Origin of the sequence: Micromonospora sp. NPDC047738, assembly GCF_040642675.1 — a bacterium.
Classification (GTDB): Bacteria; Actinomycetota; Actinomycetes; order Mycobacteriales; family Micromonosporaceae; genus Micromonospora.
This window is the reverse complement of record NZ_JBEYSO010000038.1, coordinates 1-54,386: the sequence shown is the minus strand read 5'-3', so window position 1 is coordinate 54,386 and position 54,386 is coordinate 1. Positions and strand designations below refer to the sequence as shown.

33 protein-coding genes and 3 pseudogenes are annotated in these 54,386 nt (G+C 73.4%); 16 read left to right on the top strand and 20 right to left on the bottom strand.

Annotated elements, in window-relative coordinates:
* Positions 1–541: 541 nt before the first annotated feature.
* The 3 genes from ABZ783_RS33165 to ABZ783_RS33155 all read left to right on the top strand — a co-directional run bounded on the left by ABZ783_RS33165 (position 542) and on the right by ABZ783_RS33155 (position 2,473).
* A complete protein-coding gene (locus tag ABZ783_RS33165) occupies positions 542–928 on the top strand; it encodes a hypothetical protein (RefSeq protein WP_357445621.1) in 387 nt (128 codons plus the stop codon).
* A gap of 694 nt (positions 929–1,622) precedes the next feature.
* Positions 1,623–2,237: a hypothetical protein gene (locus ABZ783_RS33160; RefSeq protein ID WP_357445618.1), complete on the top strand. Its 615-nt coding sequence runs from the start codon at positions 1,623–1,625 to the stop codon at positions 2,235–2,237.
* Positions 2,237–2,473, top strand: coding sequence for a helix-turn-helix transcriptional regulator (locus ABZ783_RS33155; protein WP_357445615.1), 237 nt, complete (start codon positions 2,237–2,239; stop codon positions 2,471–2,473). Before ABZ783_RS33160 ends, ABZ783_RS33155 begins: the two co-directional genes overlap by 1 nt.
* A 789-nt stretch (positions 2,474–3,262) precedes the next feature.
* On the opposite strand, the gene ABZ783_RS33150 is transcribed toward ABZ783_RS33155, so the two are convergent.
* A complete protein-coding gene (locus tag ABZ783_RS33150; protein WP_357445612.1) occupies positions 3,263–3,451 on the bottom strand; it encodes a hypothetical protein in 189 nt (62 codons plus the stop codon).
* Between the two features lie 574 nt (positions 3,452–4,025).
* Here ABZ783_RS33150 and ABZ783_RS33145 point away from each other — a divergent pair.
* Positions 4,026–5,057 carry an NADP-dependent oxidoreductase gene (locus ABZ783_RS33145; protein WP_357445609.1) on the top strand — a complete coding sequence of 344 codons (1,032 nt, stop codon included), beginning with the start codon at positions 4,026–4,028 and terminating at the stop codon, positions 5,055–5,057.
* Positions 5,058–5,337: 280 nt separating this feature from the next.
* On the opposite strand, the gene ABZ783_RS33140 is transcribed toward ABZ783_RS33145, so the two are convergent.
* Positions 5,338–5,550 (bottom strand): transposase, encoded by a 213-nt coding sequence (locus ABZ783_RS33140; protein WP_357445624.1) that lies wholly within the window; start codon positions 5,548–5,550, stop codon positions 5,338–5,340.
* A 475-nt stretch (positions 5,551–6,025) separates the two neighbouring features.
* Here ABZ783_RS33140 and ABZ783_RS33135 point away from each other — a divergent pair, with 475 nt between their 5' ends.
* A complete protein-coding gene (locus ABZ783_RS33135; RefSeq protein ID WP_357445606.1) occupies positions 6,026–6,304 on the top strand; it encodes a type II toxin-antitoxin system prevent-host-death family antitoxin in 279 nt (92 codons plus the stop codon).
* Complete coding sequence (locus tag ABZ783_RS33130; protein WP_357445603.1) at positions 6,301–6,711, top strand: type II toxin-antitoxin system VapC family toxin; 411 nt, start codon at positions 6,301–6,303, stop codon at positions 6,709–6,711. The genes ABZ783_RS33135 and ABZ783_RS33130 overlap by 4 nt, the downstream gene beginning before the upstream one ends.
* Before the next feature lie 254 nt (positions 6,712–6,965).
* Here ABZ783_RS33130 and ABZ783_RS33125 read toward each other — a convergent pair whose 3' ends face one another.
* On the bottom strand, positions 6,966–9,044 hold the full coding sequence (locus tag ABZ783_RS33125; RefSeq protein WP_357445600.1) for a helicase-associated domain-containing protein: 2,079 nt from the start codon (positions 9,042–9,044) through the stop codon (positions 6,966–6,968).
* 179 nt (positions 9,045–9,223) lie between these two features.
* On the opposite strand from ABZ783_RS33125, the pseudogene ABZ783_RS33120 reads away from it, so the two are divergent.
* The 3 genes and pseudogenes from ABZ783_RS33120 to ABZ783_RS33110 form a co-directional block, all read left to right on the top strand.
* Positions 9,224–9,394 (top strand): annotated as a pseudogene (locus tag ABZ783_RS33120) (GntR family transcriptional regulator); the annotation flags it as partial.
* 122 nt (positions 9,395–9,516) lie between these two features.
* Entirely contained in the window at positions 9,517–10,035 is a 519-nt protein-coding gene (locus tag ABZ783_RS33115) for an NUDIX domain-containing protein (protein ID WP_357445597.1), read from the top strand.
* Positions 10,036–10,066: 31 nt separating this feature from the next.
* Positions 10,067–11,311 (top strand): hypothetical protein, encoded by a 1,245-nt coding sequence (locus ABZ783_RS33110; RefSeq protein WP_357445594.1) that lies wholly within the window; start codon positions 10,067–10,069, stop codon positions 11,309–11,311.
* Between the two features lie 86 nt (positions 11,312–11,397).
* Here ABZ783_RS33110 and ABZ783_RS33105 read toward each other — a convergent pair whose 3' ends face one another.
* The 11 genes from ABZ783_RS33105 to ABZ783_RS33055 all read right to left on the bottom strand — a co-directional run bounded on the left by ABZ783_RS33105 (position 11,398) and on the right by ABZ783_RS33055 (position 40,465).
* On the bottom strand, positions 11,398–16,890 hold the full coding sequence (locus ABZ783_RS33105) for an amino acid adenylation domain-containing protein (protein ID WP_357445591.1): 5,493 nt from the start codon (positions 16,888–16,890) through the stop codon (positions 11,398–11,400).
* Positions 16,890–20,009, bottom strand: a complete 3,120-nt coding sequence (locus tag ABZ783_RS33100; RefSeq protein ID WP_357445588.1) for an amino acid adenylation domain-containing protein — start codon at positions 20,007–20,009, stop codon at positions 16,890–16,892. Before ABZ783_RS33100 ends, ABZ783_RS33105 begins: the two co-directional genes overlap by 1 nt.
* A 55-nt stretch (positions 20,010–20,064) precedes the next feature.
* Positions 20,065–20,253, bottom strand: a complete 189-nt coding sequence (locus ABZ783_RS33095; protein ID WP_357445585.1) for an MbtH family protein — start codon at positions 20,251–20,253, stop codon at positions 20,065–20,067.
* A 1-nt stretch (position 20,254) separates the two neighbouring features.
* Positions 20,255–21,208 (bottom strand): TauD/TfdA family dioxygenase, encoded by a 954-nt coding sequence (locus ABZ783_RS33090; protein WP_357445582.1) that lies wholly within the window; start codon positions 21,206–21,208, stop codon positions 20,255–20,257.
* Between the two features lie 106 nt (positions 21,209–21,314).
* Positions 21,315–26,804 carry an SDR family NAD(P)-dependent oxidoreductase gene (locus ABZ783_RS33085; protein WP_357445578.1) on the bottom strand — a complete coding sequence of 1,830 codons (5,490 nt, stop codon included), beginning with the start codon at positions 26,802–26,804 and terminating at the stop codon, positions 21,315–21,317.
* Between the two features lie 57 nt (positions 26,805–26,861).
* Positions 26,862–30,359, bottom strand: a complete 3,498-nt coding sequence (locus ABZ783_RS33080; RefSeq protein ID WP_357445575.1) for an amino acid adenylation domain-containing protein — start codon at positions 30,357–30,359, stop codon at positions 26,862–26,864.
* Positions 30,356–32,653 (bottom strand): lantibiotic dehydratase, encoded by a 2,298-nt coding sequence (locus ABZ783_RS33075; protein WP_357445572.1) that lies wholly within the window; start codon positions 32,651–32,653, stop codon positions 30,356–30,358. Before ABZ783_RS33075 ends, ABZ783_RS33080 begins: the two co-directional genes overlap by 4 nt.
* Positions 32,650–35,721: a thioesterase domain-containing protein gene (locus ABZ783_RS33070; RefSeq protein WP_357445569.1), complete on the bottom strand. Its 3,072-nt coding sequence runs from the start codon at positions 35,719–35,721 to the stop codon at positions 32,650–32,652. Before ABZ783_RS33070 ends, ABZ783_RS33075 begins: the two co-directional genes overlap by 4 nt.
* Positions 35,718–39,176 carry an AMP-binding protein gene (locus tag ABZ783_RS33065; RefSeq protein WP_357445566.1) on the bottom strand — a complete coding sequence of 1,153 codons (3,459 nt, stop codon included), beginning with the start codon at positions 39,174–39,176 and terminating at the stop codon, positions 35,718–35,720. The genes ABZ783_RS33070 and ABZ783_RS33065 overlap by 4 nt, the downstream gene beginning before the upstream one ends.
* 339 nt (positions 39,177–39,515) lie before the next feature.
* Positions 39,516–39,911, bottom strand: a complete 396-nt coding sequence (locus ABZ783_RS33060; protein ID WP_357445563.1) for a DUF2267 domain-containing protein — start codon at positions 39,909–39,911, stop codon at positions 39,516–39,518.
* A 155-nt stretch (positions 39,912–40,066) separates the two neighbouring features.
* Positions 40,067–40,465, bottom strand: a complete 399-nt coding sequence (locus tag ABZ783_RS33055; RefSeq protein ID WP_357445560.1) for an NUDIX domain-containing protein — start codon at positions 40,463–40,465, stop codon at positions 40,067–40,069.
* 60 nt (positions 40,466–40,525) lie between these two features.
* Here ABZ783_RS33055 and ABZ783_RS33050 point away from each other — a divergent pair, with 60 nt between their 5' ends.
* The gene (locus tag ABZ783_RS33050; protein ID WP_357445557.1) at positions 40,526–42,697 is read left to right on the top strand and encodes a molybdopterin-dependent oxidoreductase; all 2,172 of its coding nucleotides are present in this window, start codon (positions 40,526–40,528) and stop codon (positions 42,695–42,697) included.
* Between the two features lie 124 nt (positions 42,698–42,821).
* On the opposite strand, the gene ABZ783_RS33045 is transcribed toward ABZ783_RS33050, so the two are convergent.
* The 3 genes from ABZ783_RS33045 to ABZ783_RS33035 form a co-directional block, all read right to left on the bottom strand.
* Positions 42,822–44,189, bottom strand: coding sequence for a hypothetical protein (locus ABZ783_RS33045; protein ID WP_357445554.1), 1,368 nt, complete (start codon positions 44,187–44,189; stop codon positions 42,822–42,824).
* A gap of 76 nt (positions 44,190–44,265) precedes the next feature.
* On the bottom strand, positions 44,266–45,084 hold the full coding sequence (locus ABZ783_RS33040; protein ID WP_357445551.1) for a sugar phosphate isomerase/epimerase family protein: 819 nt from the start codon (positions 45,082–45,084) through the stop codon (positions 44,266–44,268).
* Positions 45,084–46,121, bottom strand: coding sequence for a zinc-binding alcohol dehydrogenase (locus ABZ783_RS33035; RefSeq protein WP_357445548.1), 1,038 nt, complete (start codon positions 46,119–46,121; stop codon positions 45,084–45,086). The genes ABZ783_RS33040 and ABZ783_RS33035 overlap by 1 nt, the downstream gene beginning before the upstream one ends.
* A gap of 121 nt (positions 46,122–46,242) precedes the next feature.
* On the opposite strand from ABZ783_RS33035, the gene ABZ783_RS33030 reads away from it, so the two are divergent.
* The 5 genes from ABZ783_RS33030 (at position 46,243) to ABZ783_RS33010 (ending at position 50,756) form a co-directional block, all read left to right on the top strand.
* A complete protein-coding gene (locus ABZ783_RS33030; RefSeq protein WP_357445545.1) occupies positions 46,243–47,634 on the top strand; it encodes an extracellular solute-binding protein in 1,392 nt (463 codons plus the stop codon).
* On the top strand, positions 47,631–48,587 hold the full coding sequence (locus ABZ783_RS33025; RefSeq protein WP_357445542.1) for a sugar ABC transporter permease: 957 nt from the start codon (positions 47,631–47,633) through the stop codon (positions 48,585–48,587). The genes ABZ783_RS33030 and ABZ783_RS33025 overlap by 4 nt, the downstream gene beginning before the upstream one ends.
* Positions 48,587–49,453, top strand: a complete 867-nt coding sequence (locus ABZ783_RS33020; RefSeq protein ID WP_357445540.1) for a carbohydrate ABC transporter permease — start codon at positions 48,587–48,589, stop codon at positions 49,451–49,453. Before ABZ783_RS33025 ends, ABZ783_RS33020 begins: the two co-directional genes overlap by 1 nt.
* 181 nt (positions 49,454–49,634) lie before the next feature.
* Positions 49,635–50,240: a class I SAM-dependent methyltransferase gene (locus ABZ783_RS33015; RefSeq protein ID WP_357445537.1), complete on the top strand. Its 606-nt coding sequence runs from the start codon at positions 49,635–49,637 to the stop codon at positions 50,238–50,240.
* A 24-nt stretch (positions 50,241–50,264) separates the two neighbouring features.
* Entirely contained in the window at positions 50,265–50,756 is a 492-nt protein-coding gene (locus ABZ783_RS33010; protein ID WP_357445534.1) for a hypothetical protein, read from the top strand.
* 3 nt (positions 50,757–50,759) lie between these two features.
* Here ABZ783_RS33010 and ABZ783_RS33005 read toward each other — a convergent pair.
* Positions 50,760–51,459: pseudogene (locus ABZ783_RS33005) on the bottom strand (type VII secretion protein EccB); the annotation flags it as partial.
* A gap of 406 nt (positions 51,460–51,865) precedes the next feature.
* On the opposite strand from ABZ783_RS33005, the pseudogene ABZ783_RS33000 reads away from it, so the two are divergent.
* A pseudogene (locus ABZ783_RS33000) lies at positions 51,866–52,581 on the top strand (replication-relaxation family protein).
* 933 nt (positions 52,582–53,514) lie between these two features.
* Here ABZ783_RS33000 and ABZ783_RS32995 read toward each other — a convergent pair.
* Both ABZ783_RS32995 and amcA read right to left on the bottom strand, forming a co-directional pair.
* Positions 53,515–53,856, bottom strand: coding sequence for a hypothetical protein (locus ABZ783_RS32995; protein WP_357445531.1), 342 nt, complete (start codon positions 53,854–53,856; stop codon positions 53,515–53,517).
* On the bottom strand, positions 53,853–54,020 hold the full coding sequence (amcA, locus tag ABZ783_RS32990; protein WP_357445528.1) for a multiple cyclophane-containing RiPP AmcA: 168 nt from the start codon (positions 54,018–54,020) through the stop codon (positions 53,853–53,855). Before amcA ends, ABZ783_RS32995 begins: the two co-directional genes overlap by 4 nt.
* Positions 54,021–54,386: the final 366 nt, after the last annotated feature.

Below are 54,386 nucleotides of genomic sequence, written 5' to 3'. Positions count from 1 at the left end.
AATGCGCTACCGACGCCTCGTTCGCCGCTATGACCGCAAGGGCGATCACTTCGAAGCCTTCGCCACCATCGCCAGCACCCTGATCTGCTACCGCCCCCTCACCAAATGAGATACGCCCTAAGGCCAGCCCCTCAAGCATCGGACGCGCCTGCCCTGCAAACGCCTGAAGAGAAGGCCGACCAGAACCAGGATCGCCTTGCCGGCTGCGTAACGGATCAACTGAACGCAATCCGTAACGCCAACGGGAGCCCCGACATCGCCGGCAGAGCTGTGTCCGGTCTCGGGACCTGCATGGCACATCGAGCCCGGGCGGCGGTCTGGCGGCCCCTGACTCCCGGACGATACGTGAGTTGCGCGGTGAAATCGGTTGTTGCATGTCGTGGGGCCGCCGAACATGGGCGATGTGAGCCGAAGCCTGCGAACAGATCCCCGGTCCCGCCAGGCGCTCCGTCGCGCTCCGGGGCCAGATCGGGTGCGGATCCACGTTCATGCACCGCGACCTGGATTCGTGCATCCGGCAAGCGGACGTGACGTTCGTGAGGTGCTGGAGGCCATCGGGGCTTCCGCATGGTACGGGCTACGCGTCATCGAGTTGCGGCAGACCGAGGACTTCGACCCCGGACTGGTGGTCTACGGCAAGACCAGAGCACCAGGCGAGGTCTTCCTCTACGAACAACCGGCACACGAGGCGGCACGGCTGCGAGACTTCATGCGATTTGACGTACTGCTGCACGAGCTTGGCCATCATCTGCTCCAACACCGTGCCCGGAAGGTGGGCAATATACAGCGACGATCGGACCATGAACGATTCGCCGAAACCTGTGTTGCCCAGTGGAAGCCCGTTGTCCAGGCTGCGCTCAACACCCCGCATCAACAGCGCGCTGACGCACCGCCCGCCCGCGCGAGCCACTTCGATCCCTCACCCTGACGCACTGATGATCGTCTGGCCGTATGTGTCACCCGCGTCCCGAGACCCAACCCATCTAGCCGCTATCAAACCCGGGGCGGTTCACTGGGAGTTGTCCACCGCCGCTGCGGTCCAGCTTGTCTTGTGCGGGTCGATGCCGATGACGACCTTGCTTGTCATCCGTCTCCTCTCCTCGTCCACGGGATGGTGACGGGGCGAGAAGGGCACACCGACTTTCAGCAGCACAGGCCTCTCTCAAGCCACTCCACGCCAGCGGCGGTGGCCGGGACACAGGCCGAAGAAAAGCCAGCCCACAGGCGGCAGGTGTGAAGCGAGCGACCCAGACCACCGCCCTGAAGATCCTGGCTGCAGACCATGACCTCCAGCCACCATGAAGCAAGTCGGTGTGAATGTCGAGCTCGCGCATCGTCACCCTTCAACCGATGCCATCTGATGTCGTCGCGTGCGCCTCGATCACCGTCGAAGGTCGCCCAACGGCGGTCGGCGTCAGAGCCCTTGGTGACTTCTTGCTGACGCAGTGTTCAACGGGTCCCAGCATCGGCCGGTCCTGGAGCCAGGATCTTCAAGGCGGTGGTCGCGACCGGGAACTCGTCGCCATGGCACTTCCCCGAGCAAGGCCACGTGTGCTGCGTGTGGGGTTGACGCAGCCAACACACCAGCATATCGTTTTTCGATATCCATATCGTTTCCCGATATGCTGGAGGATGTCATGGAGCAAACGTGGCTGGGCACATGGCTGCGGCGGCTGCGCGCCACGGCAACTTTCGTGCATATCACCGCGCCGTGCGTGGCGGCGGCCCTGCTGGTGATGGCTTTCATCCCGCGGTCGCCGGTGATGCTGGAACTGCCGACCGACTTGCTGTCCGGGCTGGACGGTGTGGGCGGCGTCGTACCGGGCGTTGTTGTTGACCCGGCGGGCCAGCTCGTTTTCACGATCACCGACCCGTCGCTCGCGCAGCGGATGATGTATCTGGCGACCACTCTACCGGGCCTGTTCCTCATGGCTGAGATCGCGCGACGGATGGCGAAGCTGCTGCGGGCCGCGGAGGACAGCGATCCGTTCACCGTACAGACCGCTCGCGAGTTGACCGTCGTCGCGAAGATCACCGCGTTCGGCGGGCTGGGCGTGTGGGCGGCGAGCGTTGCCGCAAGGTGGGCGCTCTCGGCGACCATGCTCACCACCGGCGCGGCAGTCGACGCAAGCCAATCGCTGCTCGGGTGGCTCGCATTCGCGTTCATCTTCGCCGCGTTTGGGCAGCTCATCGCTCGTGGTGTGGCCATGCGTGCCGAATTGGACACGGTTATCTGATGGCCCAGCCCATCGAACATCGGATCACGGTGCGCCTGGACGAGCTCCTCGCTGCCCGAGGCATGACCCTGGTCGAACTGTCCGCCGCGGTCGGCGTGACCGTGGCGAACCTGTCGATCCTGAAGAACGGCCACGCCCGTGCAATCCGCTTCAGCACCTTGACGGCAATCTGCGACACGCTCGGTTGCTCCCCTGGCGACCTGCTCAGCGTCCACAACAAGCAGCCACCCGACTGAAAATCGGAAGGTCGGCGATTCGACCCCGCCCCTGCCACATAGCCTTCGCCGGGCTACAGAGGTCCCCACCTGCGGAAGCGTCGGTGAGGATCTTGCTGTTGGGCCTGCGGCGCATCGATCGCCGTTGGCCGTGGTTGACCGCTCTTGGCCGGTGATCACCGCCACATGTTGCACGTTCGCTGCACGCCGTCCCCACCCCTCACAGGGGCATGTCCCATTGAGTCGCCGTGGCAGAGTGAGTCGCATGCTTGGCAGAGCGGTGCTTGGGGCAGCGATGGCCGCCGTAGGGGGCGCAGGAGCAGTCCTTTTCGCGTATGCGGTCATTCTGGTCGGGGTGAAGGGCCGGCACCCAAGCCAACGAGCGTGGGGCTTGGCTGCCAACCTGCCCCGGACGGCCTTCGCTGCCTACTTCGGCGCTGCTGGGCTTGCCGTGCTGTCGATGGCACACCTCGCTTTGTTCTACCGGGACGAGAGCTGGTTCTGGCTGATCGCGACTCACCAGGCTGCCGTCCTCGTATCTCTTGCAGCCGGGTGGTTCGTAATGCGGACTACCACGAAACCGATGCCGTAGCCGTTCCGGCCACGAGGCCACTGGCCGTCTGCACTCCTAGCGTCCTGCTGCCATCCTCACCGTGGTGGGCGATACTGGGATCGAACCAGTGACCTCTTCGGTGTGTTTCGCTCTAGAGGGGCAGCCGCGCGTCGAGATGCACTTCGCGGGCACGGATGATCAAGTGTTGGTCGACGCCTTTTCCTGACTTGGTGAGCCAGGACCGGTCGGTCGCCGCGTCAGCGACGGCCGCGCGGGTGCTGCGGCGGCGTTGGATCGTCCGGTGGTGCCGGTGGTAACTCTTCCAACACTTCGTCCGCCCGCTTCGGCTGCTTCGGGCCGAACCCGTAACGCACCAGCCAGAACGCGATGAGCGCCCCAATGACGACGATCAAAAAGACGCATGCTATCCCCCCGGTGATGCCCATATCGCGAAATTATCGTGTTGTGCACCGCAGGGACTCGGTTTCGAGGATGCTCGATCAGGTGGGCGGCGGCCTCGACCAGAGGTGACGACTCGGCCCCGCCGGGTGCGCGCGGATGATGGACTGGTTCGCCGTGTACGCGGCGGTGGTGGGGGGTGGCGGCATCTTCCTCGGAGTGCCGACGAAGAACGGCAGCTGAAGCTGGACGGCACCGACGAGTTCGAGATCAGGGCCGCTCTGTTGCTCGACGTCTGTAGCAGCTACCGCCTGGCATCGGAGGCCAGCTGATTCGACCTGCGCATTACGAGTCAGCCCCCGAACGCTGGTCCACGGCCTGGTCCAAATGCCGGACATGGCGTCCCGGTCCGCCGTCGTCCGCCCATGCTCGCTGGTTTGGCTGCTCGACGGGATCCTGCTCCTGTTCTGATTCGCCAACCCTCACGCCTTGGCTTCGGCGGTCGCCGCCAAACGTCCGCCGCGTGCTGCTGCCCGGGAGCGCCCCTGATCCAGCGCGCTTCTGCGTCGAAGGGGCAAGGGTTACGGAAGTCCGGCAGGCGCGCTGCCGAATCGCCAGATAATGCGGGAGTTAGCCTGCGGTTCATCCCTAGGGGCGGCCGGCGGGCTGATCGAAATGCGGTCGGGAGGGAGCAGCAGTCGGATGAGCACGATGCACGCCGTGAGAGCTCACACCAGAGGCGGGCCGGAGCGGCTCGTGTACGAGGAGGCGCCGCGGCCTGAGCCGGGGCCTGGTGAGGTGTTGGTGGCCGTGAAGGCTGCTTCCATGACACCCACCGAGCTCACCTGGCCGCAGACGTGGACGTACAGTTCGGACGGGTCAGGACCTGAGCGCACTCCGATCATCCCGTCGCATGAGTTCTCCGGAGTCGTCGCGGCGTCCGGGACGGGGGTGGAGAGCCCCGCCGAGGGGGAGGCCGTCTACGGCTTGATCCCTTTCACCCGCGATGGCGCGGCGGCCGAGTACGTCGCCCTGCCCGCGGCCGTCCTGGCGGCCAAACCTGTCACCGTAGACCACGACCACGCTGCAGCGCTCCCACTGGCGGCGTTGAGTGCCTGGCAGGCACTGGTGGACCACGCCGGCCTGCAGGCCGGCCAGCACGTGCTGGTGCAGGGCGGCGCCGGCGGCGTGGGGATCTTCGTGGTGCAGCTCGCGGCCGGTCTCGGTGCTCGTGTGAGCGCCACGGCGGCGGCGGCCGACCTGGAATTCGTCAAGGGTCTGGGTGCCGAGCAGGTTATCGACTATGCGCACGACCGCTTCGAGGATCATGTTCGTGACGTGGACGTGGTGGTTGATCTTGTCGGAGGAGCCACGCAGTCGCGGTCCTGGTCGGTCCTGAAACCGGGCGGTGTCCTGGTCACCCTCGTCACCCCACCCGACCAGCAGGAAGCAGCCCGGCATGGCGTCCGTGGGGTGTACTTCATCGTCGAGCCCAACCAGAACGCGTTGCGTTCCATCGCAGAGCTCGTCGATAACGGCCGGTTAAGGCCAGTGCTGGACCGCGTGCTACCCCTCACTGAGACGCGCTCAGGTTACGAGGCGCTCGAGACGGCCAAACGCCGCGGTAAGGTCGTCATCCACGTCGCTGACTAGTCACTGCCGTCGGTGCCGCTGTGGACGTGCGGCCCGTTGTTCGGTGACGGGGTCCAGTCGACCCGCAGGCCCGGACTAAGCGGGCGGCCTCGCCGTCGGCCGACGGGGGCCAGACGAGGCACGGCCACGTCCGAACCTGCTCACGCCGCCCGGGCCGGGCTCAGGGCACGGATGCGCCCGTCGCGCAGGCCGTAGTAGACGAGGGTGAGCAGTTTGCGGGCCACCCCGACGGTGGCGAGGTTGCGTCCGCGTCGGTCAGCGATGCGGGCGCGGGCGTCGGTCAGCCAGCCGGCGGTGTGCCGAACGCCGTGCGCCGCCTCGACCGGCGCACCAGCGTGGAGCCTTGTTTAGTTATTTGACCGCGGTGCACAACCAGGTCGGACTCGCGGTGCCGTGGGGTGAGCCCGGCCCAGGAGGCCAGCTGCGCCGGGCCGCCGAACCGGTCGACCTCGCCGATCTCGGCGGCGGAAGAGTGGGCCGGAGGTACCACCATGCGAACCACACCACCACGATCGCCGGTGACCCGCTACCGCTGAATCTGCCCAGCTCGCGCTCGTCGGGCGGTGCCCGATGATTCCGGCCCGACCAGCCGAACCGTCGGTCCGGTTCGCCGACGCCGAAGAGATCACCCTCTCAATCTCCTCCTCGATCTTCACGACTCGCTCGAACTACGGCACCCGCCGGTCGCCACCGCCTGGACCGCGTCGGCCCCACGCCGGCTTCCGGCCGACCTCCTTGTCCACCCGAGGAGCGAGCGGTGGTCGGTTGGGTTGCCGCATGGTGCGGGGAGCACCGGGTGGACCTCCTGATCGGCGCACCCGGACCGTCGGAACCCGTACGCGCTCACCGAACGGCCCGGAGTCGCAGTGGCCCTTTGCCTGGTGCCGCCGGTCTTGTTTCGGCGGGTCGGCAGCCCTGGTCACGCGAGCAGCTGGCAAGGTAGAACATTTAGTTCTACACTCTTGTTTATGGAACGCATCGGTGTCCGGGAGCTGAACCAGAACACGAGCCAGGTGTTGGCTCGGGTGAGCGGCGGCGAGACCGTCGAGATCACCGATCGTGGGCACCCGATCGCGCGACTTGTGCCGGTAGGCGACGACCGGTCGATGCTGGCCAAGCTGGTAGCTGCGGGACGGGCCGTTGCCCCGACCGGCGGCGGTCCCGTTCCGCTTCCACCGAAGCTCGGTGACGAGGATGTGGACGTGGCCGCCACGCTCGCCGGAATGCGAGACGAGGAGCGCTGGTGATCTACCTCGATTCCGCCGCCGTCGTCAAGCTGGTTCGGCAGGAGGCATGCACTGCTGACCTTGTCTCCTGGCTCAACACCCACGACGACGTGCCGCTGATCTCCTCCGCTCTCGTCGAGGTGGAGGTGCCCAGAGCGTTGCGCCGATCAGCTCCGCAAGCCTTGATCGGAGTGCCGGCGGCCGTCGGGCGGCTCTTCCGACTGGAGATCGACAATACGATCCGCGCGACTGCAGCAGCGTTCGCCGAGCCGACGCTACGCAGCCTCGACGCCATCCACCTCGCCACCGCCCAGGTTCTGACCAACGAGTCCGGAACAGCACTCATCGCCTTCGTCACCTACGACCGGCGGCTGCTCGAATGCGCCAAGGCCGCAGGATTACCCGTAGCAAGCCCCGGCCAGAACTGACCCGCGACTCCCGACGACGGGCCCCCGGAAGGTGATCTCCCAAAGGCAGGCAGAGTTGCTCGCGTGAGCGAGCCGGCGTGCCGCGCAACGCCCAACTCCAGCCGATCCGGTGTGCGTCCGAGCGCATCCGCCCCGGCCGGTAAGACATTCTCCTGCGTCAACTTGAGATCGACGGCTATTCGGTCGTCGAGGATGCTGCGACAGACATCATCGCGCTCCAACACGCCTCGGCCGGCCGGGGGTGTTTGCCGAGGTCAGCGGTTGGCGAGCAGGGCCCGTGCGACGTCGGCCGGGTCGCTCAGGCGTGGCAGCGGGAGCATGTCACCGCTGTCCGGCTCGGTGGGTGATGGATCGGCGCGGCGTCGTTGCGGGAGCTCGATCGCTGGGCTGCCGTCGAGGCGGAGGCCGGCCGGGGCGTGGCCGGCGGCGCGCAGTGCGGCCAGGGTTTCGGCCTGCGATTTTACGCTGGCGAGCACGGTCGGGGCGAGCCGGACCAGATGCAGGGCCTGCAGCGAGCGGGTGTTGAGGATCTCGGTGAGCAGGGTTTCGTCATCGCTGCGCAGGCAGCAGCCGGCTGGGCGTACCTGAACGCGGCCGTATCGGCGGGCCACGTCGTTGATCAGGTAGGTGAGCGTCTGTGGCACGTGGCCGCCTTCGGCCACCTCGATGATCCGGGCCAGCAGATCCGCCGGGGTGCTTCCGGCGTCGAGTGCACCGCGGATGCTGGCTGGCGAGAAACGCCAGGTCCAGGCGCCGCTGCGGGACTCTGGTGCGGCCGCGCTGTCCAGTAGAGCCAGCAGGTTGGCCGATGGAGTGCCGGTCACCACCGCGGTGAGGTCGTTCTGCAACAGGGCCGTGCCGCGGGACTGGGGCAGCATGGCCTGAGCGTGCCGATGAGTCGCGTCAGCGTCACCAGTCAGCAGGCTACGGCAGAGCCTGGTCGCTGTTCCGTGAGCGAGCAGACCGAGCCGGTGGGCTTCCCGCCAGATGCCGGTGACGTATCGTCGCAGATCCTCGTCGGCCTGGCCGGTCAGGACAGGGCTCTGCCAGGCCAGCCGGTCGGCGAGCGTGCCGGGGTCAGTGGCGTGCCCTTCGGGTAAGACGTCGGCGAGAGTGCGCAGGGTCAGGGCACGTAGACCGGTCAAAATCATCTCCTCGCCCTCGTCCCAGTAGAGGACACGGGAGGAGACCGCGGCGGAGTCGGCCGGGGCGAGCGGGCACGCCGGCATCGCCAGCCAGGTGTCGACGATGTCCAGCAGCTGGTCCGCGGGTTCGGCCGCGGCGAACTCGTCGTAGGCCATCGAGAGGGCCAGACCGGTGTCCGAGGCCTCGGTGAGGCCGCCCGCGGCGAGCAGTTCGATGGTCAGGCGGGCAGGGTCCTCGTCCTGGCCGGACGACTTGGCGATCCGGCGGAGCTCGCGTACGCCGAGACCGCCCGTCTTGAGCAGGGGCACCGGGCCGCCGCTCATGGTTCCGGCGATCGCGGGTATCGCGGCGAGGATCTGCGAGGCGGCGGCTGCGGCCTCCCGTTCGGCGTCCTCGGGCTCGACCGGGGTGGTGGGCACGGCCGGTGGCTGTGGGTCGAACGCAGCGGTGTAGCCCTCCCGCAGCGCGAGGGCGACCTCGCGGGGCATCTCCTCGACGCCCCATGCGGAGCCGACGACGAGACCACGCTCGGCGGCCCACGGCAACGCCACCCCAGCCGAGCCGACCATGATCCCTCCCACATCGAAGGGCTGTGCCGGCCGCAAGGCGAGCGCGGCGAGCCGAGCGCGAACGTCAGCGGGGGCCTGCGCCACGAGCCGGCGCACATTCTCCGGCCGCGCCAGCCAGCCGACCAGCGCAACGATCAACTCGTCCTTGCCGCGGCCCGTGACAGGGATGCCGTACACCTTCGCCAGCCTGCGCAGCTCGGTCATCTTCCGGGCGACGAGCAGCTCGGCAGCGCCGGGTCCGAGGTTCAGCGGGTGCGGCCACATCGGGCTCAGATGTGCCGCCGCGAAGCCGTCGGCGTACGGCCAGATCAGGGCGAGCTCGGTGAGCCGGCGCAGCGCCGCGGCCAGGTCCGCGTCGCCCTCCGGTACGCCCAACAGCGTCGCCAGCCGCGCGGTGGTGCATCCGTCGCCCACCGCTGCGGCGGCCTCGCCCACTTGGAGCTGCGGCAGGGTGAGCAACGCACAGGCAGCCGCCATCGACGACGGGTGAAGCAGCCGTACGGCGAGCTGGTCGGCGGTCTTCGGAGCAGGCACGATGGTCGCGTCGCGACGCTTCGCGACCAGACTGGCGAGCTGCTCCTCGGTCAGGGACCGAAGGTGAGCGGCGAGGGACTGCACCAGGCCAACCTACGACCACCCGCTCTGGCAGGACACGACAGGTACGCCGCCAGGGACTCGAACCCTGAACCTATGGACTCTCGGCGAGCAGGTCGGGTCGGGCTTGATGCGAGGTCACGGGCTGCTGAGGCGCTTCTCGGCTCGGTTCGGATGGCACGGTTGCTGTACTTCGATGCGGCGAGTGGCCACCCGGGCACAAGCTCCCTGCCGAGGTGACGCTGGCGCAGACGTACGACGTAGCGCGCGGCACCGTGCGGACCGCGCTCGACGCGCAGCGCGAGGAAGGCCGGGTAGTAACCTTCACCGGGCGCGGGACGTTCGTCACGCCCGAGGATGACCGGAACCGTTGACACTTGACGGTCGGCTCCCCGGCCGGACCGAGCACCGAGCATTTGGAGCTGCCCGAGCCCGCCGCGACCGTGCACGATGGCGGCAACGCGGCCGGCCCCAATGAACAAGGCGGTGTGCACTGATGACTCCCGAGCTGCCCCGCGACCTGCCGGTGCTCGAACGCCGGGCGGTGCGGCTGGTGGTGCTCGACGCCGCCGAGCGGGTGCTGCTGTTCCACACCCGCGACCCGGAGCACCCCCGCCTCGGCGTCTGGTGGGAGCTGCCCGGCGGCGGGCTCGACGACGGGGAGACGTACCTCGACGCGGCGGTGCGGGAGCTGCGCGAGGAGACCGGGATCGTGGTCCCGCCGGCCGACGTGGGCGCGCCGACCTGGCGGCGGCGGGCCAGCTTCATCCACCGCCAGCGGCGCCACCTGCAGGACGAGGTGATCGTCCCGGTACGGCTGCCGGGGCCGGGACCGGACGTGGACGAGGCGCACCGCCTCGACTACGAGGTGGAGGACTACTTCGGGTTCCGCTGGTGGCCGGTCGCCGAGGTGGTCGCCGACCGGCCGCGCTGCTATCCGGGGCGGCTGCCTGAGCTGCTGCCGGCGTTCCTGGCCGGCGAGGAGATCGACGAGCCGTTCGAGCTGTGGTCATGACGAATCCGCCGGCAACCGGCACAGTGGAGCGGTGAACCCTATCCACGGACCTCTCGCCCACTACGCCGAGCGGCTGCACCGCGCCGCCGGCGACGCGCACCACGTCGCCTCCCCGCTCGGCGCCTGGCTGCTCCTCGCGATCACCGGCCCCGCCGCCACCGGTGACCTGCGCGGCGCGGTGGAGGAGGCGCTCGGCACCGACGTGGACCGCGCCGCCACGGTGGCCCACGCGCTGCTGTCGGCGCCGCACCCGCTGGTCGCCTCGGCCACCGCCCTGTGGGAGCGGACGCCCGCCGAGGGGCTGGCCGGCTGGCGCGCGACGCTGCCGGAGCGGACGCAGACCGGCCCGCTGCCGGACCAGCCAACGCTGGACGCGTGGGCGCGGGAGCACACCGATGGCCTGATCGAGCGGTTCCCGCTCACCGTCACTCCGCAGACCCTGCTGATCCTGGCCAACGCCCTGGCCACCAGGGTGTCCTGGGCGGAGCCGTTCCAGGTGGCGCCCGCCGAGCAGCTCGGCGCGGGCAGCGCCTGGGCGGGCCGGCTGGATCGGGTGCTGCGCGCCCCCGCGTACCGGCACCACTGCGGGATCGCGACCACCGCCCGGGCCGGTGACGTGGCCGTGCACGCCGCGCCCGCCCGGCCGGTGCCCATCGCCGGCGGGGAGGCCGGCCTGCTGGTGGTGTCCGTCGCCGCCGACCCGGACGTGCCGGTGCCGGACGTCCTCGCCGCCGCCCAGGAGCTCGCCGCCGGTGCCGCCACCACCCCGGACGGGATCGGAGCGGGCCAGCGGTCGCTGTTCGACCTGCCGCTGGGCGACACCCCGCTGTGGACGATCCGGGAGGAGCCGGTGCGCACCTTCTCGCCCGACGGTCGGGAGGAGCGGGCGAGCGCCGTGCTGCCGTGCTGGTCGGCGGAGAGCCGGCACGACCTGACGCCGCCCGGGTTCGGCTTCGCCGTCGCCGCGCAGGCGCTCGGGAGGCTCATGGGGGTGGCGGATCCGCGGTACGAGGCGGCCCAGTCGGCGGTGGCCCGCTACGGGCGGTACGGCTTCGAGGCCGCCGCGGTGACCGCGTTCGCCACGCGGACGGCGCTGCCGCCGGAGGGCGTCGCCCGGGTGGCGGAGCTGCGGTTCGGCCACCCGTACGCGGTGGTGGCGGTGGCCACCGACAGCGCGGGCGGGCCGTGGCACGGCCTGCCGGTCTACTCGGCGTGGGTGGCGCAGCCGCAGGAACTGCCCGAGGACGAGCTGGCGGATCCGCCGGCACGGTGGTGAGCCCGGGGCCTCCGGAGGCCCCGCGCGCGACGCGCGTAAGAAGCAAGGGCCCTTCTCCACTGGAGGCGTGGAGAAGGGCCCTTGTGTCAGGCCGCGACCGGCTCCCGTTCGGCGGCCCGGGCGGCGAGTCGGCGTTCCCGCTCCTGGGCGCCGATCAGGTCGTCCGGGAGCGAGTCATCCACCTCGAGGTCGAACCGGCGCAGCAGCCGGATCGCGAACCCGCCGAGGGTGACCAGCACGAGGGCCAGCCCGAAGCAGACGTACGCGAAGCCGATGCCCCGGCCGGGACCGGTGCCGATCACCGCGCCCACCGACCCGGCGAGCGCCCCGCCCGGGGCGAGCATCGGCTCGAACAGGGCGGTGGCGCCCGGCGCGAGCAGCGCGAACCCGATGGGCAGGGTGGACCAGGCGATGGTCTGGTTGAGGCTGAACACCCGGCCGTGGAATCGCTGCGGCACCTTGACCTGGACGATGGTCGCGTAGATCGACTGCGCGGTGGTCATCGCCATGGCCAGCCAGCACATGCCGACGCAGATCATCACCAGCGAGGCGTCCAGGCCGATCAGCATGCAGCCGATCGCGGTGCCGAGGTTGGCCACGAGCACACCGATCATCCGCCGCCGGCGCGGGCCGCCCCAGAGCGACATGAGCACGCCGCCGGCGATCGCACCGACCGCCTCGGCCAACGCCACCTGGGCCACCTGGGTCGGGGTGCCGAAGGAGAGCACCAGCGGGGTGGTGAGCACCAGGGCGGGGGCCAGGAAGATGTTGCCCAGCGCGAAGTAGCCGAGCATCAGCCGGAAGCCCTTGTGCTGCCAGGAGTAGCGCAGGCCGTTGGCGATGGCCACCAGGAGCCGTTCCCGGGGCCGCCAGCCGAGCAGGTCGGGGAAGCGGACCACGGCCAGGGTGGCCACCGCGACCACGTAGCTGGCCACGTCGACGAGCAGGATGCCCTTCAGCTCGATCGCGGCGAGCAGGCCGGCCGCGAAGACCGGCATGAGCAGGGTGGCGACGCCGGTGGAGAGCTGGGTGATGCCCATCGCGTGGCCGAGGTAGCGCTTCGGCACCAGCTGCGGCACCGCCGACTGGAACGCGATCCGTTGGAACGACCCGGCCACGGAGCTGAGCGCCACCAGGAGGTAGATGTGCCAGAGGACCAGGTTGTCGGTCCACAGCAGCACGGCCAGGACCAGCTGGATCGATCCGGCGATGGAGCTGGCCAGCATCATGATCCGGCGTCGGCTGACCCGGTCGACGATCGCGCCGGCCACCGGGAGCATCAGCACGCCGCAGATCAGGGCGAGCGCCCAGAGCAGGCCGAGGTCGGTCACCGACCCGGTCCGGTTGAACAGCCAGATGGGGAGGGCGAACGCGGTCAGCGCGGAGCCGGTGCTGGAGACGAGCTGCCCGACGGTGACCGACAGGAAGCGACCCATGCTCGGCTTGACGGTGGCCTTGGCCGGCCCTTCCGCCGCGCCCACCCGCTGGTGGTCGAGGACCGCCCAGCCGGCGTCCTCGCCCCGCGCCTCGGGGGTGAGCGCCGTGACGTCCCCGGCGACCACCGCCGGGTGGACCCGGGTGACGATCTCGGCCAGCTCCTCGGCGCGGTACTTAAGGAAGAAGTGGCCGGCCTGGTCGAGGACCACCAGCCCGAGGGTGTCGCTGAGGAACTGCCACTCGGCGTACCGCTCGCGGTAGTAGTCGGTGACCGGGTCCTCGGAGCCGACGACCGAGACGATCGGGGCGCGCAGCTTCGTCGCCCGCTGGTCGAGCAGGCGGGTGAAGTACTCCTCGGAGGCGCGGGAGTCGGCGCGCATGTTGCTGATGATCCGGTCGGCCTGCTCCGGGTCCAGCTCGTCGGTGTCGACGCCCATCGACTTGAGCCAGCTCGCGTAGTGCTTGTTGCTGCGGAGCTGCTCCAGCCGGTTGCGCATGGTGGCGAAGAGGCCCTTGGGGCGGGCGAACGGGAACATCGCGCCGATGTAGACGGCCTCGAGGTCCCGCCCGGCCGCCTCGACCTTGCGGGCCACCTCGGCGACGATGGCGCTGCCGACACCGCAGTGGCCGTAGAGCGCGATCGGTCCGTCGACCCGCTCGAGGATCTCGTCGGCGACCCGGGTGGTCAGCTCGTCGAAGGGCAGCGCGTCCTCGCTGAGGCCGACGTCGTGCCCGGGGATGGCCAGCGACCACAGGGCGTGTCCGGCCGGCAGGGCGTCGGCGAGTGGCTGGTAGACGATGGCGCTGCCGCCGCCGTAGGGGACGCAGACGTAGGACAGCACCCGCTTGCCGGCGGGGATCGGCTTGGTCAGCTCGTAGAGCAGCCGGCGGGGCCCCTCCTCGCCGCCGTCGCCGGAGATGAACGCGGCGAGGTCGCGGATGGTCCGCTGCTGGAACAGGTCCATCACGCCGACCGGCCGGCCGCCGAGCTCGGCCTTGCGGATCTTCGCGACGACCTGGGTGGCGAGCATGGAGTGCCCGCCCAGGTCGAAGAAGTCGTCGTCGATGCCGAGGGTGTCGATGCCCAGCACCTCGGACCAGATGGCGGCGAGCGTCCGTTCGGTGTCGTCGCGCGGCTCGACCAGCGCCACCGACGCCTCGCGGGTGACCACGGGCGCGGGCAGCGCCTTGCGGTCGAGCTTCCCGTTGGGGGTCAGCGGCAGCGCGTCCAGGGTGACGAACGCGGCCGGCACCATGTACTCCGGCAGGGTGTCCTTGAGCGCGGTCTTCAGCGCGGTGTGCTCCGCGGGCCCGATCAGGTAGGCGGTGAGCCGCTTGTCGCCGGGGCTGTCCTCGCGGACGATCACCGCCGCCTCGGTCACCCCGGGCTGCTCGAGCAGCGCGCTTTCGATCTCGCCCAGCTCGATTCGCAGGCCGCGGAGCTTGACCTGGTGGTCGATCCGGCCGAGGAACTCGATGACGCCGGTCTCCCCCGCCGTGTCGGTCACCCAGCGGGCCAGGTCGCCGGTGCGGTAGAGCCGGGCGCCGGGCTCGCCGGAGAACGGGTCGGGGATGAACTTTTCGGCGGTCAGCGCCGGCCGGCGGTGGTAGCCGCGGGCCAGCCCGACGCCGCCGATGTGGAGTTCACCGGCGACGCCCACGGGGCATTCGTGGCCGGCCGGGTCGAGCACGTGCAGGCGCAGGTTGGCGATCGGCGCGCCGATCGGGACGCCGGTGAGCCCGGCCAGCTGCGCCGGGTCGCAGGGCCAGGCGGTGACGTCGATGGCCGCCTCGGTGGGGCCGTAGAGGTTGTGCAGCCCGCACCAGGGCAGCCGGGCGGTGAAGTCGACGGCGGAGGCCAGCGGCAGTTCCTCGCCGGAGCAGATGACCCGGCGCAGCGCGGTGGCCGCCTCGATGCCCTCCTCGGCGAGGAAGACGGTGAGCATCGACGGCACGAAGTGCGCGGTGGTGATCCGTTCGGCGACCAGCAGATCGCGCAGGTAGCCGGCGTCCTTGTGGCCGCCCGGCTTGGCCAGCACCAGGCGGGCGCCCTCGCGCAGCGGCCAGAAGAACTCCCACACCGACACGTCGAAGCTGGCCGGGGTCTTCTGCAGCACCGCGTCGTCGGCGCCGAGGCGGTACGTCTTCTGCATCCAGTCGAGCCGGTTGACGATGCCCCGGTGGGTGTTCGGCACTCCCTTGGGCCGGCCGGTGGAGCCGGAGGTGTAGATGACGTACGCCAGGTGCTCGGGGCCGGCGGACGGCTTCGGGTTCGTGGTGGGCTGGTCGGCCCAGGCGGACGGGTCGTCCAGGGCGAGGACGGTGGCGGCGGTGTCCGGCAGCACGTCGCGCAGGTGCGCCTGGATCAGCACCACGGGCGCGTCGGCGTCGGTGACCATGAAGGCCAGCCGGTCCGCCGGGTACTCCGGGTCCAGCGGCAGGTACGCGCCGCCGGCCTTGAGCACGCCGAGCAGGCCGGCGACCAGTTCGACGGAGCGTTCCGCGCAGACGCCGACCAGGGTCTCCGGGCCGACGCCGGCGGCGCGCAGCCGGTGCGCGATCCGGTTGGCGGCGGCGTTCAGCTCGGCGTACGTCAGGCTGTGCCCGTCGATGGTGACGGCGACCGCGTCCGGGGTGGCGGCGGCGCGCTCCTCGACGGGGCCGTGCAGGGTCTGTGTACGCGGGAAGTCGGCGGTGGTGTCGTTCCACGCCGCCAGCAGCGCCCGTTCCGGCGCGGGCAGCAGCTCCAGCCGGGAGACTGGGGTGTCCGGCGCGGCGACGATCGCGGCCAGCAGGGTGGTCCAGCGCCGGGCCATCCGTTCGACGGTGTCGCGGGTGAACAGGTCGGTGTTGAAGACCAGCTTGCCCCAGAGCCCGTCGACGGTCTCCACCGCGTGCAGCTCGAAGTCGAAGCGGGTGGCCCGCAGCTCCATCGGCGTCCACTCGAAGCTGACCTCGTCGGACCCGGAGACGCCGGTGAACCGGCCCATCTCGTAGTTCTGCAGGACGAACATGGCCTGGAACACCGGGGACCGGCTGACGTCCCGAGGCAGCCCCAGCTCGTGGACCACCTTGGCGAACGGCACCTCGGCGTGCTCGAAGCCGTCCAGCACGCTGCGCCGGGTGCGCTCCAGCAGCTCGCGGAAGGTGGGGTCGCCGGCCAGCTCGGCGCGCAGCGGCAGCATGTTGATGAACATGCCGACCAGGTTCTCCAGCTCCGGCGCGGAGCGGCCGGCCACCGACGCGCCGACGGCGAAGTCGTCCTGGCCGGCGTGCCGGGCCAGCAGCACCTGGTAGGCGGCGAGCAGCGTCATGAACAGGGTGCCGCCGCTGTCCCGGGTGAGGTCGTTGAGCCGTTCGGTGGCCGCCGGGTCGAGCTGGAACTCGACGAAGTCGCCCCGGTAGGTCTGGGTGGCCGGACGGGGCCGGTCCAGCGGCAGCTCCAGCGGGGTGATCGCGGCGAGCCGCTGCTTCCAGTAGTCGACGTGCGCCCGGGCCTGCGGGCCGTCCAGCTCCCGCGCCTCCCAGACCGCGAAGTCGCCGTACTGGACGGGCAGGGTGGGCGGTTCGCCGCCCCGGTACCGGGTGATCAGGTCCCGCAGCAGCACGTCCACCGACCAGCCGTCCCCGACGATGTGGTGCATGCCGAGGAAGAGCACGTGGTCGTCGTCAGCCAGCCGGACCAGCAGGGCGCGCAGCAGCGGACCGTGCGCCAGGTCGAACGGCTCGGCGGCGGCCGACTCGACCAGGGCCTGCGCGGTCGTCTCGTCCGGGGCGTCCACGATGGTCAGCGGCACCTCGACGGTCTCCTCCACCACCACGGTGGGGCGCCCGTCGGCGTCGGCCGGGAAGCGGGTCCGCAGCGACTCGTGCCGGGCGGTCAGCGCGGCCAGGGCGGCGCGCAGCGCGGCCACGTCGAGCGGGCCGCGCACCCGCAGCGGCACCGCGATGTGGTAGGCCGCCTCGCCCGGAGCGAGCTGGTCCATGAACCAGACCCGCTCCTGGGCGTACGACAGCGGCACCTCGGCGTCGGCGGGCCGGGGCGTGATCCGGGCCGCGGGGGCGGCCTGCCGGGCGCGCAGCCGTTTGGCGATCAGCGCCTGCCGGGCCGCCTCCCGGGTCGGATCCTTCAGGTCGGTCATCAGCTGCTTTCCTCTTCCGCCGCGAGCAGCGCGGCGACCTCGGTGTCGGAGAGCCCGTCGAGTTCGGCGGCGATCCGCTCCTCGATCTGGGCGGCCAGGTCCGCCACCACGGGGCTGCTGAACAGCGCCCGCATGGGCAGTTCGACGTCCACCTCGGCCCGGATGCGGGCCATCGCCCGCATGCCGCGCAGCGAGTTGCCGCCGAGGGCGAAGAAGTCGTCCAGGGCGCCGACCTTCTCCACCTGGAGGATCTCGGCGTACACCTCGGCGACCAGGGACTCGGCCTCGGTGCGCGGGGCGACGTAGCTGTCCTCGGCCGGGACGGCGGTGGCCGGGGCGGGCAGCGCGGCCCGGTCCAGCTTGCCGTTCGGGGTCAGGGGCAGCGTGTCGAGCCGGACCAGGGCCGCCGGGATCAGGTGGGTGGGCAGTTCCCGGGCCAGTTCGGCCCGGACGGAGTCCTCGTGGGCCGGGCCGACCAGGTAGCCGACCAGCATCGGTTCGCCCGAGTCGGTACGCACCGCCGCGGCGGCCGCCCGGACGTCCGGGTGGGCCAGCAGGGCCGCCTCCACCTCGCCCAGCTCGATCCGCATGCCGCGCACCTTGACCTGGTCGTCGCGGCGGCCCAGGTACTCCAGCGTGCCGTCGGGGCGCCAGCGGGCCAGGTCGCCGGTGGCGTACATCCGCTCCCCGGGCGGGCCGTACGGGCAGGGCAGGAAGCGCTCGGCGGTGAGGCCGGGCCGGCGCAGGTAGCCGCGGGCGAGCTGGGTGCCGGCGACGTACAGCTCGCCGACCACGCCCGGCGGGACCGGCTGCAGGGCCGCGTCGAGCAGCAGCGCCCGGGTGTTCCAGGTGGGCGTGCCGATCGGCACCGGCCCGGCCGGGACCGGCTCGCCCGGGGCGATCCGGGCGGCGACGCAGCCGACGGTGGCCTCGGTCGGGCCGTACTCGTTGATCACCGCGACGTCCGGGTGCGCGGCCCGCCACCCGGCGAGCTGCTCGCCGGTGAGCGCCTCGCCGCCGATCACCAGATCGACGGTGGGCGACAGCTCGCCGTCGAGCAGCGGCAGGTGGCTCGGGGTGACCTTGAGGAAGGTGGGCCGGCCGCCGACCCGGGCCGCCGGCTCGTCGATCGCGGCGAGCCGGACCGTCCCGCCGGCGGTGAGCGTGCCGAGCAGGCCGGTGACGGTGAGGTCGAAGGAGACCGGTGAGGGCAGCAGCGCCGTGCCGGCCAGGCCCGGGTAGGTGTGCCGGGCCCAGGCCAGGTAGGCGGTCACCGCACGGTGCTCCACCACCACCCCCTTGGGACGGCCGGTGGAGCCGGAGGTGTAGAGCACGTACGCCGGGTGCTCGGGGCGCAGCGGGGCGAGCCGGTCGGCGTCGGTGAGGTCGTCGTCGGCCTGGTCCGAACCCACCTCCCCGTCCAGCACCAGCGCGCCGGCCGGCACCAGGCCCGCGGTCTCCGGGGTAGCCACCACGAGGGCCGGCTCGGCGTCGTCCAGCAGGTACGCGATCCGCCCGGCCGGGTAGGCGGTGTCCACCGGGACGTAGGCCGCACCGGACTTGAGCACCGCGAGGATGGCCACCAGCAGCTCGCAGGAGCGGGGCACGGCGAGCGCGACCCGGGCCTCCGGGCCGGCGCCCCGGGCCACCAGCAGCCGGGCCAGCCGGTTCGCGGCGGTGTTCAGCTCGGCGTAGGTCAGCGGCACGCCGTCGCAGACCAGCGCGGTGGCGTCCGGCGTGGCGGCGGCCTGCCGCTGCACCTCGTCGACCACGGTGGCCGGCGGCACCTCGTGCGCGGTGTCGTTCCAGGCGTCCAGCACCAGGTCCCGCTCGGCATCGGCGAGCAGCGGCAGCGCGGCGACCCGCCGCTGCGGGTCGGCGACGGCGGCGGCGAGCAGCCGGACGTACCGGTCGACGACCGCCTCGGCGGTGCCGCGGTCGAACAGCGCCGTGCGGTAGACCAGCCGGCTCTCGCCGGTGGTGATGTCGAACGCCAGGTCGTCCTTGGTGGTGCCCAGCTCCACCGGGTCCAGGCCGGAGTCGGGGATGAAGTTCAGCGCGGTCTGGAAGATCGGCTGCACGGACGGGTCGCGCTGCGGGTCGACCGCCTCGACGATCTTCTGGAACGGGGTCTGTCCGTGCTCCATCGCGTCGACCAGGCCGTCCCGCACCCGGCCGAGCAGTTCGGCGAAGGTCGGGTCGCCGGAGACGTCGCAGCGCAGCGCCACCGGGTTGACGAACATGCCGATCAGCGGGGCCAGCTCGGCGCTGTCGCGGCCGGCGGTGGAGACCCCGACCACCACGTCGGTGTCGCCGGAGATCCGGGACAGCAGCGCCGCGAAGCCGGCCAGCAGCACCATGTACGGCGTGGCCGCCGCGCCGGTCGCGAGGGCGCCGACCCGGTCGAGCAGCCCCTCGGGCAGGTCGAACCGCACCTCGTCTCCGGCGAAGCCGAGCTGGGCCGGGCGGGGCCGGTCCAGCGGCAGGCCGGTCACCGCCGGCGCGCCGGCCAGGTGGCCGGTCCAGAAGGCGAGCTGGCGGTCCAGCTCCGCGCCGGTGAGCTGGTCGCGCTGCCAGACGGCGAAGTCGGCGTACTGGATGGGCAGCTCGGGCACGGCGGGCTCGGCGTCGGTCAGCGCGGCCGCGCTGAACGCGCCGAGTTCCTGGTGGAACAGCACCGCCGAGTGGCTGTCGAAGACGGCGTGGTGCACCACGAACGCCAGCGCCCAGGTGTCGTCGAGGCGGATCAGCCGGGCCCGCCACAGCGGCGGGCCGTCCAGCGGGATCGGGTTACGCGCCAGCTCCGTGCGGATCGCCTCGAACGCCGCGAGGCGTTCGGCCTCCGGCAGGTGCCGCAGGTCGTCGGTGGGGATCGGGACGGGCTCGTGGGCCCGCACCACCTGCACCAGGGCGCCGTCGTCGACGCGCAGGTGGGTGCGGAGCGCCTCGTGCCGGGCCACCACCTGGTTGACGACGTGGGCTGCGGTGTCCGCGTCGATCCCGGCCGGGAAGCGCCACGGGACGGAGACGTTGTAGACCGGCGAGTGGGCGTCGAGCTGGTTGGCCACCCACACCCGCTCCTGGGCGAAGGAGGCCGGGAAGGTCCATTCCTGAGTCATCGCTGTGGTCTCCCGTTCGCGGCTGCGGGGCTCCGCTCCGCCGCACTCCTCGCGCTCACTGGTGGGCCTCGCGTACCGAGCGGGGGCGCATGTCGGTCCAGACGGTGTCGACGTGGGCCAGGCACTCCTCGCGGGTGCCGGCGAAGCCGGCGTCGTGCCAGCCAGCGGGGAGGTCCCGGTCGGCCGACCAGATCGAGTACTGCTCCTCGTCGTTGTGCACGACCAGGAATCGGGGTTCGGCCATGTCAGTTCGCTCCAGGGGTGTCGGGGGTGTGCGGCTCGGCCATCGCGACGGCGATCTTGCGGGGGCCGGTGAACGGCTCCCGGCCGTGGGCGGCGGTCATGTTGTCCACCACCAGCACGTCGTCGCGCTGGTAGTCGAAGCGGACGGTGGCCGCCCGGTAGGCGGCGCGCAGGTGGTCCATGACGTCGGCGGGGATCTCGCCGCCGTCGCCGTAGTAGGTGTTCGACGGCAGGCCGTCGGCACCGAACATGGCCAGCAGGCCCTCCTGGTAGTCCTTCGGCAGGGTGCTGAGGTGGAAGAACGTGGCGTGGTTGAACCAGCGGGGGGTGTCCGAGCCGGGCCGGTGGTGCACCACGTTCCGGACCGCCCGGGTGCGCAGGCCGTCCTTGCCGACCCACTCCACGGTGATCCCGTTCGCCAGCGCGTACGCCTCGACCTCGGCCCGGTTCTCGGTGTTGAACACCTCCTGCCAGCGGGTGCCGAAGTCGCCGTGGAAGTTGCGCACCAGCATCCAGCGCCGCCGGATGAACTCCTCACGCACCGCCGGGTGGATTTCCTGGTAGACCCGGCGCACGTCGGCGAGCGGGGTGGCGCCCTGCGTCTGCGGCGCGGTGATGCAGTAGAAGAACAGGGTCAGCGGCCAGCGCGCCTGGTACGAGTTCTCGTTGTGCAGGAAGATCTCCTCGTCCGGGGGGTAGTCGGTCGAGGTGTAGACCCGGCCCTTGATGGAGTGCCGGGGCGACGAGCGCTCCGTGTAGGTCAGCGGCTCGCCGGAGAGGGCGCGGACCACCCCGTCGAAGCCGTCCACCCCGCCGACGTCGAAGCCGCGGAAGAGCAGCCCGCCGTGTTCGACGAGGGCGGCGCGCAGCTCGGCGCGCCGGGCGTCGATCAGGTCGGTCAGGGCCCGGCCGTCGTTCTCGATGACCACCGGGAGTGTGGTGATCGTGTCGCTCATGCGGCCACCTCGCTTCGCTCGGCAGCCGCATGAGGCTCCAGGGCACTGTGCCTAATGATTCGCTCGCTGCGCTCGCTCATGGTGCGGTGTCTCCTGTTCGTCGTGGTCAGGCGCGGGGCAGTCGCGGGATGGCCGGGATGGCCGCCGGGGCGGCCGGCTCGTCGGCGGGCTGGCTGGCGCGCAGCTCCTCGATCCGGGCGGCCAGCCCGGCCACCGTGGGGGTCTCGAAGAGGCTGCGCATCGGCAGCCGTACCCCGGTGGCCTTGCGCATCGCGGCGATGAGCTGCACCGCGACCAGCGAGTTGCCGCCGAGGGAGAAGAAGTCGTCGTCCACGCCGACCTCGGTCACGCCGAGGCCGTCCCGCCAGACCTGGGCGATCACCTTCTCCAGGTCGGTCGAGGGCGCGGCCGAACCGCCGCCGGTGGCGGTCGGCGCGGAGACCGCCTCGGCCGCCACCTCCAGGCTGTCGGTGGTCACCCGGGCGGCCCGCCGGCGGATGTCCGCGACGGTGCGGGTGGCGATCACCACCTGCGCGCCGAGTCCGGCGGTGAGGCTGCGACGGAACGCCTCCGCCCCGTCCACCGGCCGGATGTCCTCGGTCACCGGAGCCGCGGCGGCGTCGGCCGCGGCGGCCGGGGTCTCGGTGAGGCCCCCGGTCACCGCGCCCTGGTCCACCCGCCGCAGCACGAAGTCGCTGATCGCGACGAGTTCCCGGCCGTCGGTGTCCAGCAGGGACAGGTCGGCGGCCACCACCTCGTCGGTGGCGCTGTCCCGGTGCCGCAGGTGGCTGAGGAAGGACGCCGGCAGCGCCCCGCGCACCACGATCCGGCCGTACGACAGCGGCAGGTAGGTGCCGGAGCCCTGGCCCCGGCCGAACGCGGTGGCCACGTCCAGCAGGGCCGGGTGCAGCCCCCACGAGGGCAGGTCGGCCAGCGCCGCGGCGGGGGCCTCGATCCGGGCCAGCTCCTCCCGATCGGCCAGGTGGTGCTCGGCGAGCGCGGCCCAGCGTGGCCCGAAGGTGAGCATGCTGGTCCGCCCCCGGCCGAACGACGCGTCGTCGTCGACCCGCCGGCCGGCGACGGTGGGCGTACCCGCCGGCGGGGCGGGTTCCGCGATCCAGCCGGCCGCGCCCCGGACGTGGGTACGCAGCTGGCCGGCGGCCAGGCTGGCGACGGTGAAATCCACCCCCTCCTCGGTGGGGGTCAGCTCCACCCGGTACTGGGCGACCGTGCCGTCCGGCACCGAGAACGGCTCCAGGAAGACCACGTCGCGCAGCTCCACCGCGGCCTGCGGGCCGGGAGCGGGCAGCGCGGCGGTCACCGCGGCGCGTACCGACTCCAGGTGGGCGGTGCCCGGCACCACCGGCACCCCGCCGATCCGGTGCTCGTCGAGCAGCCAGTGGGTGCTGGCGGAGACCAGGCCGTGCAGCACGATGCCGTCCGGGCCGGCCACCTTCGTGGTCAGCACCGGGTGGTCGACCGGGCTGGTGACGGTGTCCCGGCCGGCGGCCCGGAACGCGGCGGGCGCGTTGGTCTCCACGGCCATGCCGACCTCGGCCCAGCCGCCCCAGTTCTGCGCCACCACCGGCGCACGGAAGCCGACCCCGGCCCGCGCGAACGCGTCCAGGAAGTTGTTCGCCGCGCAGTAGTCGACCTGGCCGAAGCCGCCGATCACCGCGGTGATCGAGGAGCACAACGCCACGAAGTCCAGCGGCAGGTCGCCGAAGACCTGGGCGAGGGCGAGGGTGCCGGCCAGCTTCGGGGCGAGCACCCGCTCCGCCTCGGCCCGCTCCTTGATCTCCGCCATGCCGCCGCCGGGCAGGCCGGCCGCGTGCACGATGCCGTCCAGCCCACCGAAGTGGCTCTCGGCGGCCTCGCGTACCCGGCGCAGTTCGGCGGGGTCGGTGACGTCGGCCGCGAGCACCAGCACCTCGGCCCCGGCCGCCTCCATTCGGCGGATCGCCGCGATGGCCCGGCCGGCCCGGTCGGCGCCACCGTGCACGGCCAGGTGCTCGTCCCAGTCCTCCCGCTCGGGCAGGCCGGAGCGGGCCAGCAGCACCAGCTTGGCGCGTACCCGGCGGGCGAAGTCCTCGGCCAGGGTGATGCCGAGGCCGCCGAGGCCGCCGGTGATCAGGTAGCGTCCCTCCTCGCGCAGCGTGCCCGGCTCGCCCTCGGCGTCCACGGTGACCTGCTCGTACCCGGTCACCCAGCGCCGGTCGCGGCGCAGCGCCACCTCCGGGTGCTCCGGGTCGACCGGGCTGCGCAGCTCGGCGACCAGGGCGCCGGCGCCCCGCGCGGCGGCGTCCGCGTCGACCAGGCGCACGGTGAGGCCGGGCAGCTCCACCGGCAGCACCCGGGCCAGGCCGGCCAGGGTGGCGTGCTCCGGCCGGACCAGGTCGTCGCCGCGCACGTCGGCGGTGCCGGCGGTGACCAGGTCGAGGGTGCGGCCCGGCTCGTCACCGGTCAGCCCGGCGCCGGCAAGCGCCTGCACCAGGTGCAGCACGCTGAAGAAACCCCGGTCCTGGGCGGCCCAGGCGGCCTCGAGGTCCGTCCCGGCCGGCTCCCCGTCCAGGGCGAACGCGTGCACGACGCGCCGCGGCAGGTCCGCGCCGAGCGCGGCGACCAGGGCGTCGTGGTCCTCGCGGACGCCGGGGCGCAGCCGGAAACCGGTGGCCGTGGCGGCGAAGGCGTCGCCGGCGCGTACCTCGACCGGGTCGTCGCCGGCGGCGCGCAGCGCGGCGACCAGCGCCTCGCCGCGCGGGCCGTCGGCCAGCACAAGACACCGGCCCAGCGGGCTGGTGGTCCGGGCCGGCGCGGCCTGCCGCCACACCGGCACCGCGAACCACTCCGGCAGCGGCCGGGGCCCGGTCTCCACCGGCGCCGCCACCACCTGCTCCACCGGGTCCGGGTCGACCCAGTAGCGGCGGCGCTCGAACGGGTACGTGGGCAGCGGCACCCGCCGCGCGTCCGGGTCGACGGCCAGCCGCACCGGTACGCCCGCGCACCAGAGCGCGCCGGCGCTGCCGAGCAGGGTGGCCAGGTCGCCGGTGGACTCGCCCGGGCCGGGCAGGCTGCCCAGCGGGGTGAGCTTCCGCTGCGCCTCGCCGGCCTTGGCGACCTGCATCCGGGCCAGGTTGGCCAGCTGCTTGCCGGGGCCGCACTCGAGCAGCGCCCAGGTGCCCTCGGCGAGCAGGGTGGCCACGCAGGCGCCGAAGCGGACCGGCTGGCGCAGGTGCGCCGCCCAGTACGCCGGGTCGGTGGCCTGCGCCTCGGTGATCCAGGTGCCGGTCACGTTGGACAGGAACGGCACGGCCGGCGGCCGCAGCGGCACGGTGGCCATCAGCGCGGTGAACTCGTCAAGGATCGGTTCCATCATCGGCGAGTGGAACGCGTGCGAGGTGCGCAGCACCTTGCTCTTGCCCTTGAGGGTGGCGGCGAACTCCTCGACGGCCGCCGTCTCGCCGGCCACCACGCAGGTGCCCGGTCCGTTGACGGTGGCGATGGCGAGCGCCTCGGGCAGCCGGTCGGCGACCGCCGACTCGTCCAGCGCCACGGCCAGCATCGAACCGGCGGGCAGCGAGTGCATCAGCCGGCCCCGGGCGGCCACCACCCGCAGCGCGTCCGGCAGGCTGAGCACGCCGGCCATGGTGGCGGCGACGTACTCGCCGATCGAGTGGCCGATCATCGCGGCCGGGGTCACCCCGGCCCGCTGCCAGGCGGTGGCGAGGGCGTACTCGACGGTGAACAGGGCCGGCTGGGTGTAGCGGGTCTCGGTGAGCTTCTCCCCCGCCGCCGGGTCCCGGCCGAGGATCAGGTCGCGGATGTCCAGGCCCAGCTCGGGGCGGAGCAGCTCGGCGCACTCGTCCACGGTGGCCGCGAACGCCGGGTCCTCGGCGTAGAGCTGGGCGCCCATGCCGGCGTACTGGGAGCCCTGCCCGGAGAAGAGGAAGGCCACCCGCGGGGCGGGGCTGTCGGTGACGCCCCGGTGCCCCTTGCGGGCATCGCGCAGGGCAGCGGCCGCCGCTTGGGGGTCGCCGGCGACGACGGCGGCGCGGTGCGCGTACTCCTGGCGGCCGACCCGCAGGGTGTGGGCGACGTCGGCGAGCAGCCCGGCACCGCCTCCGGCGCTGCCGAGCAGGTCGGCGCCGCCGCCGTTCTCCAGGTGGTCGGCGAGCCGGCGCACCGCCGCGTCCAGTGCGGTGGGGGTCTTCGCCGACACCTGGAGCAGGTGCGCCGGGCGGACCGGCCGCCCGGCACGGTACGCGGCTGGCGCCTCCTCCAGTACCACGTGCGCGTTGGTGCCGCCGATGCCGAAGGAGCTCACCCCGGCCCGGCGCGGCGCCCCGTCGGTGTCCCACTTGGTCAGCGTGTTCGCCACGTAGAACGGGGTGTCGGCGAATTCGATCGCCGGGTTCGGGGTCTCGTAGTTGATGGTCGGCGGGATCAGGCCGTGCTCCATGGCGAGCACCGTCTTGATCACGCTGACGATGCCGGAGGGCTGGCTGAGGTGGCCGATGTTGGACTTCACCGAGCCGATGCCGCACCAGCCCCGGTCGTCGGTGTCCTTGGTGTAGACCGCGGAGAGGGCGGAGATCTCGATCGGGTCGCCCAGCGCCGTGCCGGTGCCGTGCGCCTCCACGTAGCTGATGGTGCGCGGGTCGATGCCGGCCATGCCGACCGCCTGGGCGACGGCCTCCATCTGGCCGTCGATGCTGGGGGCGGTGAAGCCCACCTTGCCGGCGCCGTCGTTGTTGATCGCGTTGCCGAGCACCACCGCGCGGATGGTGTCGCCGTCGGCGATGGCGTCGGAGAGACGCTTGAGCAGGGTCACCCCGACACCGCTGCCCCACACCGTGCCGTTGGCGCCGGCGTCGAACGGGCGGCACCGGCCGTCCGGGGAGGTGAAGCCGTCCATGCCCAGGTAGCCGACGTGCGGCAGCTCGATGTTGACGCCGCCGGCGAGCGCCATGTCGCACTCGCCGTTACGCAGCGCCTCGCAGGCCAGGTGGAACGCGACCAGCGAGGTGGAGCAGGCGGTGTGCACGGTCAGGCTCGGCCCGCGCAGGTCCAGCCGGTACGACACGTTGGTGGCCACGTAGTTCGGGGAGTTGCCGGTGGCGAGGGAGACCGCGCCGTGCGGGTTGCCGCCGACCCGCTTGTTGCGCAGCACGAACTTGTGCAGGTAGGTGTTGCCGCCGGTGCCCGCGTACACGCCGACCGAGCCGTCGTAGCGGGCCGGATCGTAGCCGGCGTCCTGCAGCGCGGTGTAGCAGCTCTCCAGGAACAGCCGGTGCTGCGGGTCGGTGATCTCGGCCTCGCGGGCGGTCATCCCGAACAGGCCGGCGTCGAACTCGTCGTAGCCGTCGACCAGCGGGGCCCGGTTCACCCAGCCCGGGTCGTCGACCTCCTCGGCGGAGGCGCCCCGGGCGAGCTGCTCCTCGCGGGTCAGCTCGGTGACCGACTCCACGCCGTCGACCAGGTTGCGCCAGAACTCCGCGAGGTCGGCGGCGCCGGGCAGGCGGGCGGCGAGCCCGACGATGGCGATCGGTTCGATGCCGTCGTCGGTGGGGTGCTCGGTGGCGATGTCGTTGTTCATCGGGGTCGTCCTTTTGTCACGCGGGTGCCGGGGTGGCCGGCGGGGAGGGTTGCGGCGTCACTGGTGCGGTCGTCGGGGCGGGGTACGCCGGGCCCGGCCACGGCGGGCGGCGGCGCGCAGTGCGGCGCGGGCCAGTTCCGGCCGGTCGGCGGTGCCGTCGAGGCTGGCGGCGAGGGCCCGTACGGTCGGGTGGCGGAACAGGTCGAGCATGGTGATGGAGCGGCCGGTGGCCGCGGTGAGCCGGGCGTGCACCGCGGCGAGCGCCATCGAGTGGCCGCCGATGTCGAAGAAGTTCTCACCGACCCCGACCCGGTCCTTGCCGAGCACCTCCCGCCAGATGCCGGCGATCAGCTCCTCGGTTTCGGTGAGCTCGTCGGGCCCGACGGGCAGCGTGGCCCGCGCCGGCTCGGCGGCGGCCACGGTCATCGCGCCGAGGGCCGACACCCGGACCGCCGGCCGCGGCAGCTCGGCGGCGACCCGGTCGGCAGGCGCGTGCGGATCGGCGGCCAGGGCGCCGACCAGGGCGGCCAGGTCGGCCAGGAGCCCCTCGATCCGGTCCGCCTCGAACAGGTCCGGGTTGTGCACCACCTCGACCCCGGCCCGGCCGGCCCGTTCCACCACATAGACGGTGATGTCGAAGGGCGAGCCGGGCTTCGGCACCGGCACCGGCTCGACGGTCAGGCCGGCGAGGGCGAGGCGGGGCGGCACGAAGTTGAGCACGTTGAACAGCACCTGCACCAGCGGGGCGCGGGAGGTGTCCCGGCCGACGCCGAGCGCCTCGACGATCCGCTCCAGCGGGGCGCCGGGGTGCGTGGTGACCTCGTGCAGTTCGGCGGCGCAGCGGTCCACCAGCTCGGCGAAGCTGGCGCCGCCGCTGCGCACCCGGACCGGCACGGTGTCGATGAAGAAGCCGATGACGTCGTCGAACGCGGCCAGCCGCCGGTCGGCGACGATCGCGCCGAGCACGTGGTCGTCGGCCCCGGTGAGCCGGCGCAGCAGCTCACCGAAGCCGGCCAGCAGCACCGCGGCGACCGTGGTGCCGCGCCGGGCGGCCAGCTCGCGGACCGCCCGGTCAGCGTCCGCGGCGAGCACCACCGCCGCCTCCGCGCCGGCGTACGTCTGCACCGCCGGGCGGGGCCGGTCCCGGGGCAGGTCGAGCACGGTCGGCGCGCCGGCCAGGTGCTCGGTCCACCAGGCCAGGTCGGTGGCGCCCCGGCGGCGGTCCCGGTCGGCCCGCCAGACCGCGTAGTCGGCGTACGTGGCGGGCAGCGCGGGCAGGGCCGGTGGCGCGCCGGCGACCGCGCGGGCGTACGCGGTGGCGAGGTCGTCGTAGAGCAGCGCCTCGGACCAGCCGTCGAAGACCGCGTGGTGCATGGTCATGGCGAGGACGTGCTCGTCGGCGCCGACCCGGTAGACGGTCAGCTGCCAGGGTGGCCCGGTGGCCAGGTCGAACGCGTGCCCGGCCCCGGCGGCCAGCAGGGTGGCCAGCTCCGCCTCGGCGTCGGCGGCACCGGTCAGGTCCACCACCGGCACGGCCACGTCGGTCGGTTCCTCGCACACCGCGTACGGCACGCCGCCGGTCTGCGGGATGCGCCAGCGCAGCACGTCGTGGCGCTGCACCACGGCGCGCAGCGCCGCGCCGAGGGCGGCGGTGTCCAGCGGCCCGCGCAGCCGGTGCGCGACGGCGATGTTGTAGGGCGCGCTGGACGGGGCGAGCTGGTCCATGAACCACAGCCGCCGCTGCGGCGGGGAGAGCGTGGGCGGGTTGCCGGTGGTGAGCCCGTCACCGCCGGCGGAGGCGGCGGCACGGACCCGGTCCACCAGCGCGGCGAAGGTGCGGCCGGTGAACAGGTCCCGGGTGTCGACCTGCCGGCCCAGCTCGGCGCGGAGCGCGGCGACCAGCCGCATCGCGGCGATCGAGTTGCCGCCGGCGGCGAGGAAGTCGCTGTCCGGGTCCGGGGCCGCGCCGAGCAGCCGGGCCCAGAGCCGCCGGACCGTAGCCTCGACCGGGTCACCGCCGGCGACCTCGTCCACCGGGGTGTCCGCGGACCGGGCCAGCGCGCGCAGCGCCGGCCGGTCCAGCTTGCCGGTGGTCGGGCTGACCGGCAGTGCGGCCAGCCGCACCGTCCGGGCCGGCAGCATCGCGGTGGTCAGCCGGGGTCCGGCGTACGCCCGCAGCGCGTCGTCGTCGGGGGCGTCGGCCGGGGTGAGGAACGCGACCAGCTCGGTGCCGGCCGGTCCGGGCACCGCCTCCACGGCGACCCGGTCGACGCCGGGGTGCCCGGCCAGCACCGCCTCGACCTCGCCCAGCTCGATGCGTTGGCCGCGGACCTTGACCTGACGGTCGGCCCGGCCCAGGTAGACGATCCGGCCGTCGAGCGCCTGGCGGACCAGGTCGCCGGTGCGGTAGAGCCGCTCGCCGGGCCGGTCGCCGAACGGGTCGGGGACGAACCGCTCGGCGGTGAGGCCGGGCCGGTTGAGATAGCCGTCGGCCAGGCCGGGCCCGCCGATCAGCAGCTCGCCGGTCTCCCCCGGCGGCACGGGGCGCAGCTCGGCGTCCACCACGTACGCCCGGTGGTTGGGCAGCGGGAGGCCGATCGGCACCGGGTCGGCGTCGGCGGCGGTGAGGTCGCCGCTGACCGCCAGCACGGTGGTCTCGGTGGGGCCGTAGCCGTTGAGGAACCGCCGGCCGGGGGCCCAGCGGGCGACCAGCTCGGCGGGGACCGCCTCGCCGCCGCAGAGCACCACCCGCCAGGACGGCACGTCCGCCGGGTCGAGCAGGGCGAGCACGGTCGGGGTGATGAATCCCCAGGTCACCTCGTGCGCGGCGAGGAACCGGGCCAGCCGGACCGGGTCGGAGCGGTCGTCGGCGCCGAGCAGCTGCACCGCGCCGCCGAGCAGCAGCGGCACGAACAGGTCCATGGTGGCCGCGTCGAAGCCGAGCGAGGCGATGCCGAGGCTGCGTACGCCGGCGTCGGCGCCGGTCAGCGCGGTGACCCCGGTGACGAACTCGACCACGTTGCGGTGGGTGGTGAGCACCCCCTTGGGGCGGCCGGTCGACCCGGAGGTGAACAGCACGTACGCCGGGTCGCCCGGGCGCGCGGGGCAGGGCGCGAGCGGGGCGGGGCCGGGCAGCCCGACCGTCTCGACGCCCGGCTCGTCGCCGAACTCGGTGGCCGCGGCGTCGCCGGCCACCACCCGGACGCCGGCGTCGCGGGCGATCTCGCGCAGCCGCTCGCGCGGGCCGCCCGGCTCCAGGGGCACGTAGCAGCCGCCGGCCAGGAGCACCCCGAGCACGGTGACCACCAGGTCGGGGGTGCGGGTGCCGCAGACGCCGACCCGGTCGCCCCGGCCGACGCCCCGCTCGCGCAGCGCGGCGGCCACCCCGGCGGCCCGGCCGAGGAGTTCGGCGTAGGTGAGCCGCTCGTCCCACTGGCGGACGGCCACCGCGTCGGGGGTGCGGGCCGCCTGCGCGGTGATCAGGTCGGCGAGGGTCGCGTCCGGCCAGGGCAGGGCCTCACCGTACGCGGCGCTGGCGGTCAGGATGTCGGTCACCGGTGGTCTCCCGTGGCTGGATCGGTGATCTGCAGGCGCAGTTCGCTGACGTGGCCGCGCCCCTGCGCGTCGGTCACCCAGGACTCGGCCGGGGCCGGCAGCAGCTCGCTGACCACCACGGGCACGTCCGGGCTGATCCGGTGGGCGGCGTCCACCATGGCGCACAGCGACTGCGCGTACAGCGGGCCGGTCAGGTCGACATAGCAGGGCTTGATCTCGGTGCCGACCTTCACGAACACCCGCTCGGGCAGGCCGGTGGCCGCCCGCCACCGGCGTACCGCTAGGTAGCGGGCGGCCTCGTCGGCGTGCCCGGCCAGCCCGCAAGCGCCCGCCGTGGTGCGCCAGGTACGCCGGGCCACCACCAGCCGGTCGATGGTGATCCGGGGCGTGTGCGGCGCCGGATCGAGCAGCTTGAAGGCGTCCAGCAGCAACGAGTCGAGCAGGCTGGCGAAGACCTCCATGAGCGGCCAGCGGGTGCCGTCCGGGAAGACCGCGGTGAACTGGTCACCGGCGCGCTCCACGGTGACCGCGGTGGCCGGCACCAGCCGGTCGACGTCGGCGCCGTGCGCGGTGTCGATGCCGAGTTCGCGGTCCTCGGGGCCGGTCAGCGCGTACGTGGTGCGGGTGGTCCGCCGGGGGAAGCTCTCCGGCCAGAGCACCCGCAGCCGGGCCGGGCCGAGGTCGGCGTCAAGGGCGGCCCGCAGCGCCGCCGGGTCGGGGTGGAACAGGCCGAAGACGGCGCTGTCGTAGGCGATGTGGGCCGGGTGCAGCTCGCCGAGGACGAGCAGGAAGTCGCCCCGAGCAACCGCATCGAGGGAGGCCGCGCTGAGCTGAACGTCCGGGTTGTGCAACCGGGCCGACGGCCAGCCGGGCCGCGCCGCGGGAAACAGCTGCCGGACCCGCTCGGCCAGGTCGTCGGCGCGCAGCCGCAGCTCCACCTGGTCGGCGGGCAGGTCGCGCAGGCCGAACAGCTGCGTCCACCGCTCGGTGAACGCCGCGCCGGCCCGGCCGATCGGGCCGTCCGGGGCGATCAGCGTGCCCTGGGCCAGCAGCCAGAGGTCGGCCAGCCGCACCGGGCCGTCGGCGGCCAACTCGTCGTGCAGCTCGACGAAGAGCTCGGCGCACCGGGCGGCGACCTCCACGGTGAACCACCGGGCCGTCTGGAGCACCACAGCGAGCGGGGCGGCCAGCGTGTCCAGGACGTCGGCGCCGATGCTGAACTCCAGGTCCCGGGTGGTCTCCTCGTAGCAGACGGTGCGGCCGGCGTACATCTGTCCGCTGTGCCGGGTGGCGGGTCGGCCGGTGACGGCGGTGAACTCGGTGTTCAGCGCGGCCAGGGCGGCACCGAGCCGGTCCGGGTCGCCGGCGGAGGCCGACACCTCGTCCCGGGCCGCGCGGAGCCGGTCGAAGCCCGCCCTCACCTCGGCCCGCACCCGGTCGTCGCCGATGACCGCGATCCGCTCGGCGAGCACCCGCTCCGCGTCCGGGCTGACCGGCAGGTTCGCGCCCCAGCTGAGCCGGCCGCGGTCGACCCACCGGTCGAGCAGCAGGTAGACGTCGTCGGCGCCGTGCACCTCGCCGGCGGCGCGCATCCGCTCGGCCAGCTCGACCGCGGGGGTGCGGCCGTCGCAGGCGGCGAGCAGCCGGGCCTCGGTCGGGGTCAGCGCGATCGGCGGGTGCAGCGGCCAGCGCAGCTGCCGCCCCTCGACGCTCAGGTGGGGTTGCAGCGCCGGGGCCCACCAGCGGCGCACCGCCAGATCGTCGGCGAGCCGGTCGGCGTACGCGATCAGCGCCCACGCCTCGAAGACCACCTTCCGGCGGTCGACCAGCGCCGGGCCGGGCGACAACCGGACCGTGGGCTCCTCGGGGTCGACGGTCCCCCAGCAGACCGGCCCGAAGAACCCGATGGTCTCGGCCTTGCCGCAGTACCGCTGCCAGTAGCGCAGGAGGGCGATCTCCCGCTTGCGGCGGGGCTTGTTGCGCACCGCCGGGTCGGTCCGCAGCAGGCCGTCGAGGGCGACCAGCATGTCCGGGTTCTGCCAGGTGACCGCCTCGCGCAGCAGCGGGTCGGCGGCCAGCTCGGAGGCCACCGCGGAGGACTCGTCGAACGCCTCGCGCAGCGTCTTGTGGAAAAGTTCGGGGCTGCTCGTGCCGGCGAGCAGCGTGTCGGCGGCGGCGGCCGCCTCGGGCGCGGCGAACCGGTCGAGTCCGTCCGCGGGGAAGCCGGCGGTGCGCAGCACCACGTCCCGCCAGACCGACCAGCCGGTCTGCCCGAGCGGCAGCAGGTGGCTCACGCGTCCTCCCCGGGCGTGTCCACGATGTGCAGTCGCAGCTCGCTGAAGTAGCGGTGGCCGGCGGCGTCGGGCACCCAGGCCTGGTCCGGCGTGGGCAGCATCTCGCTGACCACCAGCGACACGCCGTCGCCGCCGTCGACCCGGGCGGCCCGGACCATGGCGCAGAACATGTTCGCGAAGGCGGGGCTGCCCAGGTCCACGAAGCACGGCTTTGTCTCGGTGCCGAGCTTGACGTACACCTGCTCGGGCAGGCCGAGCCGGCGGCGCCAGTCCCGGACGGCGAGGAACCGCTGCCGCTCGCCGGTCGCGGTGGCCAGGCCGCTCTCCTCCACCGTGGTCCGCCAGGTCTGCCGCGCCACCACCATGTTGTCGAGGGTGATCCGGGGCGTGTACGGGGCGGCGGCGACCAGCTTGAACCCGTCCACCGCGTGCGCGCTGAGCAGCTCGGCGAAGATCTCGGTGAGCGCCCAGCGCTGCCCGTCGGAGGCGGTGGCGACGAGCTGCCCGTCGACGTCGGTGACGGCGAGGTCCACGGTGGGCAGCACCCGGCCCGGCTCGCCGCCCGGGGCCGCCTGGAAGGCGAGGTGCCGGTCGGTCGGGCCGGTCAGCGACTCCGAGGTGCGGCTGGTCCGGCGCGGCCAGTCGGTCGGGAAGAGCAGCCGGATCCGCCGCGGGCCCAGGTCCTCGACCAGCGCCGCGCGCAGCCGCTCGACGTCGGGGTGGGACGGGGTGAAGACCGCGCAGTCGAACGACGACCAGGCGGCGTGCAGCTCACCGAGGACGACGGAGTATTCGCCCCGGCGCAGCGCCTCCGCGTCGGTGGCGCAGATCTGCAGGTCGGGGCTGTGCATCACGGCGTTGGACCAGTCCGGCCGGGTGCCGGGGAAGACCTCGTCGACGCGGTCGGCCAGGTCGGCCACCCGCAGCCGCACGTCGGTGGTGCCGGGGGGCAGGGTGTCCAGGCCGAACAGCCCGGCCCAGCGGGCGGCGAAGTCGGCGGCGACGTCGTCCACCGGCCGTTCCCCGCCACCCCAGAACATCCCCTGGGCCAGGAACCACATGTCGGCCAGGGCGACCGGGCCGTCGCCCGCCTCGGCGCGCAGCTCCTCGTAGAGCCCCCGGAACACCTCCCCGTACGCCTCGGCCAGTGCGTTGGCCATCCAGCGGGCGGCGCGCAGCAGCACGTCCAGCGGGGCGGCGAGCTCGGCCAGCAGCGGCGCGCCGAACACCACGGCCAGGTCGCGGGCGGTGTCCTCGTAGCAGATCGTCCGGCCGGCGTACATCTGCCCGGCCCGGCGGTTGGCCGCGGCGCCGGTCAGCTCGGTGAAGGTGGCGTCGAGGGCGTCGAGGGCGGCGCGCAGCCGGTCCGGGTCCCCGGCCGCGGCGGCCACGGCGTCCCTGGCCGCGCGCAGCCGGTCGAACCCGGCCTGGGCGGCCGTGCGGGCGGCCGGTTCGCCGATCGCCGCGATCCGGTCGGCGAGCACCTGCTCCGCGTCGGGGCTGACCGGCAGGGCGGCGTCCCAGGTGATCAGCTCCCGTTCCACCAGGCGGTCGAGCAGTGCGTACCCGTCCTCGGGCCGGCGCAGCCCGACGGCCGGGTCGGCCACCAGGTCGGCGGCGGACCGGTGGCCGTCGGCCGCGGCGAGCAGCGCGGCCTCCACCGGGGACAGCGGCAGCGGCGGGCGCCCGGGGCGCAGCACGGTCCGGTCGTGGACGGCGAGCTGCGGCAGCAGCATCGGGGGCCACCAGCGGCGCACCGACAGGTCCGCGCCGATCCGGTCGGCGTACGCGGCCAGCGCCCAGGATTCGAACCACACCCAGCGGCGGCCGGTGAGCTGCGCGCCGGGGCGTACCCGCACGGTCTCCGGCTGCTCCGGGTCGAGGGTGACCCAGCAGCTGGGCCCGAAGAAGCCGACCGTCTCGTTCTTGCCGCAGTAGCGCTGCCAGTACTTGAGCAGCGCCCGTTCCCGGTCCCGGCGCCGCACGTTGCGGGACGCGTCGCCGCCGCCGCGGACCAGCCCGTCCAGTGCCACCAGCGCGCCCCGGTTCTGCCAGGTCACCGCCTCGCGCAGCAGCGGGTCGGCGGCCAGTTCGCTGAGCCGGTGGGCGGCGGCGCGGACGGCCTCGTCGAACTCCTTGTCGTAGCGGTCCTCGCCGGACCCGGTGGCGAGCAGCTCGTCCGCCGCCGCGACGGCCCGGGGGGCGGAGAACAGGTCGAGGCCGGTGGCCGGGAAGCCGGTGGTACGCAGGATGGCGTCGCGCCAGACCGACCAGCCGGTGTCCCCGAGCGGCACCCGGTGCGCGCCCGGGGCAGCGTCGACTGCCGGTATGTCGGTGGTCGGTGCGCCGGCCAGGTCGGCGCGGATCGCGGCCAGCACCTCGGGGAGCTGGTCGTGCAGGAAGAAGTGCCCGCCGTCGATCTCCTTCAGGGTGAACCCGGCGGCGGTGTGCTCCGCCCAGGCGGCACTGTGCTCGCGGGTGACCGCCCGGTCGTGGGCGCCGCTGAACGCGACGATCGGCACCGGCAGCGGCTCGCCGGGCACGTACCGGTAGCTGTCCACCCGGCCGAAGTCGGCCCGCAGCAGCGGCAGCAGCAGCTCCACCAGCTCGGGATGGTCCAGCAGTTCGGCGGGGAGGCCACCGCCCTCGCCGAGGCGGCGCAGCAGCTCCTCGTCGTCCACCCGGGACAGCCCGTCGAAGAGGCTGGGCGCGTCGACGTGCGGGGCCCGGGCGCCACCGACGTACAGACGCAGCGGCAGCGGCCCGCCGGACCGGCGCAGCTCCCGGACCACCTCGAAGCCGACCCGGCCGCCCATCGAGTGGCCGTAGATGGCGTACGGGCGGTCGGCCCGGGACGCGATGGCGGCGGCCACGTCGGCGATGTCGAAGCGCGGATCCTCGCTGATCCGGTTCTCCCGGCCGGGCAGTTGCACCGGCAGCACCTCGACGTCCGGGCCGATCCCCTCCTGCCACCGCCGGAACGCGCTGGCGCCGGCACCGGCGTAGGGCAGGCAGAACAACCGCACCGGCGCCTGGGGTCGGCTTCCGGCGGAGACGAACCAGTTCACCGCGGACCTTTCTGCACGGGGTCGATCCAGTACCGCTGGCGCTGGAACGGATAGGTGGGCAGCCCGGTACGCCGGACCGTGCCCTCGGGATGCAGGGCGTCCCAGTCGACGTCCCGCCCGGCGACCCAGTCGGCCGCCAGCTCGCGCAGCGGGCCACCGTCGCCGGCGATCCGGGCCTCGGTGTCGAGCAGCACGTCCAGCGCGGCGAGCGCGCCCGGCAGGTCGGCGGCGACCACGGCGGCCCGGTGGGCGAACGCCCGCCGGCCGAGCGCCAGGGTGGCGGCGACCTCGGGCAGCGCCGGGGCGGCGCCGGCCAGGTGGGCCCGCAGCCGGGTCAGCGCGGCCCGCAGCGCCGCCGGGGTACGCGCGGACACTGGCAGCAGCCAGGGGCCGTCGCCCGGGGCGTCGAGCGGCTCGTCCGGCGGGGGCTGCTCCACCACCACGTGCGCGTTGGTGCCGCCGAGCCCGAAGGCGCTGACCCCGGCCACCCGGCGCGGGCCCTGCGGCCAGTCCCGCGCCTTGGTGGGCACGTAGAACGGGCCGGCGGCCAGGTCGATCTCCGGATGCGGGCGGGTGAAGTGCAGGTTCGGCGGGATCACGCCATGCCGCACGGCGAGCACCGCCTTGATCAGCCCGGCGATGCCGGCGGCGGCGTCCAGGTGGCCGATGTTGGTCTTCACCGAGCCCAGCGCGCAGGAGTCGGCGGGCGCGGCGCCGGCGTACACCTCGTGCAGCGCGGCGACCTCGATGGCGTCGCCGAGGGGCGTGCCGCTGCCGTGGCCCTCGACGAAGCGGACCTCGCCGGGGGCGACCTCGGCGGTGGCGAGCGCGTTGGCGACGGCGGCGGCCTGCCCGGCCGGGCCGGGGACGGCGAAGCCGGCCCGCTCCGCGCCGTCGTTGGTGATCGCCCAGCCGGGCAGGACGGCGTAGATCCGGTCGCCGTCGGCCTGCGCGTCGGCGAGCCGGCGCAGCGCGACCACCCCCACCCCGGAGCCGAAGCCGGACCCGTTGGCACCCTCGTCGAAGGCGCGGCACCGGCCGTCCGGCGAGGCCAGCCCGCCCGGGGTGTGCCGGTGCCGGGGCCAGGTGACGGTGACGCCGCCGGCGAGGGCGATGTCGCACTGGTAGTCGGCGAGGCTCTGTGCGGCGAGGCAGACCGCAACCAGCGAGCTGGAGCAGGCGCTCTGCGCGGCGAGGGCGGGCCCGGTCAGCCCGAGCCGGTACGCGACCTGCCCGGGCAGGTGGTCGGTGAACTGCCGGCCGATCAGCCGGGCCTCCCAGTCGTCCGGGTCCACGTCGCCGGCCACCGCGGGGTTGTCGAGCAGGTGGAAGAGGAAGTACCGGTTGGCGGAGGCGGCCGAGTAGACGCCGATCAGGCCGGGGAACCGCGCCGGATCGTGCCCGGCGTCCTCCAGCGCCTCCCAGGCGGTCTCCAGGAAGAGGCGGTGCTGCGGGTCGGTCCGGGCGGCCTCGTCGGCGCCGAAGGAGAAGAAGTCGGCGTCGAAGTCGGCCACCCCGTCGAGCCGGCCGACCGCCCGTACGTGCCGCGGGTCGTTGCGCAGCCCCGGCCCGATGCCGAGCGCGGCCAACTCCTCGTCGGTGTGGTCGTGGACGGAGTCGACGCCGGTGCACAGGTTCCACCAGAAGGTGGCCACGTCGGGGGCGCCGGGGAACCGGCCGGCGAGCCCGACCACGGCGATCTCGTCGCCGGTGTACTCGCGGGCCGCGGCGGCCGGGGCGGCCGGCACGGGCAGCACCGGCGCGCGCACCGCCTCGGGTGGGGCGTCGAGCAGCGCCGCCTGGGCGGCCACCGTGGGGTGGTCGAACAGGCGCAGCAGCGGCAGCCGCACCCCGAAGTGCTCGGCCAGCCGCTGCTGCACCTGGCCGAGGAGCAGGGACTGCCCGCCCACGTCGAAGAAGCTGTCGGTCCGGGCGACCGCGTCCCGGCCGAGCACCGCGCACCAGATGTCGTGCACGATCTGTTCGGTGTCGGTGGTGGGGGCGGCGTCGGCGGGCACCTCGCGGGCCGGGTCGGGCAGGGCCCGCTCGTCCACCTTGCCGGTCACGGTCAGCGGGAACTCGTCGAGCACCACCACCGCGCGGGGCAGCGCGTACGGGGGCAGCGCCGCGGCGAGGGCGGCCCGCAGCTGCGTCGCGTCCGGCCGGGTCCCGTCGGCCGGTCGGGCGTACGCCAGCAGTTCGCCGTCGCGGGCGATCGCCCGTACGCCGGCCACGCCGGGCTGGGCGGCGAGCACCGCCTCGATCTCGGTCAGCTCGACCCGGTGCCCGCGTACCTTGACCTGCCGGTCGAGCCGGCCGAGGCAGACCAGCTCGCCGCCGGGCAGCCGCCGGCCGAGGTCTCCGGTCCGGTACCCGCGCACCCCGTCGGCGTCCACGGTGAAGCGGTCACTGTCCTGGTTGAGGTAACCGGGGGCGAGGTGCCGGCTGCGCACCACGATCTCGCCGGTGTCGGGGGCGAGATCCACCTGGTAGCCGGGGAACGTGCCGCCGATCGGCAGTGGGCCGGTGGCGACGGGGTCCACCTCGGACAGCGGCAGCGCGTACCGGGCGACGAAGGTCATCTCGGTGGCGCCGTAGCCGTTGACCAGCTCGCAGTCGGGCGCGAACCGGTCCCGGCCGCGGGCCGCGTCGGCGTACGTGGCCTGCTCGCCGCCGAGCAGGACCACCCGGACCGCGTCGAGCCGCCGGTCGCCGAGGGTGTCGAGCAGGAAGCGGTAGACCGTGGGCGTGCAGTGCAGGACGGTCGCCCGGTGCCGGTCGAGCTGCTCGACGGCGTACGCGAGGCCCTGCCGGCGCAGGTCGACCGGGACCACGGCGGCGCCGGTGAGCAGTGCCGGGTACAGGTCCGGGATGGCCGCGTCGAAGCTGAACGAGGCGAGCAGGCTGAGCCGGTCGGTCGGGCCGATGGCCAGCGCGGCGATCTGGTTGTCGACGACGTGCGCCAGGTTGCGGTGGGTCTGCCCGACCGCCTTGGGCACCCCGGTGGAGCCGGAGGTGAACAGCACGTACGCGAGCGTGTCCGGGTCGACCGGGACCGGTCGCAGCGGGGCGGGCGGCACGTCGTCCAGCGGCACCACGGTCCGACCGTCGGCGAGCCCGCCGGCCAGCTCCCGGTGCTCGGCGGCGCAGGCGATCGCGTCGACCCCGGCGGCGGCGAGCATGTGGCGCAGTCGCTCGACCGGGAAACCCGGGTCCAGCGGCACGTACGCGCACCCGGCCGCGAGGGCGCCGAGGAGCGCGGCGATGGTCGGCGCGCCGTGCCCGGTGAGCAGGGCGACCCGGTCGCCGGGTCGGACGCCGGCGGCGGCGAGCGCGGCGGCGTGGCCCCCGGCAGCGCCGGCCAGCTCGGCGTAGCTGACCTCGTGGGTCTCGCCGAGCAGGGCCGGACGATCACCGTGCCGCGCCGCGACCTCGCCGAAGCGATTGATGATCATAGAATTTGCCATGTCAGGGGTTTGACGTTTCCCCACGGATGGCAGGCGCGCAGCGATCCACGCTTGTGATCATGATCCCCCCCAGGACTTCACAATGGATGCAGAATAAAACTCAATCTCTCGATGGGAAGGGGATCGATGGAGGTCGAGCCGAAGGGGGGACGGGGGGCTGGAACCTCGGACGGCGGAATTCGTCCGATCATCCCTCTAGCGCGAAGACGATTTTCAGCGTAGAGAGCTACTCGCAAGTTATTTTCCGGTGAAAGTACTTCCGAACCGTGGAATCTTCGGTCAAGCGGTGCACTTGCGGAGCTCAACCCGGTCTACCGGGGAGCGTCCTCACATATCGTAGGGCGGACGCGGGATCGGGTCCACCATGGCGTCGAAACCCCTCGGCAGCTGCGCCAGCAGATCCTGGAACTCGCCGACCGTCACCGCCTCGCGCAACGTGATGAGCACCGCCCGGGTGCCCACCTCGGCGACCGCGGGGTCCACCTCGGCCCGCTCGGCCACCCGCTGCACGAAGGCGACCGCTCCCCCGCCCCCGGCGGGCCCGACCGGCGCGGAGAGATAACTGCCCAGCTCGTCCGGCAGTTGCGCGGCCAACTCCGCCGACTCGTTGCCGGTCACCCGTTCGGCGAGGGTCTGCAGCACCGCCCGGGAGATCGTGGCCGCCTGCTCGGTGGGCAGCTCGGCGCGGCGGGACACCGCCTCGACGAATCGGGGAAACCGCACGCCGCCCTCCTGTCGTCGCCGGCCCGCCGCCGGGTTGCCGACGACCCCAGTTCAACCGGCTGACGACCGGCGACGACCTGGAGCCGCCGGTGGGTACCCGCGACCCGGCGGGGCAAACGGCGGACGGCCGCCCCGATGACCGCCCGGCCCATGGGTCAGCGCAACGCGCCGGTCGACCGCAGGTGCTCGAAGACGAGCTGGTTGGCCGGGGAGACCCGGTGCCGGTCGGCGTAGCCGAGCCAGGCCAGCTCCTCGATCTCGCTCGCCGGCCGCAGCGTGCCCCGGTAGTCGGCGGCGTAACAGGTCATCCGCACCAGCGTCCCGACGGCGCGCCCGTGCGCCTGCGCGGTGAACGTGCCGACCGGCACGGCCGACTCCGGCACGATCGCGACACCCAACTCCTCGGCGATCTCCCGGGCCAGGGTCTCCAGGTCGGTCTCGCCCGGCTCCCGCTTCCCGCCCGGCAGGTACCAGACGTCCTTGCCCCGGGACCGGGCGCAGAGCACCCGGCCGTCCTCGATCCGGATCCAGGCCACCTTGTCGATCTCACGCACGGCACTCTCCCGGCTCGGCTGCCGCACGAGGTTATCGGACCTGCTCTGTAGGCTGCCCGCATGGCCCGCACCACCCACCCCGGCGCCTGCCCGCTGGACTGCCCGGACACCTGCGTCTGGCAGCTCACCGTCGAGGACGGCCGGGCCATCGCGCTGCGCGGCGACCGCGACCACCCGTTCACCCGGGGCGCGCTCTGCGGCAAGGTCAACCGCTACCTCGACGCGGTCAACGGGCCCGACCGGCTGACCACCCCGTACGTCCGGACCGGGCCGAAGGGCGTCGGCCGGGTCGCCTACCGCCCGGCGAGCTGGGACGAGGCGGTCGAGCGGGTGGCCGCCGGGCTGCGCGCCAGCATCGACCGGGACGGCCCGGAATCGGTCCTGCCCTACTACTTCGCCGGCACCATGGGCCATGTGCAGGGCTGGACGATGGGTCCCCGGCTCTTCGCGTACCTGGGCGCGTCGCGGCTGGACACCACCATCTGCACCGGCGCCGCGCGGGCCGCGCAGGGCTCGATCTACGGCGGCTCGGTCGGCTTCGAGCCGGAATCCATCGTGGACGCCCGGCTGATCGTGCTCTGGGGCGCCAACCCGCTCGCCACCAACCTGCACCTGTGGCCGTTCGTGCAGCAGGCCCGGGAGCGCGGCGCCCACCTGGTGACCGTCGACCCGCTGCGCACCGAAACCGCGGCACGCAGCGACGAGCACGTCGCGCCGTTGCCCGGCACCGACGCGGCCCTGGCGTTGGGGCTGATGCGGCACGTCCTCGACGCCGGCGCGGCGGATCAGCAGTGGCTGGCGGCGCACACCGTCGGCTGGCCGGAGCTTTCGGCCCGGCTCGGCGAGTGGCCGGTGGAGCGGGCGGCCGCCGAGTGCGGCCTGTCGGTCGAGGTGGTACGCCGCCTCGGCGAGCGGATCGCCACCACCCGGCCGACCGCCGTCCGGGTCGGGCTGGGCCTGCAACGGCACCACGGCGCGGGCCAGGCGATCCGGGCGATCTGCGCGCTGCCCCTGGTCACCGGCGACTTCCGGTACCCGGGCGGGGGCGCGCTCGTCTCGACCAGCGGGCACCACCCGATCGACGAGGGACCGGTGATCCGGCCGCCGGACATGCCCGCCCCGCGGGCCAGGTCGGTGAACATGAGCCGGCTGGCCGCCGTGCTCACCGGCGAGGCCGACCCGCCGGTGACGTCCCTGGTGGTGTTCAACGCCAACCCGGCCGCCACCGCGCCTGACCAGACCCGGCTGCTCGCCGGCCTGCGCCGCGCCGACCTGTGCACCGTCGTGCTGGAGCAACGCTGGACGGACACCTGCGACTTCGCCGACGTGGTGCTGCCGGCCACCATGCAGCCCGAGCACCTCGACCTGCACTCCTCCTACGGGCACCACTACACGACGCTCAACCTGCCGGTGACCCGGGCGCCCGGCGAGGCGCTGCCGAACACCGAGATCTTCCGCCGGATCGCCGCCGCGCTCGGGATCGACCATCCCCGGCTGCGGGACAGCGACGAGGACCTGGCCCGGCAACTCCTGCGCGGCACGCCGGTCAGCTTCGAGGAGCTGCGGGAGCGGACGTACGCCCGGACCAGCGGGGTGGCGGTCGGGTCCGCCCCGTACGCCGACGGCGGCTTCCCCACCCCGGACGGGCGGGCCCGGCTGCACGACCCGGCGCTGGCCCGGCACGGGGTGGATCCGGTCGTCGGCTACACCCCGCCGATCGAGGCCGCCGACCCGGCGCTGGCCCGCCGGTTCCCGCTGGTGCTCATCGCCCCGGCCGGCCGGTACCTGATGAACTCCACCTTCGCCTCGCTGCCCTGGCACGCCCGGCGGACCGGGCCGCCCCGGGTGCACCTGCACCCCGACGACGCGGCGGCGCGCGGCCTCGCCGACGGGGACGCGGTGCGGGTGCACAACGACCGGGGGGCGTTCCTGGCAGCGGTCGCCGTGGACGACGCGGCCCGGCCCGGGCTGGCGTTCACCTACAAGGCGTACTGGGCGCGGCTGAGCCCGGGACGGGCCACCGTCAACGCGGTCACCGCGGTCCGCGACGCCGACCTGGGCGGCGCGCCGACCTTCCACGACTGCCGGGTGGAGGTCGAGCCGGTGCCGGCCGAGCTGCTGACGGCGCAGCCGCCCCAGGACGAGGAGGCCGCGCCACCGCCACCGCGCGAGGCGACGGAGGACCCAGCCGGGCCGGCGTCACGATCGCCGGAGGCCGTGCCGGCCGGATGAGGCGGCGGGTGCGGCTCGGCGGGTACACCTTCGTTCACGCCGGCCAGCACCCGGTCGGCGTCCTCGGGGCGCATGGCCCGGACCCGTCCGTCCGCCATGAGCCGCCGGATACCAGCGGGGCAGCTCATCCCTCGGCGAGGGCGTCCAGCAGCAGGGCGGCGGTCCAGCTGAACGCCGGCGAGCCCAGCCCCGCCCCGGTGTCCGGGTGGAAGTACTCGTGGCAGCCGCTACGGGCGACCAGCGCCAGCATGGACTCGCGCAGCCCGGCGGCCAGGTCGGGGCGGTGGTGGGTGAGCAGCCCGCGCCACAGCAGCCAGCTGGTGTTCAGCCAGCTCGGGCCGCGCCAGTAGCGCAGCGGCTCGAAGTCCGGCGCGGTGCGGTCGTAGGCGGGCAGCGGGCGGTCCATCCGGGCGGCGAGGCCGAACCGGGGTGAGCCCGCCTCGGCGAGCACGGCCTGTACCTGGCGGGCCGGCAGGTCGGGCAGGACGAGCGGCATCAGCCCGAGCACCGTGCGGGCCGGGATCAGCCGGTCGGCGCGTACGTCCCGGGGATGGAAGGTGCCGGTGGCCGGGTCGTACAGCCGGTCGACCAGGGCCTCGGTGATCCGGGCCGCCCGTTCCCGGTGCGGCCCCGGGTCGGCGCCGACCACGGTGGCGATCCGGGCCAGCGCGTGCTCGGCCAGCCCGAGCGCCGCGTTGACCAGCGGGCACTCCACCAGGAACGGGTGCCGGCCGAGCAGCCCGTCGTCCCGGTAGCGGCCCGCCCGGTAGGCGTCGACGAGCGCCACGTAGCGCGCGTAGTCCAGGTCCGTGGGGCGGTGCGCCGCGTCGGCGTGCGCGGTGTCGTGCCGGCGGTACGCCCGCATGATGTCGGCGTCGGCGGGCACCGCGGCCAGCGGGGCGTCCCAGGCGGGACTGTTGTCGAGCCCGGACTCCCACGGGTGGACCACGGCGGCCAGCCCGGCGCCGCCGACGTCGCGCCGCCCGGTCAGGTAGCGCTGCTGCGCGACCAGCCGCGGGTAGAGCTCACGCAGCGCCCGCACCGACACCTCGGAGGGGGCACGGCGGTGCACCAGCCAGGCGGCGGGGGCGTGCACCGGCGGCTGGACGATCCCGGAGGTGGCCGCGGCGGGGGCGCCGTCGGCGCGGGTCGAGTCCCAGAACTCCGGTCCGGGGAAGTACGAGCCGGCCCGCAGCGCGGGGTTGAAGACGATGTGCGGCACCCGCCCGTCGGCCCACTGCGCGGCGAGAAGGGTGCGCAGCTCCCGCCAGGCCCGGTCCGGGCGGAAGTGGGCCAGCCCGACCGCGATGAACGCCGAGTCCCAGCTCCACTGGTGCGGATAGAGGGTGCGCGACGGCACCGTGTGGTCGTGTTCCCAGTTGGCGTCGAGGGTGGTGATCGCCAGCCGGCGCAGCGCGGCGGCACGTTCCGCACCGGACACCCGAGCCGACGGATCCCCCACGCGCAACTCAGCAGGTGTTCCGGCACTCATGCGGCCACCTCGCTCCGCTCGGCAGCCCCATGAGACTCCCCGGCACTGCGCCCGATGATTCGCTCACTGCGCTCGCTCATGCGGCGGCCTGCCGGGGGCGGGCCCGGGCGAGCACGGCGGCCGCCTGGCGCAGGGCGGCGACGGGCTCGCCGCGCAGCCGGCACTCGACGGCCAGCCAGCCGGCGTAGCCGAGGTCGTCGAGGGTACGCAGCAGCGCCGGCCAGTCCAGGTGGCCGGCGCCGGGCTGGTACCGGTTGGAGTCGCTGACCTGCACGTGCCCCAGGTATGGCGCGGCCGCGCGCAGCGCCGCGGGCACGTCGTCCTCCTCGATGTTCATGTGGAAGGTGTCGGCGACCACGCGCACCGAGGGCAGGCCGACCGCCCGGCACAGGGCGACCGCCTCGTCGAGGCGGTTGACCATGTGGTCCTCGTACCGGTTGAGGGGTTCCAGGAAGAGGGTGACCCCCTCGGCGCGGGCGTGCTCGCCCAGCTCGCCCAGGGCGTCGACGAGCACCTGCCGGTCGCCGTCGGGCGAGCGGGGCGGCTCGAACGGCGGCAGCCGGCGGGAGAACATCCCCCAGGCGGCGGGGGTCATCGCGCCGATCCCGCCGATCTCGGCGATCACCGAGAGCTGGGAGCGGAGGTTGCGCACCGCGTCCCCGGCCCGCTCCGGGTCGAAGTCACCGATGAAGTGGTCCATCTCGACGCAGACGGTGGGCAGCACCACGCCGTCGGCGCGGGCCCGGCGCAGCTCGGGCAGCCGCCGGGCGAATGCCAGCTCGCCGCGGCCGCGCAGCTCGATGCCCTGGTAGCCGAGCGAGACGGCGAGGGCGTACTTGTCGGACAGGCTGGCGCCGGGGAGCAGCTGCTCCTGGCAGGCGAGTCGAATTGCCATCAGAACCTCAGCACGACTTGGAGGACGGCATCGTCACCGCGGTCGAGCAACGCCAGCGCGTCGGCCACCGCGCCCGCGTCGACGACGTGGCTCACCAGCGGCAGCGGGTCGACGCTGCCCTCGGCCACCAGATCCATGAAGGTGCGGGCGATCCTGGGCCCGGTCCACCGGCCGGCCGTGCCGGGCGCCGGGGTGGGCCCGGAGACCTGGGCCGCCACCAACTGGATCCGGTTGTGGTGGAACTCCTCGCCGAGCCCCAGCCCGTGGGCGTACCCCTGGTAGAAGCCGGCGGCCACGACGCGGCCGGCGTGGGTGGTGGCGCGGATGGCCTCGTGCAGCGCCGGGTACGACCCGGACAGCTCCAGGCAGACGTCCGCGCCGCGGCCGTCGGTGGCCGCGTGCAGCACGGCGGCGGCCGAGTCGACGGCGACGTCGACCACCCGGCGGGCGCCGAACGCGGTGGCGTGCGCCAGCCGGGCCGGCACCCGGTCGACCGCGACGACCCGGGCCCCGGACAGGACGGCGAGCCGGGTGCCGAGCAGCCCGATCACCCCCTGCCCGAAGACCCCGACCCAGTCGCCGAGGTGCAGGTCGCCCGCGAGCACGGCGGTCAGCGCGATGGCGCCCGGGCGGGCGAAGACCGCGGCGAGCGGGTCGAGGCCGGGGGCGAGCGGGGTGACCGTGGCGGCCGCCACCACCGCCTCGGCCCGGTGCCCCCAGATGCCCCAGACGAGCTGGCCGGGCCGGCGGTCGGCGACGTCCGGGGCCACCTCGACCACCTCGCCGACCTCCTCGTAGCCGAAGCCGACCACCGGGTACGCCGGCGCGGCCTGCCGAGGCACGAACATGCGGGTGGCGTCGTCCCAGTCCTTGCTGAGCCGGGGGTTGCTGCCCCGGTAGAGGGTCAGCTCGGTGCCGGCGGAGATGCCGGAGTAGCGGGTGCGGACGCGGACCTGGCCGGCGCCGAGCGGGTCCGGGGGGCAGGGCTCCAGGCTGACGCGTCGGGGCCCGGCCAGAGAGACAACCCAGTTGGCCATGGCGTCGCTCCGAGGGAAGTGCCGGCCCCGATTCTAACCGAAAAAATCGGCATATGTGGTTCGATTGATCAATCGATGGGTATTGAAGGCACGCTGTGCTCTTTCGAGAGGAGTGCCACCGATGCCATCACCCTCGAGGCGGCTGCTGGCCACCAGTCTGATCCTGGCACTTGCCGGAACCGGGCTGCTGGCCTGCAGCGACGACCAGCAGAAAGACGACAGTTCCCGGCTGACCGTGTGGAGTCTGGAGGACGTCGCCGACCGGGTCAACGCGACCAAGGCGATCATCGCCGACTACACCGCGAAGACCGGGGTCAAGGTGGACCTGGTCACCGTCAACGAGGACCAGTTCCCCTCCCTCATCGCCTCCAGCGCCGCCGCCGGCGAGCTGCCCGACGTGGTCGGGTCGCTCCCGCTGGCCGGCGTCCGGACCCTCGCCGGCAACGAGCTGCTGCACCTGGACGCCAACGCGGCGATCGTCGACAAGCTGGGTCGGGACACCTTCTCGCCGCGCGCACTGGAGCTGACCGCCGAGGACGGCACACAGCTCGCCGTCCCCAGCGACGGGTGGGGGCAGCTGCTGATCTACCGCAAGGACCTGTTCGCCGCCGCTGGCCTGCCCGCCCCCGACACGTACGAGAAGATCGCCGCCGCGGCGGCGAAGCTGAACACCGGCGGCGTCGCCGGCATCACCGCGGCCACCGCCCCCGGTGACGTGTTCACCCAGCAGACCTTCGAGCACCTGGCGCTGGCCAACAACTGCCAGCTCATCGACGACTCGGGCGCGGTGCAGCTGGACTCCCCGGAGTGCGTCGAGGCGTTCCGCTTCTACGGCGAGCTGATGCGCGACCACTCGGTCAAGGGCGCGCAGGACGTGGACACCACCCGGGCCACCTACTTCGCCGGCAAGGCGGCCATGCTGATCTGGTCGCCGTTCATCCTCGACGAGCTGGCCGGGCTGCGCAACGACGCCAAGCCGACCTGCCCGCAGTGCCAGCGGGACCCGGCGTTCCTGGCGAAGAACAGCGGCTTCGTCACCGCGATCAAGGGCCCGAACGGCAGGGAGCCGGCCCAGTACGGCGAGATCAGCTCGTGGGCCGTGCTCGACGGCGCGGCCGACCCCGCGAAGTCCTTCGTGGAGTACATGCTCTCCGACGGCTACCCGCGCTGGTTCGGGATGTCCCCCGAGGGCCGCTTCCCCGTCCGCAAGGGCACCGGCGACGACAAGGAGAAGTTCCTCACCGCCTGGAACACCAGCCAGGCCGGCGTGGACACCAAGAAGCCACTGGCGCAGGTGTACGGCGAGGACGTGCTGGCCACCCTGCGCCGCAGCCCGGACACCTTCGAGCGCTGGGGGCTCACCCAGGGCCAGGGCAAGCTGGTCGGGGCGATCCTCGGTGAACTGCCCGTGCCGAAGGCCCTCGCCGACGTGGTCGCCGGGAAGTCCGACCCGGCCGGTGCCGCCAGGCGGGCGAAGAAGGACGTCGAGGCGATCAAGGCGGGCGTCAATTGACCACCACCGCACCGGAGGCCGGCCGCTCCCCCACCCGGGAGCGGCCCCGCCCCGGCCGACGCCCGCTCACCCTGCGCCGCCGCGAGTCCCGCGCCGGGCTCGCGCTGGTCACCCCGACGCTGCTCGTCGTGGTGGCGGTGATCGGCATCCCCATCGTCTGGACGATCGTCCTGGCCTTCCAGCGGGTACGCCTGGCCACCCTGCGCAAGACCGGCCTGTTCGGCGAGCTGACGCTGGACAACTTCGACCGGGTGCTGCACACCCCCGGCTTCGCCGGGACGCTCTGGACCACGCTGGTCTACAGCGTCGGCGGCACCGCCGGGTCGATCCTGGTCGGGCTCGTCGCGGCGCTGGTGGTCCGCCGCCCGTTCCGGGGCCGCACCGTGGTCCGGGCGTCCATGCTGCTGCCGTACGTGGCGCCGGTGGTCGCGATGACCTTCGTCTGGCAGGTGATGCTCGACCCACAGCTCGGCATCGTCAACGACTGGGGACGGCGGTTCCTCGGCTGGGACACGCCGATCCCGTTCCTCTCCCAGGACTCCACCGCGCTCTGGACGGTCATCGCGTTCGAGGCGTGGCGCTACTTCCCGTTCGCCTTCCTGTTCCTGCTGGCCCGGCTGCAGGCCGTACCCGGTGAGCTAGAGGAGGCGGCCCGGGTCGACGGGGCCACCCCGACCCAGCGGTTCCGGCACATCCTGCTGCCACAGCTGTTGCCGGTGATCGCGCTGCTGGGGGTGCTGCGGTTCATCATGACGTTCAACAAGTTCGACGACGTCTACCTGCTCACCGGCGGCTCGGCCGGCACCGAGGTGGTCAGCGTCCGGGTCTACCAGTTCCTCACCGCGCGTACCGACATCGGCGCCGCGGCGGCGCAGGCGGTCGTGCTGGCCGTGGTGCTGATCGTCTTCGTCGCGATCTACCTGCGCTTCTTCGCCCGGCGAGGGGAGGCGTGATGGACCGGGACCGGATCGAGACGGTCAGCCTGCGCTGGCTGCGCCGGCTGGTGATCGCCGGCTTCCTGCTGGTCACCCTGCTGCCGTTCTGGTACATGCTGGTGCTCTCGGTACGCCCCATCGAGCGGCTGCTGCTCGACCCGGGTTCGCTGCTGGTGCCGGCCGGCGAGCTGACCGTCGCCACGTACGTCGAGGTGCTCAAGGCCACCGAGGACGGCGGGCAGGGCTTCCTCGCGTTCATCCGCAACAGCGGCCTCGTCGCGCTGGCCGCCACGGCGCTCACCCTGCTGGTCGCCATCCCCGGCGCGTACGCCGTGTCCCGGCTGCGGTTCTTCGGCCGGCGGCAGGTCCACGCGCTCTTCCTCGCGGTGTACCTGTTCCCGTCGATCGTCATCGCGATCCCGCTGTTCGTGGTCTTCACCCGGGCCGGGCTGCGCGGGTCGCTGGTGGGGCTGGTGCTGGTCTACCTCTCCCAGACGCTGCCGGTCTCGGTCTACATGCTCAAAAACTATTTCGAGTCCATCCCGGTCAGCCTGGAGGAGTCCGCCGCGATCGACGGGGCCGGTCGGCTCGGCGTCATCCGCCGGGTCAGTCTCCCCCTGTCCGCGCCGTCGGTCATGGCGGTCGCCCTGTACGACTTCATGATCGCCTGGAACGAGTTCCTGTTCGCGCTGCTCTTCCTCGTCGACCGGCCGAACCGGTGGACCGTGTCGCTGGGCCTGTCGCTGCTCTCCGACGGGGTCGAGGTCCCGAAGACCGTGCTGATGGCCGGGTCGGTGATCCTCACCCTGCCCATCGTGGTGCTCTTCTTCGCCAGCGAGCGGCTGCTCACCGAGGGGCTCACCAGCGGCGCCGAGAAGGGCTGACCGTCCCGCCGCCGGGCGCCCGGATCTCACCCCCGCGCCTGGCGGCACCGCCCTTCCCGCCCGGATCATCCGATTCTCGGCCTGTTCCCGGAAAGCGCTGGCCAGCCGGGCGATAGTGGCCACTCTCTCGGTGAATCTGTGCCCTGCCGGGGCCGCTCACGAGATCAGTTACCGTGGCGGCATGGGCAAGCCGACCCGCTGGGTGACCGACACCCAGCCCGGACACTCGCAGTGGTACATCGACCGGTTCCGCCGGCTCGCGGCCGAAGGGGCGGATCTGGCCGGTGAGGCGCGGCTGCTGGACGCGCTGGTCCCGCCGCACGCCCGCATCCTGGACGCCGGCAGCGGCACCGGCCGGGTCGGCGCCGCACTCGCCGCCCGCGGCCACCGCGTCGTCGGGGTGGACGCCGACCCGGCGCTGATCGAGGCGGCCCAGGCTGACTACCCCGGGCCGCGCTGGCTGGTCGGCGACCTCGCCGAACTGGACCTGGCCGAGCAGGGCGAGCCGGAGCCGTTCGACGCCGCCCTGTGTGCGGGCAACGTGATGACGTTCGTCGCGCCCGGCACCGAGCGGGCAGTGCTGAGCCGGATCGCGGCCCACGTCCACCCGGACGGGCTCGTGGTGGTCGGCTTCGGCACCGACCGCGGCTATCCGCTCGCCGACTTCGACGACGACGCGGTGGCGTCCGGGCTCCGGCTGGAGCACCGCTTCGCCACCTGGGACCTGCGTCGGTGGCAGGAGGACGCCGACTTCGCGGTCAGCGTCCTTCGCCGCCCCGCCGGCTGATCCATTTGCCCCTATGCTGCCGGGATGTCCGACGACCCGGTACCCCCGGCCGCTCCGGCCCGCCTTGTCCGCCCGCGAAAGGCCCTCCGCCTCGTTGCGGCTGGGCTGCTGGTCGGACTGGTGACGCTCGGTGTCGCGGTGGCGGCAGCCCTGGCTCTCGCCAAGCTCGCCGAGCGGGAGCCGGCATCCTGCGCCGAGGATGCGCCGTGCCTGCCCGACCTCGGGCCCGTGATCCTCGCCATCCTGTCCGTGCCGGTCCTGATGGCCGTCGTCGGCCCACTGGCCGCGCGGATCCTGCGGCTGCCCGCACCAGGGCTGTTCGCGATGCCGGTGATCTGGGCCGTGGTGGTCGCGTGCGTGTTGCTGGGGCCGGCGGACCGGCGGCAGCACTGGCCGTTCGACAGCCCCGTCGGGCTAGGGTTCACCTTCCTGCTGCCCTACGCCGGGCTGGCGCTGTGGGCGGGCCACCGCCGGGGCGGCACCTCGCCCGACACCAGCGCCGGCCGATCGGGCTGATCATCAGGCCGGGGCCGCGGCCGGGTCGAGCGGGCCGCCGGCCGGCACCAGGCTGACCAGGCTGGCGGGCGGACGCCGGCGTAGCGGCGCCGGACGCGGCGACGGACTCGACCACCGCGCCGCGCCCCGGTTCGACCACCAGGTGGTCGCCAAGGCCCTTCGCCCGGTCGGCGTACCCGGGGCGGCCGAGAGGTCCGGCGGGGTGGCGCCCACCCGCACGTCGCGTACGCCGGTGTCGTCGCCGACCGGGGCGCAGAGCGCCCCGCCGTCCATGGCGGCCAGCCGGGGCGGCACCGCCGGCGGGGCGGTGGGCCCGACGGGCACCCGGTCGCGGAGCTTGGGCAGGGCGGCGAAGCGGCCGAGGGTGATCGGCTTCGGGGCGCCCTGGCCGGTGCCGGCGAGCAGCAGGGCGGCCGGGAGTTCGGTGACTCCGGCCAGCCGTCCCGCTCGGCCACCGCGTACTGCCGGCCGCCGCCGGAGTTCCGGACGAGGTAGACGTCGCCGACGGTGGCGCCGGCGACCCGGTCGGAGATCGCACCGAGGCCGGGTACCGAGGGCGGGGCCCGGTCGGCGCCGGCCGGCACGGCGTGCAGCAGCGCCGGGGCCACCGGCACGGCCCCCGTTCCCGGGTCGCGGCAAGCGCGGCCAGCACCCGGTCGGTGTCGCGGAGCAGGTAGCGCCGGTCGTGCCAGAGCAGGTGCAGCCGCACCGACGGCGAGCCGCCGCTGCAGCAGCTCGCCCGCACGGCGATGAAGCGGCACATGAACTCACGCGGCCGCTGACCCCTTCGCTCGTTCGAGGGCTCGGTTGGGTGCGGCACTGGGGACTCGTTTGGGGGTGTTCACGAGACGAGACCCCACACGAGCCCCCTCCATCCGGCCTGTCAGGCGCCTGACCTGCCCAAACCCGGCCGACAACAGCACCGAACGCAAGATCAATTCATCCAGACTCCCTACGGGATTCTCTCTCCAGGGGTGAAACACACCTATGCCGCCACCGCGCTCTGCTGGCCTGCTAACCATCTACCCGCACATCATCACCGCGACCGCCTGCTGCTCCAACTGCTCGACTACCACCAGGGCCTCACCACCGACCAAATCCACCACATCGTGTTCCACGCCCGCCGGACCTGCCAGATCCGGCTCGGCGAATTGGCCGCCCTGGGCCTGCTGGACCGGTTCCGGTTCGCCCGCGACGGCGGCGGCACTGGACCCTCGGCCACAACGGGCGCCGGTTCCAAGCCGCCGCCGACAACCGGCCCGAGTCCACCGTGCGCGCGAGCCGCCAGAGGGTGCAGCGGCTGTCGGCCAACCCGCACCTGACACACCTGCTCACCGCCAACGAGTTCTTCGTCCGGCTCACCGCACACGCCCGCCAGCACGGCGAAGCCCGGTTCGACCGGTGGTGGTCCGAGTCGACGACCACCAAGCAGTTCCGGACCATCACCGCCGACGGGCACGGCCTGTGGAGCGTCGGCGACACCTCGTGCGGTTTTGGTCGGAGGCCGACGCCGGCACCGAACCCCTGGTCCGGATGGTGGCCAAGCTCGACCGGTACGCCCCACTCCCCCACCGCGGCGGACCCCGCCGCCCGGTGCTGTTCTGGGCTCGGCAGCGAGCAACGCGAGGAACACCTTCACCGGCTCCTGCGCAGCTGGCGCGGCGATGCCCCATTCGCGACCGCCACCCACGCCACCGACCCCGCCGCAGCGGTCTGGTTCGCTGGCGGCGCCACCTGCCGGATCCGGCTCGCCGAGTTGCCCAGCGACCACGGCCAGCCCGTGGCGGACAACCCGAACTACGACGACGGCGTATTCGTGCTCTGACAAGCCCTGACGAATCCTGTCAGCCCAGGTCAGAGGCATGGTCGTGATTCCTGACAGGAGCGGTGCTGTCAGGTCACGAAGGTACGGTGAAGATTGCTTTCTTTCCCCCTCCCGCCGATCGTCGCCCGGTCGTCTGGGATCTCGCGATGCAACGCCGACGCCCGCTCCCAGCGGCCCTGGACCCGCAGGCCGAGCCACAGCCGGGCCGCCCGACCGAGCCCCCGGAGCCTGTGGAAAACCGGGCGGAAGCTGACTTCCCCCCGGCCGGGGACCGGGGGGAAGTGCAGTACCAGACGGCCGGAAGTGTGGTACCGAACGGCCGGAAGCGTGCTTCCGCCGAACCGTCCTTAACCGTCAATAACCAACAGGGCCCGCGCGCGCTTCGCGGCGCAGCCCTCCCCCCTCACCCGCCGCCGCGCATGCACACGCCACCGGGGCTCTCCAGCCGGCAACTGTGGCCCCTGTCGGTCTGAAGCCCTCGCTCGTGACCGACCGCCGCCTACGCCCTCGCCGCTGTCCTCCTCGGCGGGCCCACCGTCTTGGCCGCCTCCCATCGCCGATGCTGGCCACCTGGTCGACAGGCACCGAGGAGGCCGAGCCCGATCATCCGCGCCGCCGGCCGCGGCGATGCCAGTCCCGCCGCCGTCCGGTCCGAAGACGCCCCGGCCGGCTGGTCGCCCGAGACCGGGGCCGTGGCCGGGTCTGTCTTCTGGCCGGTCGCCCTGTTCGTGGCCGTGGAGATCCTGGCCCGAACCGCACGGCCGCCCGGCCGCCGATGGGCCGCCCTCCGGTTCGGTGGCCTCCTCCCAGTGGCAGCCGTGGTCGCCCTCGTCTCCTACCGACACCTGTCCGGCCCTCCTCGGCCACGCCATGGGTCGGGCCGGGCAGCGCGCGTGAGACCCAGGCCGGCCGGCTGGCGGCATCGGCGACCAGTCACGGTTCCTCGATTTCCATGCCCCTCGTGGTGGTCACACGGTAGGAGTTGGTGTGGCGGGAGGGCCAGCCGAGGAACCGGTCGAACATGTCAGCGGCGCTGCCCGTCTCGCTGGGGTTGAGCCGGTGCAGATCGTCGATCGCGTCGTGCAGGCAACTGGCCAGGTAGAGGAACAGGCTCACCGGGCTGCCGTGGTACTCGGCGAGGAGAGCGAGTTTCGCCGCCCCACAGGGCCACGGCTGCCCGCACCGGCGACACAGCCACAGCGGGCGCAGCGGCAGATGCTCCACAGGCTTCTCCGCTATTGGATGCCCCAAGACGCGGCGCTGCTTCCCCATCATCGGCGATCGCCTTTTGGGGCCTGCTGCTCAAAGAGCCGACGCCATACATGGGTGAGCAACGGCGGATCAGCGGGCCGCGTCTGGTGCCTCGCGGGAACGTGCGCAAGGGTTTCAGATCGCCAGGACTGGTCGTTCCTCGCGTTACGCGAGATGTACACGGTCATGCCGGCACCTCCATCCGAGTCGGTGAGCGGTGGGCTCGCCGGAGGAAAGGCGAGCCCACCGCCGCACCGCGGCGGCTGGGAGCAATCCGCCGGTCACCCACCCACGCAGCCCTCTTGGCAGTACGCAGGCGGGGCATCACCCGTACGTGAGCGGACATGCGGCGCGGCGGCAGCAACCCATGCGTGAGGCTGGCCTGCTCGGCAACTGCCTCGGATCGCCCTAGCTCTTCGGAACCCACCGCGCACCCCCACTCGAAAGTCGGGCTTAGGACGCGTCTCATTTGGATGGTCGTTGGCCTGGGGCATGATCTGCTCCCGTGGACGAGGCCATGATCCGCACGTGGGCGCCGGATGATCTCTGGGAGA

Coding starts and splice junctions, on each gene's coding strand:
- ABZ783_RS33160 (WP_357445618.1), top strand. CDS start 1,623: ATGCTGGAGGATGTCATGGAGCAAACGTGGCTGGGCACATGGCTGCGG.
- ABZ783_RS33155 (WP_357445615.1), top strand. CDS start 2,237: ATGGCCCAGCCCATCGAACATCGGATCACGGTGCGCCTGGACGAGCTC.
- ABZ783_RS33150 (WP_357445612.1), bottom strand. CDS start 3,451: ATGGGCATCACCGGGGGGATAGCATGCGTCTTTTTGATCGTCGTCATT.
- ABZ783_RS33145 (WP_357445609.1), top strand. CDS start 4,026: ATGCGGGAGTTAGCCTGCGGTTCATCCCTAGGGGCGGCCGGCGGGCTG.
- ABZ783_RS33140 (WP_357445624.1), bottom strand. CDS start 5,550: ATGGTGGTACCTCCGGCCCACTCTTCCGCCGCCGAGATCGGCGAGGTC.
- ABZ783_RS33135 (WP_357445606.1), top strand. CDS start 6,026: ATGGAACGCATCGGTGTCCGGGAGCTGAACCAGAACACGAGCCAGGTG.
- ABZ783_RS33115 (WP_357445597.1), top strand. CDS start 9,517: ATGACTCCCGAGCTGCCCCGCGACCTGCCGGTGCTCGAACGCCGGGCG.
- ABZ783_RS33105 (WP_357445591.1), bottom strand. CDS start 16,890: ATGACCGACCTGAAGGATCCGACCCGGGAGGCGGCCCGGCAGGCGCTG.
- ABZ783_RS33100 (WP_357445588.1), bottom strand. CDS start 20,009: ATGACTCAGGAATGGACCTTCCCGGCCTCCTTCGCCCAGGAGCGGGTG.
- ABZ783_RS33095 (WP_357445585.1), bottom strand. CDS start 20,253: ATGGCCGAACCCCGATTCCTGGTCGTGCACAACGACGAGGAGCAGTAC.
- ABZ783_RS33090 (WP_357445582.1), bottom strand. CDS start 21,208: ATGAGCGACACGATCACCACACTCCCGGTGGTCATCGAGAACGACGGC.
- ABZ783_RS33085 (WP_357445578.1), bottom strand. CDS start 26,804: ATGAACAACGACATCGCCACCGAGCACCCCACCGACGACGGCATCGAA.
- ABZ783_RS33065 (WP_357445566.1), bottom strand. CDS start 39,176: ATGATCATCAATCGCTTCGGCGAGGTCGCGGCGCGGCACGGTGATCGT.
- ABZ783_RS33050 (WP_357445557.1), top strand. CDS start 40,526: ATGGCCCGCACCACCCACCCCGGCGCCTGCCCGCTGGACTGCCCGGAC.
- ABZ783_RS33045 (WP_357445554.1), bottom strand. CDS start 44,189: ATGAGTGCCGGAACACCTGCTGAGTTGCGCGTGGGGGATCCGTCGGCT.
- ABZ783_RS33040 (WP_357445551.1), bottom strand. CDS start 45,084: ATGGCAATTCGACTCGCCTGCCAGGAGCAGCTGCTCCCCGGCGCCAGC.
- ABZ783_RS33035 (WP_357445548.1), bottom strand. CDS start 46,121: ATGGCCAACTGGGTTGTCTCTCTGGCCGGGCCCCGACGCGTCAGCCTG.
- ABZ783_RS33030 (WP_357445545.1), top strand. CDS start 46,243: ATGCCATCACCCTCGAGGCGGCTGCTGGCCACCAGTCTGATCCTGGCA.
- ABZ783_RS33020 (WP_357445540.1), top strand. CDS start 48,587: ATGGACCGGGACCGGATCGAGACGGTCAGCCTGCGCTGGCTGCGCCGG.
- ABZ783_RS33015 (WP_357445537.1), top strand. CDS start 49,635: ATGGGCAAGCCGACCCGCTGGGTGACCGACACCCAGCCCGGACACTCG.
- ABZ783_RS33010 (WP_357445534.1), top strand. CDS start 50,265: ATGTCCGACGACCCGGTACCCCCGGCCGCTCCGGCCCGCCTTGTCCGC.
- ABZ783_RS32995 (WP_357445531.1), bottom strand. CDS start 53,856: ATGATGGGGAAGCAGCGCCGCGTCTTGGGGCATCCAATAGCGGAGAAG.
- amcA (WP_357445528.1), bottom strand. CDS start 54,020: ATGACCGTGTACATCTCGCGTAACGCGAGGAACGACCAGTCCTGGCGA.